The sequence below is a fragment of the Enterococcus sp. DIV1537a genome (genome assembly GCF_051712085.1).
Taxonomy (GTDB): Bacteria; Bacillota; Bacilli; order Lactobacillales; family Enterococcaceae; genus Enterococcus; species Enterococcus faecalis.
The window spans coordinates 749730-805874 of the sequence record NZ_JBIOOE010000001.1; the positions used below are offsets into that span (position 1 = coordinate 749730).

Sequence of the window (56145 nt, forward strand, 5' to 3'; positions counted from 1 at the left end):
CTTGCCTAATGAATGGTATTTAGACACGATCTCTGTGGATGAACGTTTCCGTGGAATGGGAATTGGTTCTAAGTTATTAGATGCTTTACCTGAAGTAGCCAAAGCTAGCGGGAAGCAAGCCTTGGGTCTAAATGTTGATTTTGACAATCCCGGGGCGAGAAAGTTATACGCAAGCAAAGGCTTTAAAGATGTCACAACAATGACTATTAGTGGTCACTTATACAATCATATGCAAAAAGAAGTGTAAAAATAACGAAGCTAAAGTCAATCACTTTAGCTTCGTTATTTTTCATTAATCCGTTAAAGGATCAAAATCTAATCCAAAATCATCGGAAGTTTTTTGTTTTTTCTTATTATACAACCAGTAGTCAAGGACAGCTGCTATGCAGATGCACAACGGTGCGTCCTCATCATTGGCAACAGTTAAAACAAAATAGTCGCCTGTACAAAGCATGGTTTTATCCATTGACATAATTTTTTTATGGACTTGATAAATTGAATATTGATGCGCTTTGATATCACCAACAACTGCCCAGTGAAGGCCTTGAACATAATAGAAATCAGCATTCAAATTGAACAGTTTTCGTAGAGTACCCACTTTTTCAAAACGCTGATATAACTCAAATCGTGTACCAAAAGTCCAAGAAACTTGTTTAATACTGGCTAAAATTTCTCCGTTCATTGCATATAAAGAAAGCGCATCTCCTCGTGTGCCCCAGCGCCCCACCAATAGAAAAAGTGAACGGCCTGCTTGGTCTTTCACGATGGTTCGCGTAACTTTTCCTAACTGTTGTTCTTGAATAAAAAATTCAGACACGACACGATCTCCTTTCTATATATAAATGAGTGCTGTAACTGGTAGTGCTTATTACAAATCTTCTCTTATTGCACGCAGGATGGCTTCGCCAACACCATTTTCTAAATTAGTGGCTGTTTCATATTTAGCGTATTCTTTTAATTCCAGTTCGGCATTGCCCATTGCAAAACTTACCCCAGCCCATTGAATCATGCTGACGTCATTTAAATTATCACCAATAGTCATGACTTGTTCAGCGGGAATCCCACGTTCTTTAGCGACGCGCGCAACCGCAATCCCTTTTTGTGCTAGGCGGTGGTTAATTTCAATATTATTAAGCGCAGAAGAGGTGACAACCAAATCATCTAGTTCTTCTACTTCCATCCCAGCAGGACCTAATACTTTCGGCCCATCCATACTGAAGCCAATAATTTTAAGGACTTCAATCGAATCATCTTTTAAAATGTCGTCTAAACGATCAACATAGGTAATATGCAATAAAGATAGGTGTGCTGAAGCCATGGCAATCGCCACTTTATAAGTTAAATGGGGCATGGATTCTGCAATATGAGCGGCAAAGTTTTCAATTCTTTTTTCTTGATGTTCAGAAAAAATACCTTTATTTGTAGAGATTTCATAGTAAACATTGTGTTGACTCAAAATAGTTAGTACTTCTGTTACTGTTTCTTTTTCGATCCCAGCCGTGAAAAGTGAGTGTCCATCTTTGTCGAATACTTGGGCGCCGTTTAAAGTAATCATGGCGCAGTCAATTCCGGCTTCTTCTAACGCGGGTTTCGCTTCGGTATATGCGCGGCCAGTAGCAACCATAAATTCGATTCCTAAACGTTCCGCTTCGCGAATTGCTGAAGCGTTATCATTTGTGATGCTCATTTTTGCATCTAAAAGTGTTCCATCCATATCTGAAGCAATTAATTTAATCATCGATTCTCTACACCTCATTATCTATTTAAAGCTTACCTATAGTTTACCACGTTTTTCCAAGAGAAAGTACCCAGAAATTTCTTGTCAGGTTTGGAGAAATTCGTTATGCTTAGAGAGCGAAGGAGTGAGCATTATGAAAGAAATTATTCACAATAGTTGGCAAACCGTTTTATCTGCTGAATTTGAAAAACCATATTATCAAGAATTGCGGGAATTTTTGAAAAAAGAATATCAGACACAAACGATTTATCCAGATATGTATCATTTATTTTCAGCGTTAGAACTAACCCCTTTTGAAGAAGTAAAAGTAGTGATTTTGGGACAAGACCCATATCATGGACCCAATCAAGCACACGGACTAAGTTTCTCTGTCCAGCCAGGTGTGAAAGTGCCGCCATCTCTTGCGAATATTTACAAAGAATTACAAGCTGATTTAGGGTACCAACCCGTCAACCATGGCTTTTTAGAAAGCTGGGCCAAACAAGGCGTGTTATTATTAAATACTGTGTTGACCGTTCGGGCAGGTCAAGCCTATTCCCATCGAGGTAAAGGGTGGGAGCAACTGACAGATGTCATTATCGAAAAGTTGAATGAGCGTGAAAAACCCGTTGTTTTCATTTTATGGGGACGTCCAGCTCAAGAAAAAATTAAAATGATTGATACGACTCGGCATGTGATTATCAAATCGCCACATCCAAGTCCATTGTCAGCGCATCGTGGTTTTTTTGGCTCACGTCCGTTTTCTCAAGCGAATGCTGCTCTAGAACGTTTAGGGGAAACGCCGATTGATTGGCAACTTCCTGAAACAGTGTAGTGTAACAGTGTATGCTGTTATAGTGTAGAAGAGTTAGTTTGTGAAAAGTTTATCGGATTATTGGTTTTTTTGACTAATACAGCTAGAAAAAACTGTTATTTTCTTTGAGAATAGTGTATGATGGATTTTGTAAATATAAAACTGGAGGGTTTATCGTGGAATTATTCGATAGCTTAAAATTTAAAGTCGTACGCCGTAATATCAAAATTGTTTTCCCTGAAGCAACAGATCCTAGAATCTTAGGTGCTGCTGCCCGCTTAAAATCTGATGAATTAGTAGAACCAATCTTAATTGGTGATCCAACAGATATCGCAAATGCTGCTATGGCTCGTGGAATCAACACATCAAACTTTATTATTATCAACCCCAATGATTATGAAAAATGGGATGAAATGGTCGAAGCATTTGTTGAACGCCGTAATGGAAAAGCTACTAAAGAAGATGCTGAAAAAATCTTAAAAGATGTCAACTATTTCGGTACTATGTTAACTTACATGGGTATTGCTGATGGTATGGTTAGTGGTGCTATCCACTCAACAGGTGATACAGTTCGTCCTGCGTTACAAATTATTAAAACAAAACCAGGTGTGAGCCGTACAAGTGGTGCCTTCTTAATGATTCGTGGTCGTGACCAAGAAAGATATTTATTCTCAGACTGCGCGATTAACGTGAACCCAACTGCACAAGAATTAGCTGAAATTGCTGTTGATAGTGCCAAAACAGCTGAATTATTTGACATTGAACCAAAAGTTTCATTGTTAAGTTTTTCAACAAAAGGTTCTGCAAAAGCACCAGAAGTAACAAAAGTTGCTGAAGCTACAAAAATTGCGCAAGAATTAGCACCTGAATATGCGATTGATGGTGAATTACAATTTGATGCTTCTTATGTATCTTCTGTCGCACAATTAAAAGCGCCCAACTCAAAAGTGGCTGGAGAAGCAACAGTCTTTGTATTCCCAGATTTACAATCAGGAAATATTGGCTACAAAATTGCTCAACGTTTAGGTAACTTTGAAGCAATTGGCCCAATCTTACAAGGATTGAACAAACCAGTTTCTGATTTATCACGTGGTGCAAACGAAGAAGATGTTTATAAATTATCAATCATTACAGCTGCTCAAACATTAATGAACGACTAATTAACTATGTCAAAGCATGATAAATAAGCAAAGTAGAAGTTGAGGTTCCCAGGACACTTGGGCCTCAACTTTATTTTTTTGAAGCTGCCACTAGTCAACTTATTGAATTTTCGGTATACTTTCATACATAGATTCTTGCAGATGGGAGGCAAAAAAATGAACATTGTCCTGAACAATCCATTGGAAACAGAAGCAATTGCTAAAATCATTGGACAAAAGGCACAAGCTGGTGATGTAATTGTCCTGACTGGTGATTTAGGGGCCGGTAAGACGACAATGACGAAAGGGATTGCTTTAGGATTAGGCATTTCCCAAATGATTAAAAGTCCCACCTATACGATTATCCGCGAATATCCACAAGGACGACTTCCGTTATACCATATGGATGTTTACCGTGTTGAAGAGGGTGCGGATGAATTAGGGTTAGATGAGTATTTTGAAGGAGATGGGCTATCCGTTGTAGAATGGGGCAGCTTGATTGAAGAAGAATTGCCAGAAGATTATTTAGAAATTATTTTAAATAAAGATTCTCAAGAAGCTGACAAGAGAGTTCTTGAATTCCGCGGAACTGGCCCGTTGGCAGAAGAAAGAATAGCAGAGATTCTACAAGTGTGGGAGGCTCGCGAATATGACTGAACAAACATTTTCTATTCGAGAAGCAGTGCCTACTGATGCGGATCAATTACTATCTGTGATGTCAAAAATTGGGAGTGAAACGCCCTATTTGGTAATGGATGAGCGAGGAATGGCCATGTCGACAACAGAATTGGCTGAAAATCTAGCAACACTCTATGAATCACCAAATAATGTTTTATTGGTGGCATTAGCGGGAAAAGCGATCATTGGGACCGCTTCTGTGTCTGCTTCTTCTAAAAAGCGGATGGAGCATATTGGTGAAATTGGCATTAGTATTTTAAAAGAGTACTGGGGCTATGGACTGGGCAGTATCCTGATGGAAGAACTTATTCGCTGGGCGCATGAAAGTCATGTTATTCGTCGCTTGGAATTAACGGTACAGGATCGCAATCAACGAGCGATTCACGTCTATAAAAAATTAGGGTTTGAAACAGAAGCAATTATGCCTCGAGGCGCCAAAACAGACCAAGGTGAATTTTTAGATGTTCATTTAATGCGTTTGCTGATTGATTAATTATTGGTTAATAATTTTAATTTCTTAAATAATCGAACGATAATTGCATGAAAAAACAAAATTTTCGCAATTATCGTTTGTTTCATATTTATTTTTCTGATATTTTTGTTATAATTATAGAAGAATTTAACGAAAAAATGAAAATTTATTTTGGGAAGGAATGTAAGAAATGGCGAAGGCGACGAAAATGAATGTTAACTATCGAGAGTCGATTTTGGATCGTGCGTATCGTTTAGAGCTAATAAAAAAAGATGAGTATGCAAAACATCAAGAAAAATTATCATTATTAAATGAAAAATTGTCTGACGGGGAACCAGCTCAATTTGATGCAAAAGAAGAAACGTTTTGGAAAAAAATTTCGCAAAAAGTTATTTTATAAAAGTAATACATACGAATAAGAGCGTACACATAGAAAGAAGCGTAAGCAGTGTCAAACTGCTTACGCTTCTTTTTTAATGAATAGGAATAACTGTTTCACGCTTAATTAATTTGTGAGGAATAACGAGACGGACACCATTCGTCAATTCTTCATGGATTAATTCATATAATTTTTTCATCGCCATTCGACCTAATTCTGACGTGTCGATGTCAATGCTTGTTAGATAAGGATGTGTCAATGTTGAAAAGATTGAGTTGTTAAAACTAATAATGGATAACGTTTCAGGAACTTGATAACCATAGATTTGCGCAAGTTGCATCGTCCGCAAAGCAAAGATATCATCAATCACCACCAACGCCGTGGCATTATTTTGATGAAGAATGTCATCGAAAGCCATGTAATCTTCAGGTTTTTCTAACGCAACGCTTGGTAAAACAGTTAATCCTTGCATCATCATTGCTTTTTGATAACCAAAGTAACGTTCAAAGTACAAACTTTCATGCGTTGTATTGGTCACAAATAAAATATTTTTATGGCCGTTTTCAATTAAAAATTCTGTCGCTTGTTTCCCTAATAATTGATTATCATTATCCACGTAAACTATTTCCGTTTCATGTTGGTAAGGTTGACCGATTAAAGTAAAGGGAATGTTGTTTTCGTATAAGTAATCAATGACGGGGTCCTTACTATCTGAATACACAAGAATAAAACCGTCCACTTGTTTTTGAAGATGCATTCTTTTAACGTTTTCCAATAGTACATCAAAACTTTTGGCAGTTGCAATAGCAGTAGTCATATCGTAAAGACGGGCTTCCTCGTTGATGGCTTCCATAATTTCTAAATAAAATGGATTCCCTAACCGTTCTTTCGAATCTAAAGGAGGTAAAATTACGCCAATGGCACTTGAAATTCGTTTACCCAAATTCCGTGCCGTCATATTTGGCACATAGCCTAAGTCATCCATGACTTTTCGCACTTTCTTTTTTGTCGATTCAGAAATACTTGGATGATCGTTAATGACACGCGAAACGGTTGAAGTTGCAACCCCCGCTTTCTTAGCGACATCTTTTACTGTAATTGCCATTTTTGCCACGCCTTTCTTAGTGATTATAGAAGGTTAAATTGATAAACCGTTTGGTAGGTTTGCTTTTTATTGGCTGGTAATAAAATAGAGCCCCACTGAGGATGATGAACAATGTCTGGATACTCTTGAGGTTCAATTGCTAAGCCATAGTTTGAATGCATCGCTTGTCCATTAATAGAAAAAGGAGCCTCAAAACCAGTCGTAGAAAATAATACCATACTTTGGTTCGTTGTTGCTATCGTCATTTTTCTTCCAGAAGTAGGTTCTTGTAAGCATAATTGTGGCTGTCTTAAGTCAGAGCCAACTAAGGGGAAAACATCATCTAACCCAGTTGGATAGCGTTGGAGGATTGTTTCGATAGGTGTCAGTTCATTAAAACGTATGGATAGTTCAGAAGCTGGTAAAATCCGTCCAGTAGGCAGCTTATTATCGTCTAATTCTAACATACCTTGACAGTTCAAAGATAGCAAATGTGACAGAATGTCTAACTTTCCATTGCCAGATAAATTAAAGTAGGCGTGGTTTGTAGGATTAAAAAGTGTTTCCTGTTTACTCCGTCCAGTACTGATCATTCGTAAATGATTATCCTCTAGCTGGTAGGTGATGGTGGCCTCAATTGGTCCGGGATAGCCAGAAAGGGTGTCGGTTAAATGAAAAGCAACGCCGATGATATCCTTTTTTTCAAAGGGCTCGACTGTCCAATATTGAAAAGACCACCCCTTTGAGCCACCATGGATATGATGACCGTCGCTATTTTGTTCTAATATTCCATTTTGCCAATGGCCATTACGAATACGTCCAGCAACTGGTCCAACAGTGGCGCCAAAAAAGCTTTGATCCTTTAATACATCTTGATACGAATCATACGATAAAAGGATATTTTCCCAATGATTATTTTTGTTTGGCATCAAAAGTTGATGTAGGCGCGCGCCATAATTGAGAAGAACGACTTCTAAAAAGTCGTTCTTCAAAGTAATTTTTTTTAAGTTTGTGTTTGGAATACCGGTTACGGTGATACGATTATCCTTCATGATCAAGCCACACTTTTTTTAAGTAATCAAACGTTAAAGCGCTCGTCTCTGGCACGATGGGCAACCCTTCGCCTAACTCTTCTTTGCGGCCAACGCCAACAGGCTGCGCTCCACTAGCAAGAATCGCTTGAATCCCAGCTTTGGCATCTTCAATGCCAAGACATTCTGCTGGTGTCAAATCAATTTCTTTCGCAGCTAAAATGAAAATATCTGGAGCGGGTTTGCCTGCCTGAACGTCTGCTGGATTAGCAATGGCATCAAAAAGGGGCGTCAATTGCATTTTTTCTAAAAGGAAAGGCCCATTTTTACTTGCAGAAGCCAAGGCGATTTTAATATTGGCTTCACGTAATTCCGTTAATAAAGAAAGAATTCCTGGATAGACATCTTCAGGCGTAATTGCTTGGATCATTTCCAAGTAATAATCGTTTTTCCGTTGCGCTAACTGGGCAAATTCTTCAGAAGAAAACGTGCCTTCTTTTTTTCCGTATTTTAACAGTAACTGCAGAGAATCTTCACGGCTTACACCTTTCAATTGTTCGTTGAAAACACGGTCAATGGAAATTCCAATTTCGTTTCCTAATTTTTTCCAAGCGTGGTAATGAAATTCTGCTGTATCAGTAATAACGCCATCTAAATCAAACAAAACGCCTTTAAACATGAACTTCTTCCTTTCTGATCGGTAAAACTAATCGATCTTTTAATGTGTATTTTTGATCGTAAACAGTTAATGGAATTGCAGGGCCGTCGAGTAAAGTGAAGGCCACTTGGTCTGCTGCAACTTCAACAAATAGTAAACGATTCCGATAATTAATGTGGAATGAGTAGGCTGTCCATGTCGCTGGTAAAAAGGGTGCAAATTTTAGTTGCTGATGGTCCGTTTTCATTTGGGCAAAACCTTGCACAATCGCTAGCCAACTACCAGTCATTGAGGTAATGTGTAAGCCATCTTCTGTATCATTATTGTAATTATCTAAGTCAAGGCGCGCTGTTCGTTGATACATTTCCACTGCTTTTTCTTCCATGCCTAATTCAGCAGCTAACACAGCATGAATGCTTGGTGAAAGGGAAGATTCATGGACAGTCATTGGTTCGTAAAAATTAAAGTTCTGGCGTTTTTCTTCTAAAGAAAAGGCGTCATTGAAGAAATAAATTCCTTGAAGAACATCGGCTTGTTTAATGAAACAAGACCGCAAAATTTTATCCCATGACCAATGTTGATTTAAAGGCAGCTCACTAAGTGGTAAATCAGAAACAGGCATTAAATCTTTATCTAAGAAAGTGTCATGTTGTACAAAAATGCCTAATTCATTATCCACTGGGAAGTACATATTTTCTACAATGTCTGCCCATTTAGCTAATTCGTCGTCTGCAATTTTGAGCGTTGTTTCTTCTTGGAATTTTAAATAAGACTCACGGGTGTAACGTAGAACCCACGCAGCAATTGTATTGGTATACCAGTTATTGTTGATATTATTTTCATATTCATTTGGCCCTGTTACACCATGAATCATATATTGTTTATGACGTTGGGAGAAATGGACCCGATCTGCCCAAAAACGAGCGATTGCCACAAGTACTTCTAGACCAGCATCTTTTAGATAATCTTCGTCTCCTGTATAGTTGACATAATTATAAATCGCATAAGCAATCGCACCATTTCTGTGAATCTCTTCAAAAGTGATTTCCCATTCGTTATGACATTCCACACCAGTAAAAGTAACCATTGGATAAAGGGCACCCTTTAACCCTTGTTGTTGGGCGTTATGAATGGCTTGAGGCAATTGATTGTGGCGATATTTCAGTAGATTTTTAGTAACTTCGGGCTTAGCTAACGCCAAGTAAAGTGGGACAGCATATGCTTCGGTATCCCAGTATGTGGCACCGCCATATTTTTCGCCTGTAAAGCCTTTTGGTCCGATATTTAAACGATCGTCTTCGCCATAGTAGGTTGAGAAAAGTTGGAAAAGATTAAAACGAATGCCTTGTTGGGCTTCGTCATCTCCTTCAATAACAACATCAGCTAATTGCCAACGTTTTGCCCAAGCGGCAGCTTGCCCAGCTTTTGCTTCAGGATACAAGATAGTCATTTCTGCAAATAATTCGTTTACTCGTGTGATTTGTTGCGTTTCTGGCACATCACGACTGGTAACGACAAGCACTTCTTTTGTGATGGCGGTCGTTTCGCCTTCGTTTAAAGACACCGTCAATTCTGCGGTTAAAGCCAAGCGCTGTTGTGTATATGTAGGCACAACAGAGGCTCCATCGATGAAATGGCGCATGCCTGCAGTCACTGTAAAACGCTCTATTTCAAAGTTGTTAGGAATGGTCTTAGTCGTAACAAAGCCAAGTGTTTCTTGTGTTTCAATAGCTATTTCTTCCCAAAAATGTTCTTCATAATTGCTGTCTTCATTTTGAACATCGCTATCCAATTTTGAATGAAGAGTGATTGTGCCTGTACCTTCCAGCATTTCAATTGTTAAGTGGATGTAAGCTGCCTCTTTTTTTTCTAAGCTTAAAAAACGTTCAAAAGAGAAGCGCACTTTGTTCTTCGGTGTTTGGATGGTGAATTGCCGAGAAAGGACCCCATTTTGCATGTCTAATTCTAAAGAAAAATCTTCGTAAGGTGTAGTGGCTAAATCAATTGTTTGTCCATCAATTTGTAAGTCCATTGCGATGAAATTAATTGCGTTAATCACTTTGCCGAAATATTCAGGATAACCATTTTTCCACCAACCGACACGTGTTTTGTCTGGATACCAAACACCTGCTAAATAGGTTCCTTGGTGATGGTCGCCAGAATAGTGTTCTTCAAAATTTCCCCGCATCCCCATATAGCCATTGCCAATGCTCGTTAATGATTCTTGTAAACGTAAATTTTCTTTATCTAAGTGTGTAGTACGGATTTTCCAAGGATCAATTTGGAATAAACGTTTGATTTGTTTCATGAGAATCCCCCTCAGTGATTTTATTGATAGGTCTATCATAAACGCAACCGATTGCATTAGTCAATAGTCAATGCTTAAAAAGTGCAATCTTATGAATAAAAGCTGAAACAAAGGTAGGATGGAAGGAGCTTTATTTGCTTTATTAAAAGACAAAATAAAAAAGGATTAAGTAGTAGGGAGTTGTTTTCCACAATATTTTTGAAATTAAAGCATTTACAAAAAGGAAACATGAGTATATAATGGCAACATAACGAAACCGATTGCGTAAGGAGTGGCAAGAATGAAAAAAATGTTTAGTTTTGAGTTTTGGCAAAAATTCGGGAAAGCTTTAATGGTCGTTGTGGCAGTAATGCCCGCAGCGGGTTTAATGATTAGTATTGGGAAATCGCTTCCTTTAATCGATCCTAATTTAGGCTTGTTAGTAACAACAGGCGGAGTTCTAGAGAGTATCGGTTGGGCAATTATTGGCAACTTACATTTACTATTTGCGTTAGCAATAGGTGGCAGTTGGGCCAAAGATCGTGCAGGTGGAGCATTTGCAGCGGGGATTTCTTTTGTTTTAATCAACCGTATTACTGGAGCCATTTTTGGTGTAACAAATGAAATGTTGGCTGATGAACAAGCTTTCACGCATACCTTATTTGGCACCAAGATTATGGTGAAGGGATTCTTTACAAGTGTCTTAGAAGCCCCAGCATTAAATATGGGTGTCTTTGTAGGGATTATTGCTGGTTTTGTCGGTGCGATGGCTTACAACAAATATTACAATTATCGGAAATTACCAGATGCGCTATCATTTTTTAATGGTAAACGGTTTGTCCCATTTGTCGTTATTTTGTGGTCAACAATTGTCTCAATTGCATTAGCACTTATTTGGCCAAATATTCAAGCGGGAATTAATAATTTTGGGTTATGGATTGCGCAATCTCAAGACAGTGCACCTATTTTAGCGCCATTCTTATATGGAACGTTGGAACGTTTGTTATTACCTTTTGGGTTACATCATATGTTGACGATTCCAATCAACTATACACAATTAGGTGGAACGTATGAAATTTTATCTGGCGCACAAGCTGGAACCCAAGTCTTTGGTCAAGACCCTTTATGGTTGGCTTGGGCAACAGACTTAGTGAATCTTAAAGGTGCCGGTGATATGAGCAAGTATCAGTTTGTCTTAGAAAATTGGACACCAGCTCGATTCAAAGTAGGCCAAATGATTGGTTCTTCAGGAATTTTAATGGGGATGGCTTTGGCGATGTATCGTAATGTCGATGCAGATAAAAAAGCTAAATATAAATCAATGTATTTTTCTGCTGCTTTAGCTGTTTTCTTAACTGGTGTGACAGAGCCGCTAGAATTCATGTTTATGTTTGCTGCAGTGCCGCTTTATGTGATTTATGCCGTGATCCAAGGTGCTGCTTTTGCAATGGCTGATATTTTACCATTGCGTGTGCATTCGTTTGGAAATATTGAATTGTTAACAAGAACACCGCTAGCGATAAAAGCTGGTTTAGGTGGCGATTTAATCAATTTTGTTTTAATGGTCATCATTTTTGGTGTTGTCACTTATTTCTTAGCGAATTTCTTAATTAAAAAATTTAATTACGCAACACCTGGAAGAAATGGAAACTATGACAATGAGAACGGTGAAGAAATCGCATCTGGCGCGGATGGTTCAGGCGTCGTCGATCAGCAAATCGCGCAAATTGTCTACTTACTTGGTGGTAAACAAAATATCAAAGAAGTTGATGCGTGTATGACACGCTTACGTGTCAGTGTAAAGGATCGAGAAAAAGTCGGTTCGGAAGAGGCGTGGAAACGGGCAGGTGCAATGGGCTTGATTGTGAAAGATAATGGCGTTCAAGCCGTTTATGGACCAAAAGCCGATGTTTTAAAATCCGATATTGAAGATTTACTAGCTTCCGGCGTTGACATTCCAGAACCAGTTATAGCAGAAAGTACAGCAGGAGTGCCAACGACGAATTTCTTAGGCAAGAAAAAAGATTTCGTGGCTGTGGCGACAGGGGAAGTTATTCCAATGGCGCAAGTCAATGATCCTGTCTTTTCACAAAAAATGATGGGGGATGGATTTGCAGTTAAGCCTCTAGAAGGAGAGGTGGTGGCACCAATTTCGGGGAAAGTCCTAAGTGTTTTCCCAAGTAAACATGCGATTGGGCTACAAACAGAAGAAGGTATTGAAGTACTTGTCCATATGGGAATTGATACAGTTGAAATGGCAACACCTGCTTTTGAATCTTTTGTTAAAGAAGGACAATCATTGAAAGCTGGGACGAAACTAGCTAAAATGAATTTGGATGTGATTGAACAAGCTGGCAAAGAAACAACGATTATTGTCGCCTTTACAAACAGCGACAAAGTGGAACAAGTAGTTATTAATCAACTAGGAACTACCACTGCGGGAACTGTGATCGGACAGATTGAAATTTAAATGATTAGGTATGAGGTCGGGACAGAACCGTTTAACTCCGAGAAATAAGAAGGAATTTCCGGAAATTGCTTTTTAATTTTTGGATAATTTCGGCTTATTTCCGAAGGAGTTGGTTCTGTTCCCGCCGTTTATCAGGTTTTGCGCGTGAAGCAAAAATCCAAAGTGATTTTTGTCCCACTCACAGACCTAATAACATGTAAGAGAAGGGGAAAAGATGAATCTTTTAACAATCAATACTCATAGCTGGTTAGAAGAAGAACCGTTAAAAAAATTAGAGGAGATTGCCAAGGTGATTTTATCTTCTGAAAGTGAAATAATTGCCTTACAAGAAGTGAATCAGAAAGTCGCTTCCAAGAAAGTGCCGTTAGAACAGTTAACTACTTTTTGTCCCGTGGCGACCCAAACACCGATCCATGAAGATAATTTTGCATATCTAATCGTTCAATATCTAGCTGAAAAAGGCCAACACTATTATTGGAGTTGGGAAATGAGCCACATTGGTTATGCTATTTATGAAGAAGGAAACGCACTACTTTCGAAATGTCCGTTGACTAGTGAAGCTCTCCTTATTTCAGAAAGCCAAGAACCAACGAATTATCGAACAAGAAAAATCTTAGTAGCGGAGACAGAGAGTTCAAAAGGTCCGCTTACTGTTGTCTCTAGTCACTTTTCTTGGTGGGAAACACCCTGTACAGGTTTTGCCTATGAATGGCTACAATTAGAGAAATACTTAGCGATGGGGCAACAACCGTTAGTCATTTTAGGCGATTTAAACAATCCAGCTGGTACAACTGGCTATCAATTAGTGGAAAATAGTTACTTGCCGATTCAAGATGCATTTGTTGTAGCGGAAGAGACAAGCGGTGAAGCAACAGTAGAGAAAAAAATAGATGGTTGGGAAGAAAATGAAGCAGCCTTGCGGATTGACTACGCATTTGTTCCAAAACAGTGGCACGTACGAAAATATGAAGTAATTTTTGATGGTAGGAAAACACCGATAGTCAGTGATCATTTTGGCTTACTCATTCAACTAAAATAAGAAAAAGCGCTGAATTTTCAGCGCTTTTTCTTATTTATTCGCTCATGTAACTATTCTTCTCAGTCTTGTTTGGCTAATTCTTGATCCCGAAGGATGGTGGCCTCAATCCCTTTGATGACTGTTGAAATAAACGCATTGTTTTCTAATTCGACAATCCCAGCAACCGTGGTTCCACCAGGAGAACTGACCTGGTCGATTAAAGTCCAAGGATTCTCTGTACTATTTGCCAAAGTTTGAGCGCTGCCTAGTACAGCTTGTGTGGCAATTTCTAAGGCTAACTCTTTGTTCATACCATTTTTAACGGCTGCTCGGGCAATCGAATCAATAAATAAGAAAGCATACGCAGGAGTGCTACCTGCAATAGCAGTAAAAATCGAAAAATACTGTTCCTCTAATTCCCAGGCTTGGCCAACTGCTCGAAACAACGATAAAACAGTCTGGATGTCTTCAGGGGATGCAAAAACGTTGCCACAAATAGCTGCTGCACCTGCGCCAATCAATGCATTCATATTGGGCATCACACGAACAAGACGAAGCGGTTGGGTAGTCTCAAACAGTTGATACAATTCTGCAATAGTCGTACCTGCTGCAATGGAAACAATTAACGGTTGCTTGTCTAAAATTGCTTCTTTTGCTTCAAGTAAAGCTGCTTGAACGAATTGCGGTTTCACCGCTAAAATAACTAAGTCAGCTACTGCAATAGCTTCTTGTGGTGAAGCAACCGCGTGTGCACCAATTTCTTTTGTAAAAACGGCGGTTTTTTCGACTTGAATATCATAAAAATAAAGGTTTTCTGCGGCAATAAATTGCTTTTTTAGCGCACCTTTGGCAATGGCGGATGCCATATTTCCAGCACCGATAAAACTAATTTTCATAAAAAATTCCTCCTAAAAACTGTTGAATCTCTTTTTTCGTGTTACCATGTATCTAGTATAGAAGGAAACGCCAAAGAAAAAAATAGAGGGAGTAAAGTAAAAAGTGTTGGATTATGAGGTGATTAATTGGCAAGCAAAGAAGAGCAATATGCAGCATTTTATCAGTTTTTAGAGACCTTAGATTGCTATTTAACCACTACCAATGCTCTTGAGAATGAAGTAGCGCAATTTAAGGGAAATCCGCATCGAGAAATTGCGGGCTTTATGCTGGCATCTTCGGAAACCATTGACGTTCCGAAAGGATTTATTCGGATGCTCTATTGTTTAGAGCAAGATGGCAATGCTTATTTGGATCAACAAAGGTGTTCGTTTTCGGCTGGCCAAGTCATGATTGTCAATGAGGCCACCTCTGTTAGCTATCAGGGGCAAGGAATGTCTATGATTATATTTTATTTTAAAAAGCACTATTTTCTTGATACGCTCTTAAATCAGCTGGCGGAAGAGCCAGTCATGTATCGTTTTTTTACAGAAATTGCTAGCAGTGAATTTGAAAACATTCCTCGATATTTCGTTTTTGCCAGCCAGCCAAATTCGGATGTTCACGTCTATTCGCTATTATTACTGAAACAAATTGTGAAAATGGCCTATTTTAATAATAAAGTGACCAAAGCGGCCTTTGTTTTGCTGATGGTGGAACTAGGTCAACTGCCTAGAGAAGCTTTAAAGATGCAAGATAATTATTTGTCGAATCATCAACGTGTTGAGGTGATTTTAGCGTATATTGAGCAACAGATTGCACATGTCACTTTAGCAGAAGTCGCCGCTAAATTTCATTTTCATCCGAATTACTTATCGAATTTTTTAAAAGAAAAAACAAACAAAACGTTTACGGAAATTGTCTTAGCCTACCGAATCCAATTGGCGAAAAACTACTTGAAGCAAACAGATTTATCGATTCAAACGATTGTTGAACGAATCGGCTATCAAGACAAAGCCTTTTTTTATAAACGTTTTAAAGAAGAAATGGGCATGACCCCAAAACAATATCGACAGAAAGAAGGAATGGCAGATGTACGAAGAAATCTTTGAAGAATTTCAGTTAACTGTAGTAGAATTACCAATCGAATTCGTTGATGATTTGCCTGTCTATCGCGGACACTTAAAAGAATTAACGTTTCTTTCAGCGGAAGCCTCTTCACGAAAAAAACTTTACCAACAGCTTTTACAGGCTTATTTGTTGTATAGAGAAGAGAATCAAGCAGTTGTTGAAGAGGAAGAAATAACTTCCTCGTTATTGTCTACAGAACAGTTATTAAAATACTATGATGGTGAAACGTTCGATGGGTTTCAGTTGCCATCAAATGAATAAGAAAGCAGGGAAACAGATGGATACAATGGCAAAAATTAATCAATTTCGAGATGAAAGAAATTGGCGCCCCCACCATAATGAAAAAGATTTGGCACTCTCAATTTGTTTAGAAGCAGCAGAATTGTTAGAACTTTTTCAATGGAAAACAGCAGAAGAAGGCATCAAACAAGAAGAACGAATCAAAGAAGAATTGGCTGATGTTCTCATTTACTCCTACATGATGGCTGATAATTTAGGGTTTGATTTGGACGAAATTATCGAAGAAAAGTTGAAGAAAAATGCGGTGAAATATCCAGTGCCAGAAAAATAAGTGTTGAAACAAATGAATCGAAGAACTTCTAAAAAAGAATAACGAAGTGGAAAATAGCCAGTATTAAGAAATTCTGAAGGGTTTGCGGAAAACAGAAATAAAAAGTAGCTTTCTGCTGCAAAAAATTTTAAGGAGGAACAATCAATGATTACAGGCACAGAAATTGATTTTATTGTTAGTGATAGTTTAAAGGCATTAGCTTTATATAAAGAAATCTTTGAGGTTCATGTAGTTGAAGCGACAAAGTATCCTGTTGGAAGGAATGAAGTAGTGTTTAACTTATATGATACTCGGTTCCATATGTTAGATGCTAATGAAGAATTTGGTTTAAAAGCACCAGATTCAGAACATCCCAATACTATCTGGTTTAATATAACGGTAGCAGATATTGTGCAAACTCATAAAAAAGCCTTAGCGAATAAGTGCATTGAGATGCAACCAGTTACAGAAATGATGGAAGGAGCTATTCAAAATTCGTTATTTGTTGATCCATTTGGTTACATGTGGATGGTACATCAAATTAACCAAGAACTAAATTTTGAAGAGCGAACAGAAATTTTAGAAAAAGAAATGTAGTAAGGAGTGGTGCTCAGAGATGAGTACCACTTTTTTTATTTTACAATAGAAGTAAAATACCAATGATCCTGTAGTGATCAACAAGACAGTAAAAAATTGGAGATAGAAAGTTAGTGTGTCATAGAAATACAGCAATATTCTCTAATAATTAATCTAACGTTAAAAAAATTGAGAAAATGCCAGATTGATTTTTGATAAACTGTAAACAAAGAAAAACTGGCTGTAAAAATCTTGATAAATCAATGGAATAAAAGGAGAAAGCGAAAGATTAATTCTTGTATGTAGATACAAAGGGAGACTAAATGAATGAAAAACAGAAAGCGAATAAAATTTGGTATATTAATCGCAACAATAATAGCAATAGCCATAATCGGCACGATTGGAGTGAAAAAAATGAACGAACCAACAGAAAAAGAAAAACAAATTGCTTTTTTGAAAAAGCATGAAGAAGAAATGACGGAGTATGTAAAATCTCAAAATTCAAAGATTTACAGTGTTCAATATGATTGGGAAAGTGTAGAGGTTGGAACTATTGGTAACGGGACACCTATAGGAGCTGGGAATTTACTTACTATTAAAGGAGGATTTAATAATATAAAAGAATCTAATTTTATAGTAAGCTTTGCTCTTGATACTAAAAAAATGCCTAAGCTAGATACGGTAGGCTTGCTAAGTTCTTTGTATATTGGGGGTGAGATTTTTGAGTAATTTAGAGAATTTCAATAATATCTATGCTAACTTGGCAGAAAGTTCTTATAATAACCGACCTAATCCGTTCCCTAATTATCAAAAGATGAAAACAGAAAGGGAATTTGACTTTTCAAAAGATAAGAAGATTAGTGGGAAATTAACTAAAGGAGGTCAAAATCTCCCCAATAATGGAATTGTCTACCTCTGCCCCAACAACTAGGAAAAGTCAATCAAAATAGAAAAATCACATAGTAACTCTTCCCCATACATATTAAGGAGGTGAAAAAGTGAAAAATAAAAAGCGAATAAAATTTGGTATCTTAATCGCAGTAATAGTAATAGCTATAATCGGCACGATTGGAGTGAAGAAAATGAACGAACCAACAGAAAAAGAAAGAAAAATTGCTTTTTTGAAGGAGTATGAAGAAGAAATGACGGAGTATATTAAGGAATACAGTGTTCAAGATGAACAAGTAGTATTTGATTGGGATACAGTGACAGTAGATACTAGTAGTGCCTTTTCTAAACCAGTCTTGACTATTAAATTTGATATTAGTGATAGTTCTGAGTCAGTTTATAACAATCAAGGATATGTTTTAAGAATTAAAACTGATGTGAAAAAACTAGAAAAAATAGACGGGTTAACAGTTTTAAATGACCCAATCTATTCTTCGATTCAGGAGGATATAAATGATTGATTTAAAAAATACTTTTAATATATATGCAAATTTATCTCAAAGTACTTATACAGGTCGACCGAGACCATTTCCTTACAAATCACTTTTGCAAAAAGAGAGTAAAAAATTAGATAAAAATCAATCAGTTCCATTCACCTTCTCCAACGCCAAAGACGCCCACGGAAATGACGCCAGTACTGTCTACCTCCAACCCGACAACACTGTAAAAAAAAATCAAAGAAAAAAACTGGGTAGGTAGGGAAACGGTTTATAAAAAAGGGTTATTAACATAGGAAAAGTCAATCAAAAATAATCAAAATCGAAAAAATCACATAGTAACTCTTCCCCATACATATTAAGGAGGTGAAAAAGTGAAAAATAAAAAGCAAATAAAATTCGGTGTGTTAATCGCAACAATAATAGCAATAGCCATAATCGGAACGATTGGAGTGAAAAAAATGAACGAACCAACAGAAAAAGAAAGACAAATTGCTTTTTTAAAAGAGCATGAAGAAGAAATGACAAAGTATGTAAAATCGAAATCATCAAATATTAAGAATATAAATTATCTTTGGGATACTACAGAAAAGTCATCTAGTAGCGTATTTACAAAAGAAAATCTATCATTACGTGTTGAAATAAAAAGTAAAGATGATTTAGAAACAGATACCTATTCTCTAGTGATTGACGTAGATGTAAAAAAACTGGATGAAATAAAAGGACTATTTTTAGTAAATTGGAAACAAGGAGAAGCTATCCATGAAAAATCTTGATAATTATTATAATTTGTATGTGAGTTTATCAGAAGCTTCATATATTAAGAGACCTATAAATTTTAGCAATGATTTTCTTACAAAGAAACAGAGAATAAGGTTTGAGGAAGGAAGATCTGTCAAATTCCATTTTCCCAACGTCAAAGACGCCCACGGAAATGACGCCAGTACTGTCTACCTCCAACCCGACAACACTGTAAAAAAAAATCAAAGAAAAAAACTGGGTAGGTAGGGGAAACAGTTTATAAAAAAGGGTTATTAACATAGGAAAAGTCAATCAAAAATAATCAAAATCGAAAAAATCACATAGTAACTCTTCCCCATACATAATAAGGAGGTGAAAAAGTGAAAAACAAAAAGCGGATAAAATTTGGTATATTAATCGCAACAATAATAGCAATAGCCATAATCGGCACGATTGGAGTGAAAAAAATGAACGAACCAACAGAAAAAGAAAAACAAATTGCTTTTTTGAAAGAGCATGAAGAAGAAATGACGGAGTACATTAAATCTCAGAAATTCTATATTACTTCAGAAAATAAAAAAGGACAACCTGAAGTAAAAAAAGTGAGTTTTGACTATGAAAACTACAGTACGTATCAACGAGATGCAGGTGGAATTCCTTATGAAGTTTATACGATTGATATTACTGGTTTGTATAATGATACAGAAATCTTTGAACTGTTAATTGATGTTGACTCATTAAAGAAGCCGACAAAAATATTAAATTTTGAAAGATACTAAATATTTAAGTAAGTAGTGACAACAATGGCTAATTTAAAGGAATATTTTAATATCTATGCCGATTTAGCTCAAGGAGCTTATAATGGAAGACCTCAAAAATACTCTTTTCCTCATGACCGATTAACACCTGAAAAGAAAAAAGAAATAGAAACCAAAAAGCATGCTACATTCCATTTCCCCAACGCCAAAGACGCCCATGGAAATGACGCCAGTACTGTCTATCTCCAACCCGACAACACTGTAAAAACAATCAAAGAAAAAAACTGGGTAGGTAGGGAAACGGTTTATAAAAAAGGGTTATTAACATAGGAAAAGTCAATCAAAAACAATCAAAATAGAAAAAATCACATAGCAACTATTCCCCATACATAATAAGGAGGTGAAAAAGTGAAAAATAAAAAGCGAATAAAATTTAGTATATTAATCGCAACAATAATAGCAATAGCCATAATCGGCACGATTGGAGTGAAAAAAATGAACGAACCAATAGAAAAAGAAAGACAAATTGCTTTTTTGAAAAAGCATGAAGAGGAAATGACGGATTATATTAAACAATCAGAGTTAGATAAAGTGTCCAGTGTTGAGTACCTTTGGAATACGGTTAAATCAGATAAAGGCATGGCATTTACAAAAGAATTTTTAACAATTAAAACCAATATTTATGACGGAAGAAATATAAAAATAAATGGTTTTTGGATTAATATTTTTGTAGACAATGTGAGAGATCCTAAGAAAATTAGTAACATAAATTAAAGGAGAATATATATGAGTGATTTAGCAAATTATTATAATGTTTATGCCAATTTATCCCAAGCTTCGTATAAAGGGCGACCTCAGTCTAAATCGTTAGCTAAACTTGACGATAATCAATTGAAAGAAATGGAAATAAAAAAATATGCTACATTCCATTTTCCCAACGCCAAAGACGCCCACGGAAATGACGCCAGTACTGTCTACCTCCAACCCGACAACACTGTAAAAACAATCAAAGAAAAAAACTGGGTAGGTAGGGAAAAGGTTTATAAAAAAGGGTTATTAACAGATGAGAAAGCTGGTTATAATTCTTATTATGTAACAGATACGCCGACCTTGAGTCCAAAAACGCAGCATACATATTTTACCACTCGCGGTAGTGACGGCGTTTCAATGGACGTGAAAAAAGGTTGGTCAGGGAATAATTTGAATGACTGGGTCAATAATAATGGATCCTTTACATTATTCAATGCCTATTTGCCTCAAGCAAAATTAGCCAATGAAGCCATGCATCAAAAGATAATGGAGATGAGTGCTAAAGCCCCTAATGCGACTATGTCGATTACAGGTCATTCTTTAGGAACCATGATTTCTATTCAAGCGGTGGCCAATCTCCCCCAAGCAGATCTCGCTAAAATTGATAAAGTAGTATTGTTTCAAGGGCCTGATGCGCGAGAAAGCATTAATAAAATGTCTCAACAAGCTCAGGAAAATATTCAACAATTAGAAGAACAAGGGAAAATCGATTATTATGTGAATGCGTTTGATATTGTCTCCATGTTGAATCGAAATAAAAAAGGGGTAGATGAAATTGGTCGGGTGCATTATCTATTACCGAAAACGTTCACCACTACTTTTGATCTGACGGACAAATACGGTTCTAGTCATGATTTTGGTCAGTATCAATTAAATCCTGATGGTACGCCCAAAGAAGCCAATCTAAAGGAACATGGCTATATTTTTGCGGCAGGAGTAAAAGTTTCCAAACTTATTGATAAATATTTAGGGAAAATCATGGGTGCTTCAGGTGAATCCTTGGCTAAAAACAGTCTCCAATTTTTGTTAAGTCTGCTATCTGAAGAAAATCGCCAGAAAATCATCAAAGAATATGAAAAAATCATTCACGAAGCAAAAATTGCCAGCCAATGGCAAGGGAAAGTGAGTCGTATTCAGAAAAGTTTAGCCAGTGCTTCAGGTAGTCAAAAGATTGAATTACGTAGTGAATTAGCAGAACTAGTTGCAAAACAAGCTCAGCAAGCTGGAAAAGAATACGAACTACTTGTGAAAAATATCCTCCAAGAAGCAGAAGATGAAGTCCAGACAGTTTCAAAGGAAATTCGTGAAAGTGCAATGAGTATCCGACAGTATCTATCCTATGCAGAAGTTCAAGCAATGATTGCTCCTTACGAAAAAAGTCGTCTTTGGGATAGCGCTGAAGCAACAAATACTAGCAACCAAGCCAAGCAATACAAGCAAAAATTAACTGATTTTAGCGGAAAATTAACAACTGTTGCTGAAAATATTCAAGCATACGATCAACAAGCAAGAAGTAGTTTATTTCAAAAATAATAAATGAAAGGGTTTTCCTATGGATGAAAGAGAATTTCAAGAAAAATTAGAAGTAGAACAAAAAGCTCGTGAACGAGTAGCAATCCAGACAGTAATTACTGCTAAAAAAACACGAATTGCTACAACCAAACAAAACACAACCGCAAGTTTGAAAGAACTTTCAGAAGCCATGTTTCAACAAACAAATAGTGCCCTACCTAATGCCTTGAACGGAGCTTTGCAGGGGAAAAGTGCAGAATCAGCAGAAAAATTTTTAAAAGGAAGCCAGAGACCAAATTTAAAAACACCTGTCAAGGGAGAGTGACCGACAAATGGAGGAACAGCGAAGAAAACGGCAATATTTAGAAGAACAATATTATGAAGAAAAAAATAAAATTCACCGCCAACAAGAAGTGCTGAGTAATCAATTAGTAAACTTTAGAAGAGAAACTGGACAATTGGTAGATAAAGTCAATTATTTAACGAAAAATGATCAATGGCACAAACAGCAATTTTACCATGCAATGGAACAAAGTGATCACTTGATACGTCAAGAAGGAAATCGTTATAGACAACAATTAGAGGAAAAAGAACGTGAATGGACGAGGACATATCGAAAAGAATTGGATAAACTCTAAAAAAACAGCGTCACCTCTAAAGGTAACGCTGTCTTTGTCAGTCTGTTACGTCACAGGAGGGATTCGAACCCCCGACCGTCCGCTTAGAAGGCGGATGCTCTATCCTGCTGAGCTACTATGACAATAGTTGTAACACAACAAAGCTAATTATAATGGAAGTAGTGTTAGAAAGTCAATCGGAAATTTAAATAACAGAAGAAGTTTTTTTGGAGAGAGAAAGTGAAGAAAATAGAGAGTTTATATTGACGAGGTTTTCTGGTTCTGTTATTATAGTTAGTGTTGTAATTGTGGTCTCCACAGCTACAACCGCACAGAACAAGTTTTTAAGCATGAGTAATCATCACTTGGGATGGCGAGTCTAAGTCTAGAAGAAGGAGGTGCTGTATAGCATGTACGCAATTATCAAAACTGGTGGTAAACAAGTGAAAGTTGAAGTAGGTCAAGCAATCTACGTTGAAAAATTAAACGTTGAGGCTGGCGAGAAAGTTGTTTTTGACGAAGTTATCTTAGTAGGTGGCGAATCTACAAAAGTTGGTGCGCCAACTGTTGCAGGCGCAACTGTTGAAGGAACTGTTGAAAAACACGGCAAACAAAAGAAAGTCGTGACTTTCCAATACAAACCTAAAAAACACTCTCACCGTAAACAAGGTCACCGTCAACCGTATACAAAAGTTATGATCGAAGCAATCAACGCTTAATCTCTCTTGTTGACAGGAAAGAAGGCCTATCAATGATTAAAGGTTCTTTTAAACGAACAGGCTCCGGCCGAATCGTTTCATTCGAATTAACCGGGCATGCTGAAGCAGGTCCTTATGGCAGCGATGTGGTTTGCGCGGCAGTTTCTGCCTTAGCAATTAGCACAGTCAATGGGATTGATGCCTTAGCAGGTTTTGAACCGATTGTCGAAGTTGATGATGTAGAAGGTGGCTACCTTTATGTCGAGATGTTAACAACTGTCAATCAGGAACAAAAAAATATTGCCCAAATTCTATTAGAAAATCTTTTATTAGGTTTACAATCAATAGAGAACGAAAATACTGAATTTATTCAAATAAAAACAATCACTGAGAAATAGGAGGTGCAGACTATGTTATTGACTATGAATTTACAATTATTTGCCCATAAAAAAGGTGGCGGTTCTACATCAAACGGCCGTGACTCTGAATCTAAACGATTAGGCGCTAAAAGTGCTGATGGCCAAACAGTTACAGGTGGTTCAATTTTATACCGTCAACGCGGAACTAAAATTTATCCAGGTGTGAACGTTGGAATCGGTGGCGACGATACGTTATTTGCAAAAGTTGACGGTGTGGTACGTTTCGAACGTAAAGGCCGCGACAAAAAACAAGTATCAGTTTATCCAGTAGCTAACTAATATGATTAAAAAGCTGAATCTGCGGATTCAGCTTTTTTTGTCTTGTTAAAGGGTTAGACGGAAATAGAGGAAGATCTTAAAATAAAAAAAATCTCACATTGGGTTTAACTGCTTGTCTGACAAGGTTAATTGATGATATATTTAATGTAATAACAAGCATGTTATAAAATAATTGAGTCAAAAGAAAGAAGGGTATTATGCAGAAGAATTTTAGTGTAGTAAAGAAGTACGTGAATTTGATTTTGGATATTGTATTAGGGATTTTAGGAGTTTTCTTATTAGTATTTATGGCTAGTTATTTAGTTGACCTCGCTACATATCTCATGAAGCCAATGACGCCGGATAATTTTTCAGTTATCATGCAAGAAATTATTTCATTCTTTATGTTATTTGAGTTTATTATGATGATTCTTCGCTATATTCAAGAAGGACACCATATTCCGATTCGTTATTTGATTTTAATTTGTTTAACCGCAATTTTACGTCAATTAATGGTTGCACATGGCGATGGCTTGCAGACCTTATTGTTATCTTTATCAATTCTTTTACTAGTGGTTGTGCTATTTATTCTCGGGTTAAATGGCAGCAAATTTTATACGCTAGGAAAAGCGAAAGTAGAAGAAGATCACGAGCAAGATTTTCATCATTAATCGAACATAATCAAAGACCGTCCAACGTGAGAATTTTTCTCTAACGTGGGGCGGTCTTTTTAATGCATAGTTAAATAGTTAACTCAATCAGTTCAATCGTTGGTAAGACACCAAAGCGTGCGCTGATTTTAGTGGTTCCGATTCCTGGGTGAACAATTAGCGGCGTTTCATCTTCTAAATGATAAAGCCCATGTGTATATTTTTTAGCAAGCTGATTTTTGTAAGTGAAAAAAGGCAAGCGAATCTGTCCGCCGTGACTATGTCCTGCTAAAATGAGGTCAATGTTTTTGTTGACTGCTGAGTCTGCGACATCTGGCTCATGGGTTAGTAGCAGAGTGGGCGTTCCAGTAGGGCGGTTGACTAAAGCTGCAGCTAAGTCGGTTTGTCCATATAACGAATCTTCTAAACCAGCGACGTACAAGGAGATGTGGTGTGAGACAGGCAGTAATTTGCCCGTGTTTTTTAGTACGGTAAAGTCGGCAGCTTCTAAGATTGTTTCGTAAAAATTGGTATCTAACCCGCTATACTCGTGGTTGCCATAAATAGCGAATTTGCCATAAGGGGCGTTAATTTTACGGAAAAGTTGAATCACTTCATCCTGAATTTCGATACCGAAACGGGCATAATCATCAAATAAGTCTCCTGTAAAAACGACTATGTCTGGTTGTAATGTATTTGTTTTTTCAACAATCTGTTTTAAGGATTTCACAGAATAATTCTTTTTTAAATGAATATCAGAGAGTTGAACAATCCGTAAGGTTTTCCCTGATTCTGTTACTTTAATTTGATTTTTGTGTATGACTAAGCAGTTAGGTTCAATAAAAAAACTATAGCTTAAAATGCCGATAATAATGAAAAATAGTGCCAGAAATAAATAAACGTTCATAATTTCCTCCTTGAAGTCGCTAAATTAGTTTACTACAAAAGTGTTAAGCAAAAAATAAGGAAAGGTAAAATTTTCAGTAAACTTTCTCGATGAAGTTTTTTGGTGATTCATGCTTTTCTGAAGTAAATTTGCTATAATGAAAAATGAGAAAAAAGAAAGAAGGTCGAACCAATGATGGCAAGAGTCGAAAAGTTACGGGAGTTAATGAAAGAAAATAATTTACAAGGATTTTTAGTGACAAGTCCGTATAATTTACGTTATTTAACCAATTTTACTGGGACAACAGGCTTGGCAATGATTACATTAGATAAAGCTTTTTTTGTAACGGATTTTCGTTATACGGAACAAGCTGCGGAACAAGCAACTGGTTTTACTATCGTTAAAAACACAGGACATATTTTTGACGAAGTAGCAGATTTAGCTGAACGTTTGCAATTAGATAATTTAGCTTTTGAAAAAACGCAAGTTAGTTTCGCTGATTATAGCTTATTGGAAGAAATTTTACCATGTGAATTAGTTCCTGTAATGGGTTTGATTGAAGAATTAAGAGAAGTGAAAGATGAAGAAGAAGTAGCGATTATTGAAAAAGCGTGTGCCATCGCGGATCAAGGATTTGCCTTTGTCTTAGAGATGATTAAACCTGGAATGACAGAGATTGAAGTGGCTAATCAATTAGATTTCTTCATGCGGTCAAAAGGAGCCAGCGGTGTTTCTTTTGAGACAATTGTGGCCAGCGGTCTACGTTCGGCGATGCCACATGGCGTTGCTAGCCAAAAAGTCATCGAAAAAGGTGAGTTAATCACTTTAGATTTCGGTTGTTATTATGAAGGCTATGTTTCTGATATGACACGGACATTTGCCATTGGTAGTATTCAGCCAAAACTAAAAGAAATTTATGATATTGTTTTAGAAGCACAATTAAAAGTGTTAGCAGAAGCTAAACCTGGTTTGACGGGCATTCAATTAGATGCGATTGCACGGGATCATATTGCTTCCTATGGCTATGGTGATGCGTTTGGTCATAGCACTGGTCATGGCATTGGGTTAGAAATTCATGAAGGACCAAATGTTTCATTCCGAGCAGACAAACAGTTTGTACCAGGGAATGTGATTACGGACGAACCTGGAATTTATTTGCCAGGAATTGGTGGCGTGCGTATTGAGGACGATTTATTAATTACTGCTGAAGGTAATCGTGTATTAACGCATGCACCGAAAGAATTAATCATTTTATAAAGGTTGGGAGAACATGGATATTCAAGAGTATCAGCGGTTTATTAGCGCGTTTTATAAAAAACGTAACTGGTATCAATATGATCCGTTTATTCGTTCCAACTTTTTAACAGAAGAAGTCGGCGAAGTTTGTCGGGCCATTCGGACAATTGAAATTGGCCGTGATCGACCGGATGAAACAGTTTTGGCGGATGAAGAGAATCTGGAAAATTTAACGGAAGAGTTAGGCGATGTGTTGGATAATTTATTTATTTTAGCCGATAAATATGACATCTCTTTAGAAATGATTATGCAAAAGCATCGGACGAAACTAATGGAACGTTATCCTGAAGAATAAAGACGCAAAAATAAGAAAGCCAAAATTACTTGGTCTTTCTTATTTTTACGTCTAAAGGCTTGGATTAGAAATTTATGACAAGAAATTATCTGTTCTTTTAGTCAGAACTTAGCTTTTCTGGTAGCGAAATAGGCTAATTAATGATAAACTAAGAACGAGTATTGATAAGCAAAATTTGGACGTTCTTTCACAACCAACTGAAGAAACCAGTGTTGTTTTAATTTTTAAGAATCATCCGTTGCTTAAAAGAGAATCCTTAAGAGACTTAGTGATTCATCAAATAAATCGTTTATTGAACGATTTTGTGCGTAATAGATAAGGAGGACAACCAAATGTCAGAAGAAAAAAATCTTGTAATCAATGCAAACGATTCTTTAGGAGAAATCGTGATTGCTCCTGAAGTCATTGAAGTAATTATCGGAATCGCTGCTTCAAAAGTAGAGGGCGTTTATGGGATGCGTGGCACGTTCGCCAATAATGTGAATGAATTATTAGGCCGTGCAGCACACGGCAAAGGTGTATATTTACGAACAGAAGAAGAAGGCTTAAAAGTCGATATCTATTGTTACTTGAACTACGGTGTTTCTGTGCCAAAAGTTGCGTTAGAAATGCAAGACCGTGTGAAACAACAAGTCTTATTTATGACAGATATTGATTTAGTTGAAGTGAATATTCATGTTGTAGCGGTAGTACCTGAAAAAATCCCTCAACCAGACTTAAATGAATTATTCCCAGAAGATGAAGATGGAGAAGAGAATGAGTAAAACAGAATTAACCCGTCACGAGATTCGTGAAAAAGCGCTCCAAGCCCTTTTTCCTTTAGATTTTAATGCTGATTTAACCAAACAAGATGCCATTGATTATGCATTGGCTTATGATAATCGGGAAATCGTCAGTGAAGATGGCGAAGACCTAGTCCCTACGTATTTAGATTTACTTGTCGGCGGTGTGTGTAGCCGCAAAGCAGAACTAGACGAAGTGATTACGAACCATTTAGGTAATAACTGGTCTATGCAACGCTTAGCAAAAATAGATATTGTTATTTTACGCTTAGCTATTTTTGAAATGTTATACGTTTCAGATGTGCCAAACATTGTGGCATTAAATGAAGCCGTTGAGTTAAGTAAAAAATACAGTGACGACCGTTCACGTAAATTTGTTAATGGTGTGTTATCAAATGTAATGAAAGAAATTGATTCAGAGGCGTAAGCTCTGAATCTTTTTTTACTATCTAACTGGTGTTAAGATACTGGGTTATATGCTAAAATAAATACTATTAAAGAAGTAAAGAAACAATAGAGGGAGCGAAGGAATGAGTACAGTAATTAACGGTCGTGAATTAGCAGATCAAATGCAAGCAGAGATTCAAAAAGATGTAGAAAAGATGACACAACAAGGCATCCAACCAGGATTAGTTGTTTTATTAGTTGGGGAAAATCCTGCCAGCCAAACGTATGTGAGAAATAAAGAACGTGCAGCAGCCAAAATTGGCATTCTGTCAAAGGTCGAAAAACTGCCAGAAACTATTTCAGAAGAAGAATTATTGGCTGAGATTGACAAATATAATCAAGATTCACGCTTTCATGGCATTCTTGTACAACTACCTTTGCCAAAACATATTGATGAAGAAAAGATTTTATTAGCGATTGATCCCAAAAAAGATGTAGATGGGTTCCATCCAATGAATTTAGGCCGTTTGTTTGTAGGCAAACCTGAAATGATTCCTTGCACGCCGTATGGAATTATGAAGATGTTTGAAGCTTATGATATTGATTTAACAGGTAAACGTGCGGTGGTTATTGGTCGAAGCAATATTGTTGGCAAGCCAATGGCACAATTATTGTTAATGAAAAATGCGACCGTGACGATTGCCCATTCTAAAACTGAACATTTAGCAGAAGTTGCAAAAGAAGCGGATATTTTAGTTGTAGCAATTGGACGCGGGCATTTTGTCACCAAAGAGTTCGTGAAACCAGGTGCGGTAGTGATTGATGTGGGCATGAATCGCAATCAAGAAGGAAAACTGATTGGTGATGTAGCATTCGATGAAGTTTCTGAAATTGCAAGCTATATCACGCCGGTTCCCAAAGGTGTTGGCCCAATGACGATTACCATGTTAATGTATCAAACAGTCGAGGCAGCAAAAAAACAAAAGTAAGGTGAAAAAATGACGCAACAGTATTTAACAGTAACAGCCTTAACGAAGTATTTAAAACGTAAATTTGATGCAGACCCTTACTTAGGACGTGTCTATTTAACAGGTGAAATTTCGAACTTTCGCTTCCGAGCGAACGCGCATCAGTACTTCAGTTTAAAAGATGACCATGCGAAGATTTCTGCAATTATGTTTAAATCAGCCTTTCAAAAATTGAAGTTTCAACCAAAAGAAGGCATGAAAGTCATGGTGGTGGGGCGTATTTCGCTTTATGAAAACAGCGGCTCCTATCAAATTTATATTGAACATATGGAACCAGATGGTGTAGGTGCACTTTATCAAGCATTGGCAGAATTAAGAGAAAAACTAGGAAAAGAAGGACTTTTTGAAGGGCCTAAACAACAGTTGCCTCGTTATCCCAAACGAATCGCTGTGGTTACAAGTCCTAGTGGTGCTGTTATTCGGGATATCATTACGACAGTTAAAAGACGGTATCCGATTGCACAACTGGTCCTTTTTCCAACCTTGGTCCAAGGCGAGCAGGCGGCGGATGACATTGTGCGGAACATTCAGCGAGCCGATGCGCAAGGCGATTTTGATACGATGATCATCGGCCGTGGCGGTGGTTCAATCGAGGATTTATGGCCATTTAATGAAGAAAAAGTGGCTCGAGCCATTCATGCTGCCACCACACCGATTATTTCATCGGTTGGTCACGAAACAGATGTGACAATTGCCGATATGGTAGCAGATGTTCGTGCAGCAACGCCAACGGCAGCAGCGGAACTAGCGGTACCAGTTTTAAATGAAGAACTATTAAGAATTAGTGAACGGCGTAGTCGTTTAGAACAAAGCTTTTTATATCTCTTACAACAACGAACAGAACGTTTCCAACGACTACAAAATTCTTATGTGTTTAAGCAACCTGAGCGACTTTATGAAGGTCAAACGATTAAATTAGATCGAATGACGCAACGTCTTTTCCAAGCAATGACAACGATTCATCACCAAAAACAACGTCAAGCCCAAGGAATTATCGCTCAATTGCAACAACAGACACCAAAGGGACAATTAAGAGAAAGTCAGCAACAGTTGGCGTTTTTACAACGAAACTTGCAAACACAAATGACACAATTGTTCCTAAACAAACAAAAGCAATTCACGTCTGCTGTTCAACAATTAGACTTACTCAGCCCACTCAAAATTATGGGTCGAGGATATAGTTATACTACAAAAGAGGACCGTGTCGTTAAAACTGTTACCGAGTTACAGCCAGCAGATCAATTAACGATTCATTATGCTGACGGTACAGTTCAAGCAAACGTCGAAACAATAACAGCGAAAAAAGAGGAGTTTTAACATGCCAGCAAAAGAAAAAACGTTTGAAGAATCATTAAATGCCTTAGAAGAAATCGTTCAGCGCTTAGAACGAGGAGATGTTCCTTTGGAAGAAGCCTTAGTTGCCTTTCAAGAGGGCATGGCATTAAGTAAACAATGTCAAGATACATTGGAAAAAGCGGAAAAAACTTTAACGAAAATGATGACAGAAAACAATAAAGAAATTGTTTTTGAAGAGAGCGAGGAAGCGTAATGACGAATTTTAGTCAACAGCATTTACCGTTGGTTGAAAAAGTCATGGTCGATTTTATCGCAGAATATACTGAAAATGAGCGTTTGAAAGAAGCAATGCTCTACTCAATACACGCAGGTGGCAAACGATTACGCCCGCTATTAGTGCTAACAACAGTGGCCGCTTTTCAAAAAGAGATGGAAACACAAGACTATCAAGTGGCTGCCTCTTTAGAGATGATTCATACGTATTCATTAATTCATGATGATTTACCAGCAATGGATGATGATGATTTACGTCGTGGCAAACCAACCAATCACAAAGTGTTTGGTGAAGCGACTGCCATTTTAGCAGGGGACGGCTTATTAACAGGCGCATTTCAGTTACTTTCTTTGAGCCAATTAGGCTTAAGTGAAAAAGTTTTACTGATGCAACAACTGGCAAAGGCAGCGGGGAATCAAGGCATGGTTGCCGGCCAAATGGGTGATATTGAAGGAGAAAAAGTCAGCTTGACTTTAGAAGAGTTAGCGGCTGTTCATGAAAAGAAAACCGGAGCGCTAATTGAATTCGCCTTAATTGCTGGGGGCATATTAGCCAATCAAACAGAAGAAGTCATTGGTTTACTGACACAGTTTGCGCATCACTATGGCTTGGCTTTTCAAATTCGTGATGACTTATTAGATGCCACAAGTACAGAAGCAGATTTAGGTAAAAAAGTAGGCCGAGATGAAGCGTTGAATAAAAGTACGTATCCAGCTCTTTTAGGGATTGCCGGTGCGAAAGATGCGCTAACACATCAATTAGCAGAGGGCAGCGCTGTTTTAGAAAAAATCAAAGCAAATGTTCCCAACTTTTCAGAAGAACATTTAGCAAACTTGTTAACTCAGTTACAATTGAGATAGAAAGAAGGCACTTATGAAAAAAGAACGCGTCGATGTCTTGGCGTTTAATCAAGGACTATTTGAAACACGAGAAAAAGCAAAACGCAGCGTGATGGCTGGTTTGGTTTACAATGATAAAAATGAACGTTTAGATAAACCAGGGGAAAAAATTTCTGTGGAGACACCCTTACATACTAAGGGCCAAGTAATGCCTTATGTTTCTCGTGGGGGCTTAAAACTAGAGAAGGCACTAAATGTTTTTGCAATCAACGTTCAAGGCAAAACAATGCTAGATATTGGTTCCTCCACAGGTGGTTTTACCGATGTCGCTTTACAAAATGGGGCTCGTTTGAGTTACGCTTTAGATGTTGGCTACAACCAACTAGCATGGAAAATTCGGCAAGATGAACGCGTGGTGGTAATGGAACGTACCAATTTTCGCTATAGTAAACCTGAAGATTTCACCGAAGGGGTGCCGGATATTGCAACGATTGATGTTTCCTTTATTTCATTACGCTTAATTTTGCCACCTCTTCATGATATTTTGAAAAAAGGCGGTAGTGTGGTGGCGTTAATTAAGCCACAATTCGAAGCTGGCAAAGAGTTTGTTGGGAAAAAAGGAATCGTGCGTGATCCAGAAACCCATCAAATGGTTGTGGAGGAAATTACACGCTTTGCCATGAATAACGGTTATGATGTGAAAAACTTAGATTTTTCACCAATCACTGGTGGCGAAGGAAACATTGAATTTTTGGCACACTTAGTTTCTGTTGAAGGAGAAGGATCCTATCAAGCAACAGAATCCATTGAAGAAGTTGTCGCGCATGCGCATCAAAAATTAGCGGAATGATGAGAAAAGTTAGAAGAAAGAAGTGGACGCCTATAGGTGAAAGCTTCTTTTTTGTATAAATCTAGTAATTCATCTTTTAAAATGCATAAAAATAAGCTATGATGAGGGCAAGAGTAAACTGAAAAGGAGAGCGGCGCCATGAGAAAGCAAGATAGACACCGTTTAATTACACGTTTATTGACTGAAAAAAATATTCAAAAGCAAGAAGATTTTGTCAACTACTTACAAGAAAAGGGCGTAGCTGTAACACAAGCAACAATTTCTCGCGACATTAAAGATATGAAACTAATTAAAGTTCCTTCTGCAGAAGGGGGTTATCGGTATAGCCTTCCATTAGAAACACAAGCTAATACGAGTGCTAAACTTGCAAAGCTTTTAAAAGATGCCTTTGTAGCTGCAGAACAAATGGAAAAATATGTCGTATTACGAACCATTCCTGGCAATGCGGCGGCGTGTGGTAGTTTAATCGAAAAGAATTACCAAGAGAAACTTTTTGCCGTCATCAACGATGATGATAGTGTTCTCATGATTGCACGAACTGAGGAGGCGGCAGAAAAACTTCATAAAGAGCTGCTAAGCTATCTATAAAGAATGAGGTGAACAAGATGTTACAAGAACTTTCCGTGAAAAATTTTGCGATTATCTCTTCGTTACAATTAGAGTTTCAAATGGGTATGACCGTTTTAACGGGAGAAACGGGTGCGGGGAAATCCATCATTATTGATGCAATGGGATTACTCACAGGCGGACGCGGCTCCAGTGATTATATTCGTCAAGGAGCAAATAAATGCACCTTAGAAGGACTTTTTTCAATGCCGAAAAGTCAAGAATTAAAGCAATTATTAGAAGAATTAGGTATTGAAACAGAAGAAGATTCTTTAGTGATTCAACGAGATATTTCCGCTTCTGGTAAAAATGTTTGCCGTGTCAACGGACGAATTGTCAACATTACTAATTTAAAAAGAATTGGGGAATATTTAGTAGATATACATGGCCAAAATGAACATCAAGAATTGATGCAAAGTGAACGCCATATTGATATGTTAGATGAATTTGGTGGGAAAAAACTTTTAGCAGTCAAAGAAAAATATACACGGGCATATCAAGAGTATCGCGCACTCGAAGCCAAAGTCAGAAAGCGACAAAAAAATGAAAAAGAGTTTGCCCAAAGAATGGACATGCTTCATTTTCAAAGTGATGAAATTGCTAGTGCACAGTTAGTCGCTGGCGAAGAAGAACAATTGCTAGAAGAACGCAATAAACTGAACAATTTTCAAAAAATTGCTGATGCACTGACGATTAGTTATGCCGCGCTAAATGGTGAAGACGATAGTAGTTTGGATAAAATCGGAACAAGTATGAATGAACTCGCTTCGATTGAATCCCTTGATCCAGAATATAAATCATTGTCAGATACTGTTCAAAATGCTTACTACTTACTACAAGAAGCTAGTGGAGATCTTTCTAGGTTGATTGATGGCTTAGAACTAGATGAAGGCCGCTTGAATGAAGTAGAAAATCGTTTGGAATTAATCCGTCAAATGAAACGTAAATATGGTGATTCGATCGAAACGATTTTATCTTACTATGAAGAAATCACCAAAGAGTTAGCAGAGGCTGATTTTTTGGAAGGTGGTACAGGTGACTTAGAAGCGTTGCTTGCAGAGAAACAACAAGCGGCTCATCAACAAGCGTTAGCTTTACGAAAAGAACGAAAGCGCCTAGCCAAAGAGCTTGAACAACAAATTTTAACCGAATTAAAAGAACTATATTTGGAGCGAACGGAATTTGAAGTCCGCTTTACAGAACTTGAGCATTTACAAGAAAATGGCTTAGACGGAGTAGAATTTTATATTACTACTAACCCAGGGGAACCATTAAAACCGTTAGTTCGGGTGGCTTCTGGCGGAGAACTTTCGCGAGTGATGCTGGCTATGAAAACAATCTTTTCTCAAACGCAAGGGATCACTAGTATTGTTTTTGATGAAGTAGATACAGGAGTTAGTGGCCGAGTAGCACAGGCGATTGCCGATAAAATTTATCAAATTTCAGAAAATTCGCAGGTGTTGTGTATCACGCACTTGCCACAAGTGGCGGCCGTTGCCGATGAACATTATTTTATTGAAAAAGAAATCGTGGCGGGTCGGACAGAAACAAGCGTCCGAATTTTATCTGAAAAAGAGCGAGTAAACGAAATTGCGCGTATGCTCGCAGGAAGTGAAATTACGAAATTAACCATTGAACATGCACAAGAGCTGTTGGCGATGGCGAAAAAATAGCCGCTCTATTTGAGCAAGTAAAAAAAACAGCCCCTTCTATCAATTGAAGGGACTGTTTTTTTACTTTTAATGTGTGAAAAAGTTCTCCAGTTTAAAGACTAAGAATTGCTGTTAAAACAGTTGAACCTACAATTGCGATCAGCATTAGCCAAACCACGACTTTCGTGATTTTTGAAAAGCGACTTTGTTCTTTGTCGTTCATAAATGACACGTCCTTTTTAATTTCTGCTAATAGTGTACAACCTTTTCCTGAAAACAGCAACCTAAAGTTATAAGAGATTCTTTTTCTTTAAAATTCGAATACTAATTACGCAGATTAAGGTAGTGATGGCAAAAATAATCCAAAAGGAATATTCATGCTCTGCAAAAGGGAGTTTCACATTCATGCCGTAAATTCCTCCGATGATGGTCGGAATGGTCAAGACAATTGTTAAGGATGTTAAAATTTTCATGACATTATTTAAGTTATTTGAAACGATTGCTGAAAAAGTATTACTAATGTTATCAACTAATTTTAGTTGTATTTTAGTCGTATTCAGTCCTTGTTCTAGTTCAATCAGAATATCCCTTAAAAATGGCAAATGTTTTTCTGGATGATTAAAAATTTCAGCGCTATATAAACGTTTTAATACTTTTAAATTATCCGTTAAAGCTGCTTCGAAATAAACTAGACTTTTTTGAATGTCCATAATCTGATACAATTGACTATTTTCTGTGGCTACTTGGAGCTCTCCTTCAAGTTTGTTTGTTTGTTGGATAAGTGCTTGTAAGTTTTTATTGAAGGAAAGGGCCATCTTCCATGAAAGGGCTAAAATTAAGGCCTTCTCAATAGAAAGATCTTGATGCGTGAACGCCTCTTTTTGGATCCCATGAACGATGTCGTTAGGCCCATTGCTAACAGTAATTAGTTTGTTATCGACGGTTGCGATTAAAGCAATCGGCACCGTTTCTACTTGCAGATAGCCACTAGGACTGATACTAGCTTTGGGATAACGAAATAAAAGTAACGTAGGCGTTTGTAATTTTTCGTGGCGGAAACCTTCCACTCGAGCATTTTCTTCATCATCTAAAACGCCGGTAAGATAATCTGTTGGTAAGTGGTATTGATTGACGAGACGCTCGATTTCTTCTTCTGTAGGAGATTCTACCGAAATCCAACTTAGGGCTTCATCGTCTGGTGAACAAGGTTCAAAATAGTCATTTTTCAATAATAAATAATTAATCAAAAGATTCACCCCGAATCAACATTTTTTGTTCTAAATCCATTATAATAGAAGTATGACACAATACGAGAAGAAAAGCTTATAAAAAACATTCAAAAATAAGTTGCCGCGATAGGTGAGGCCTCGTTTTGAGAATGGTTTGATAAGTAATCCGTTTTTTATATGAAAAAGCAAGCAAAAAGGGCTTTTAGCACATATATTTAAACGAAATGAAACATCTGTGTAACGTTGATGAAGTATAGTTATAGCAGGTGGAATGAAAGGATTTGTTGAGAGAATGGTGTCGTTTTCGGCAATAATGTTATTTTGGTATATTTTTCCGGTAATTGTGCTCTTTGCGTGCAATTTTCTCGTGTCCACTTTTTCCCTAACGGAACGTTGGAAAATAAAAGCACCGGATTTGGCCATTCCGTTTTTATTCATAGGGATCCATGAGTTATCCAAAGATAGTTATGATGAATCGATTATGCCGTATTTTGTGATTTCTATTTTGTTATTAGGAGTCGCTGTTGCCCTGTTTCAAGCTTATTATTATGGAGAGATTTTATATAGACGATATTTCAAGATGTTTTGGCGGTTGACGTTTTTACTAACGTTTGTGTTGTATGTGTTGCTTATCTTGCTAAATATCAGTCATTATCTACTGTAATAAAGCGTGGAGACAATAGGGGAAATACGCTGTGGGAAAATGTCCCCCACAACTCCCCACTCCGTGGGGTTTTTTTGTTATTTTGGGGGTTATTTGATAAAAAACATAGTAAAAACCTTGTTATAATAACATTTTTTGTTGGATGATGCTTGTTACATAAAACCCTGTAAATATTACAGAAATTTTAAATAACAGTTAAAAAATAGAAGTTTTTAGATTTATAGTGGTAGAAAGTGGTGGGATGTGGTAGACTTGTTCTATCAAGTGGAAAAGCGGGTGTATTGGCTATGCTTATGGGTGAATACCAACATAATATCGATGCCAAAGGCCGCCTAATCGTTCCATCAAAGTTTCGTGAGGAACTTGGTGAAAAATTTGTGGTAACGAGAGGGATGGATGGCTGTTTATTTGGTTATCCTTTAAATGAATGGTCACAACTTGAAGCAAAACTTCAAGAAATGCCCTTAGCTAAGAAAGATGCACGTACCTTTGTACGATTCTTTTATTCCGCTGCAACAGAATGTGAGATTGATAAGCAAGGTCGTATCAATATTCCGGCGAATTTGCGAACACATGCCAGTTTAGAAAAAGGCTGTGTTGTTATCGGCGTCTCTAACCGAATTGAAATTTGGAGTGACGAACGTTGGCATGCATTTTCTGATGAAGCTGAAGAAAACTTTGATGAATTAGCAGAAACAATGATTGATTTTGGATTTTAGGAATGAGGCAAATGATGACTGAAGAATTTCGCCATTACACCGTTCTTTTAAAAGAAACAGTGGATGGATTACAAGTGAAGCCGGATGGCGTATACGTAGATTGCACACTCGGTGGTGCCGGACATAGTGAATACTTACTGACACAATTGAATGAGCACGGTCATTTATATGCCTTTGATCAAGACCAAAAAGCGTTGGCACATGCTAAGACTCGTTTGCAGAAATATGTAGACAAAGGTCAAGTGACCTTCATCAAATCAAATTTTAGAAATATTAAAGAAGAATTGGCAGAACACGGGGTGTTCCATGTTGATGGAATTCTATACGATTTAGGTGTTTCTTCACCACAATTAGATGAAGCAGAACGTGGTTTTAGCTATCATCAAGATGCGCCCTTAGATATGCGCATGGATCAAGACGCACCCTTGACGGCTCGCGAAGTGGTGAATACGTATAGCTATAGTGAGTTAGTAAAAATTTTCTTTCGTTATGGGGAAGAGAAATTTTCGAAACAGATTGCTCGAGAAATTGAACGTGTTCGCGAAAAGCAACCAATTGAAACAACAGGTGAACTCGTTGAGATTATTAAGACGGCGATTCCAGCTCCAGCAAGACGCAAAGGTGGACATCCTGCAAAACGAATTTTCCAAGCAATTCGCATTGCCGTTAATGATGAATTAGGGGCAGTTGAAGAGTCGCTAGAACAAGCAATTGATTTGCTAGCGAAAAATGGCAGAATCAGTGTGATTACGTTCCATTCGTTAGAAGATCGTATTGTTAAAACAATGTTTAAAGAATACAGTACGGTACAAGATTTGCCACCAGGCATTCCAGTGGTACCAGAAGAATTTCAACCAGAATTAAAAGTAATTACCAGAAAACCAATTTTACCAAGTGACAGTGAGTTATCTGAGAATAATCGTTCACGAAGTGCGAAGTTACGCATTGCCGAAAAAATAAAATCTAGTTAGAGAGAGGGGTAGACACATGGCTGAATTGAAGAAAGTAAATGATTTCCATTATGAAGCACCAGAAATGGATCAGCCAACTGTGGCAACAGAGCAAGACAGAAAAATGCAAGAGGAAACACTACCTGTCCCCGCTCTATTACCCAAAAAGAAACTAAAAAATGTCTCTTTACTAGAAAAATTAATCGGTGTTGTATTAGTTTGTGCAACGATTGGTATTGCAATTGCGACAATTCAAGTAAGAACGACAATTGTCCAAACCATGAACGATATTACAGAAACACAAGCAGTCATTAAAGAAAAGGAAGATAACGCTTTGAAATTGGAACAAGAAAGAAGCGAACTTTCTAAATCAGATCGAATCAAAGATGTCGCTAAAAAACAAGGACTAGAAAATAACGGCGACAATGTTAGGACTGTTAAATAATGAGTAAAAGACATAAATTTAAACAATTCATGAAAAAGAAAAACTTAAATCCGATGAACAATCGTAAAAAAGTAGGCATCATTTTATTCGCTACGAGTATTGGATTGTTCTTTTTATTTGCCTTTAGAACGACATACATTGTGGCAACAGGCAAAGTAGCAGGTGTATCACTAAAGGAAAAAACAGCTTCTCTATATGAAGGAAGCCAAGTGGTAAAAGCTAAGCGAGGATCAATTTTAGATCGATATGGTAATCCAATCGCAGAAGATGCTACTTCCTATTCGTTATATGTCGTATTATCAAAAAAATATACGGGACAAAATAATGAAAAGCTATATGCGGAGAAAAAAGACTTCGATGATATTGCTGAAATTTTAGCGAAATATACCAAACTAGACAAAAAAACAGCATTGAAATACTTGAATAATGGGATCCATGAAGATGGGTCAACACAATATCAAGTGGAATTTGGTACGGGTGGTCAAAACATCACCTTGGAAACACGCCAAAAAATTGAAGCAGACTTGAAAAAGAAAAAAATCTCAGGTGTTTATTTCAATGAACATCCAGCCAGATTATATCCCAATGGGCAGTTTGCTTCTCACTTTATTGGCTATACAAAAGCAGCCAATCCAGATGATGATAAAGAAGGCTTAGTAGGCGCGATGGGACTAGAACAGGCCTATAATGATATTTTAAGTGGAACCGATGGCCGTGTGTATTTTGAAAAAGATATTTACGGCAATGCCTTACCAGGAACTGTGGCGGAAGAGAAAAAAGCAGTGGATGGTCAAGATATTTACACAACGCTGGATAGTCGCTTGCAAAATACCTTAGAAGATTTAATGACGCAAGTTAATGAAAAATATGAACCAGTTTCCATGACTGCTATGTTAATGGAAGCAAAAACAGGCGAAATTGTAGCCATGTCTCAACGGCCAACATTTAATCCTGAAACGAAACAAGGATTAGACAATAATGGCACGTGGCAGAACCTATTGGTCGAAAGCCCATATGAACCTGGCTCAACGCTTAAATTATTTACGTCAGCGGCGGCCATCGAGCAAGGACTGTTTAATCCAAATGAATCATTTAACCGCGTAGGTGGCATCACTGTTGGTGATAGGACAATTAACGACCATGATGTCGGCAATTTAAAAGACAAAACGTCTTTAACTTATCGTCAAGCTATTTCTTGGTCTAGTAATATCGGAATGGTGAACTTGGAACAACGAATGGGTGGCGACAAGTGGGTCGAATATTTGAAAAAATTTGGGTTTGGTTCAAGCACACATTCAGGTTTAACTTCAGAACACACTGGGAAACTTCCAGATAATAATATTGTTGATCGGGCCAATTCAGCTTTTGGTCAAGGGATTACGGTTACTAATTTCCAAATGATGAAAGGTTTCTCAGCTATTGCAAATGACGGTTCAATGTTGCAACCTCATTACATCAGCAAAATTGTTGACAAAAATACAGGAAAAGAAACGATTACGGAACCACAAATCGTAGGAACCCCAATCAAAGCGCAAACAGCTCAACAGATTCGTACGTACATGATTGATACTGTTGAAGACCCGACTTACGGGATTGCGTATGATATTTATAAAGTACCAGGCTATCATGTTGCTGCCAAAACAGGAACTGCCCAGATTTCAGATGGTAAAGGGTACGTTGATGGAGCAAGTCAAGTCTTGTCTTCTGTAGTGGAAATGGTCCCAGCGGATAATCCTGAATATGTTTTGTATATTACACTTAGACAAGCAAAATCAGGTTCGCCTTCAGAAGCAATGGCGGCAATTGCAAACCCATTAATGAAATTAGCGTTAGACATTAAAGAGACAGATCCGGAAACAACGAAAGTAGCTTCTGATAAAGTCACAGTTGCTGATTATAAAAACATGACGCCAGCGGAAGCGTTGGCCAATGCCAAAGTGAACGGGGTGGATCCTGTGATTATCGGCGATGGTGAAAAAATCAAGAAACAATCAACGCCGTCTGGTCAAACATTAATGCCTAATCAAAAATTGATTTTGATCACAAACGGAACGAACTATATGCCTGATTTAACCGGCTGGTCGAAGAGCGATGTTACCAAGTTTGGCGATCTATTAGGTTTGACTGTCGAGTTTAAAGGTGAAGGCTATGTGACGAAACAAAGTATCGCTGCTGAAACTGAAATTACGGAGAAAAAATTAACCGTGACTTTAGAAGGCACAGAATAATAACGTAGAATAATTAGGAGAGATAACATGGAGTGGACACAGATTTTTATTCCCATAGTGGTGAGTTTTGCCATTACAGTGAGCGTAATGCCACTATTCATTGGCTATTTTCAAATGAAAAAACAAGGGCAGGTTACTCGTGAAGATGGCCCAACTTGGCATAGCGTGAAAACAGGTACCCCTACAATGGGGGGAGTCGTTTTCCTTGTAGCCAGCTTGATTACTTCATTAGCAATGGGGTTGTTTTTCCACCAATTTACGCCGTCTCTACTAATTATTCTATTTATTTTAGTATTATACGGTTTGCTAGGTTATTTAGATGATTTCATAAAAGTCTTTAAAAAACGGAACATGGGCTTGAACTCTCGTCAAAAATTAATTGGTCAAATTTTTGGTGGGTTGGTTTTCTACTTTGTTTATCGAAGTGAAGGCTTTTCAGACACCTTAGATTTGTTTGGAGTAGCAGAAGTTCCGTTAGGTATTTTTTATGGCGTGTTTATTATTTTTTGGTTAGTCGGTTTTTCTAATGCCGTGAATTTGACAGATGGGATTGATGGCTTAGTTGCTGGTTTAGGAACAATTTCATTTGGTACTTATGCAATTATTGCCTGGAAACAACAACAATTTGATGTTGTGATTATCTGCCTAAGTGTGATTGGTGGTCTGATTGGCTTTTTCCCTTATAATAGAAAACCAGCAAAAATCTTCATGGGTGATGTTGGTTCATTAGCATTAGGTGGATTGTTAGCAGCAATTTCAATTATTTTGCATCAAGAATGGACGCTACTTTTAATTGGACTTGTCTACGTTTGTGAAACAGCAAGTGTTATTTTACAAGTTGCTTCATTTAAATTATTTGGTCGACGGATTTTTAAAATGTCACCAATTCATCACCATTTTGAAATGTGTGGTTGGTCTGAATGGAAAATTGATTTTGTCTTTTGGTCTGTCGGTTTAATCTGTTCAGGAATCACATTATGGATTCTTTTCTAATCTATCAAAGGGGAAATTGACAATGAAAAAAATAACAACCTATCAAAACAAAAAAGTGTTGGTTTTAGGACTAGCTAAAAGTGGTGTCAGCGCAGCGAAACTCTTACATGAGTTAGGTGCGCTCGTTACCGTTAATGACGCAAAACAATTTGATCAAAACCCTGACGCCCAAGATTTATTAACCTTGGGTATTCGTGTTGTTACAGGGGGGCATCCAATTGAATTGTTGGATGAAGAATTTGAACTAATCGTTAAAAATCCTGGTATTCCTTATACAAATCCACTTGTGGCAGAAGCACTAACTCGGAAAATTCCTATCATAACTGAGGTGGAATTAGCAGGTCAAATTGCCGAATGTCCAATTGTCGGCATTACGGGCACCAATGGCAAAACAACCACGACCACGATGATTGGTTTACTGCTAAATGCTGACAGAACGGCTGGTGAGGCACGTTTGGCGGGAAATATTGGTTTTCCAGCGAGTACGGTGGCTCAAGAAGCAACGGCCAAGGATGATCTTGTGATGGAACTTTCTAGTTTTCAGTTAATGGGAATTGAGACGTTTCACCCACAAATTGCAGTAATTACAAATATTTTTGAAGCACACTTGGATTATCATGGTTCGCGGAAAGAATATGTTGCTGCAAAATGGGCCATTCAAAAAAACATGACCGCAGAGGACACCTTGATTTTAAATTGGAATCAAGTAGAGCTTCAAACGTTAGCCAAAACCACAGCTGCCAACGTATTGCCTTTTTCAACGAAAGAAGCAGTAGAAGGGGCTTATCTTTTAGATGGGAAATTATATTTTAATGAAGAATATATTATGCCCGCCGATGAGCTAGGGATTCCTGGCAGTCACAATATTGAAAATGCACTCGCAGCGATTTGTGTAGCTAAATTAAAAAATGTATCGAATGTTCAGATTAGACAAACTTTGAAAAACTTTTCGGGCGTTCCCCATCGAACGCAATTTGTTGGCGAAGTTCAGCAAAGACGTTTTTATAACGATTCAAAAGCAACCAATATTTTAGCTACAGAGATGGCGTTAAGTGGGTTTGACAACCAAAAGCTACTTTTACTTGCGGGTGGCTTGGATCGCGGTAACTCATTTGATGAATTGGTTCCTGCTCTGCTGGGACTCAAAGCAATTGTTTTATTTGGAGAAACTAAAGAAAAATTGGCGGAAGTTGCTAAAAAAGCGAACATTGAAACAATTTTATTTGCTGAAAATGTTCAAACGGCGGTTACCATTGCCTTTGATTATTCGGAAAAAGATGATACTATTTTACTATCACCTGCTTGCGCAAGTTGGGATCAATACCCGAATTTTGAAGTACGCGGGGAAGCCTTTATGCAAGCTGTTCAACAATTAAAAGAAAGTGAAATGTGAGAAAATGAAGATACTAGTAACTGGTGGTGGCACAGGTGGGCATATCTATCCTGCGTTATCCTTCGTCGAACACGTCAAAAAAGAAGCACCTGCTACAGAATTCTTGTATGTGGGAACAGAAAATGGTCTAGAAAGTCAAATTGTGCCAAAGGCGAAAATTCCATTTAAAACGATTAAAATTCAAGGATTCAAGCGTTCGCTAAGTCCTCAAAATTTTAAAACAATTTATTTATTTTTAACAAGCATTAATAAAGCAAAAAAAATTATTCGTGAATTTCAACCAGATGTGGTCATTGGTACAGGCGGTTATGTTTCTGGTGCAGTGGTTTATGCGGCCCACCAATTAAAAATACCGACAATTATTCATGAACAAAATAGTATCCCCGGAATGACAAATAAATTTTTAAGTCGTTATGTGGATAAAATTGCGATTTGTTTTCCGGATGTCGCTAGTTTTTTCCCGAAAGAAAAAACAATTTTGACAGGGAACCCGCGGGGACAAGAAGTCGTAACGGTGGAAAAGTCAGCTATTTTATCAGAGTTTGGCTTGGATCCAGCAAAGAAAACGGTGGTTTTATTTGGCGGAAGTCGTGGCGCCTTGAAAATCAATCAAGCGTTTGAACAGGCCTTTCCTTTGTTTGAAGAGAGAGAGTATCAAGTTTTATACGCTTCAGGAGAAAGATATTATCAGGAACTTCAAGAAAGTCTAAAGCTTTCTGAAAAGAAATTGACAAACATAAGTGTGCAACCGTATATTGATAAAATGGTTGAAGTGATGGCTAATACCGATTTAATGGTGGGACGTGCAGGAGCAACCTCAATTGCGGAGTTCACCGCATTAGGATTACCAGCAATTTTAATTCCGAGTCCTTACGTCACGAATGATCATCAAACGAAAAACGCGCAAAGCTTAGTAAAAGTTGGTGCTGTTGAAATGATTCCAGATACAGAATTGACCGGCGCTCGTTTAGTTGCGGCAATTGATGATATTTTATTAAACAATGAAAAAAGACAACAGATGGCAACGGCGTCCAAAGGGGAAGGCATCCCAGATGCAAGTGATCGTTTGTATCAAGTTGTGAAAACGTTAGTCTGAGATAGGAGGTGTGGAAGATTAGTAACGAGAACGATATATTCAAAAAAAGAAAACCATTACCTCCAAAAAAATCGGAAGAGTCTCAACCTGAACTGACACCTTGGCAAAAACAAAACCAAGAATATTTGAAGAAGCAAGCGGAAGAAGCTGCTTCAAAAGGTGAAAACGAACAAGCAAAAGTCACCATCACTTTACAAGAACAAAGTCAAGAAGAGCCTCAACAACATCTTCCACAAGAAACAGTGGAAGAAGAGGAGCATTTTGCAGATCGTTTACCGAACGTTAAGAAAACACGGAACAAGCGCTTATATAGGCGTTTAGCCTTTATTTTAACTTGTTTAGGGACAGCCATTTTAGTGGCATTGTATTTTGTTTCGCCTCTTAGTCGATTGAGTGAAGTAACAGTTTCAGGTAACAAAAGTGTGGAGAGTCAAGCGATTATTCAGCAGTCAAAACTTGAAACGGGCAGTGGCTTATGGGAGCAGTATTCAAATAGAAATTATTTTTCTGCAAATATTCAGAAAAAGTTTCCAATTATAAAAAAGGCGAACATTAAGTTAAATGGTATTAATTCATTTAAAATTGATATTCAAGAGTATCAAATTGTCGCTCTTGCTGCGACTAAAGGCGGCTATCATCCGATTTTAGAGAATGGTAAAACTTTGGCGGAGACCACCAAAGCTGCTGAAAGTGGCAAACCAATTTTTGAGAATTTCAAAGAGGATATATTAATCCCTGAATTAATGGCCTCTTACAACAAATTACCTCAAGAAATTAAACAAGGAATTTCAGAAATTAAATATGCACCATCCAAAACCAATAAAGACTTGATTAATGTCTATATGAATGATGGAAATCGAGTGATTGTTAATATTTCTGATTTAAGTGAAAAAATGGCTTATTATTCACAAGTAGCCGAGCAAATGGACAAACCTGGAATCGTTGATATGGAAGTCGGCATTTTTTCTTATCCGTATGAAAAAGAAAGTGAAGAAACGGGCAGTGAAGTTTCCGAAGATTCAGCGGTTGAAAATCAAGAAGTTGCGGACCCAAATGCAGGCGTAGCAACGGATGAAGCGAATAACGGTACGCCGACAAATGGAGAAAATCAAGAAGTGCAACAAGCAGAATAAGTTTTTTACAAAAATGTTTCAAAAATTAACGAACAAATTCGTATAATCTGCTTTCTAAAACCCCCATTTTTATGGTAAAATTGGAAGAAGTGAATAATACTAAAAAAGAGATAGTTAAACGGACGCCTTTGTCCGCTTAGATATTGGAATTAATAGGAGGAGGAATTCCGTTCATGGCAAAAACAGGAATGTATGTAGGCCTCGATATTGGTACAACTTCTGTCAAAGTAGTTGTCGCTGAATATATTGAAGGTCAAATGAACATCATCGGCGTTGGAAATGCAAAATCAGACGGTTTGAATCGAGGGATTGTCGTCGATATTGATCAAACAGTTCAAGCAATCCAACGGGCCGTTCGACAAGCCGAAGAAAAAGCCGGCATTCAAATTAAAAGCGTAAATGTTGGATTACCAGCGAATTTATTAGAAGTAGAAAGCTGTCAAGGAATGATAGCTGTTAGCAGTGAATCAAAAGAAATTACAGATGAGGATGTGCGCAACGTCGCATCTGCAGCTTTGGTTCGTTCAACTCCTCCTGAACGTCAAATTGTTGCAATCTTACCGCAAGACTTTACCGTCGACGGCTTTGAAGGCATCAAAGACCCACGTGGAATGCTTGGCGTTCGCATGGAGATGTTTGGCGTTGTCTATACTGGACCAAAAACAATCATCCATAACATCCGTAAATGTGTTGAAAAAGCTGGCTTAGGAATTAACGAATTAGTGATTACACCGCTTGCTTTAACAGAAACAATTTTAACAGATGGCGAAAAAGACTTTGGAACAATTGTTATTGATATGGGTGGCGGTCAAACAACGACATCTGTTATCCACGACAAACAATTGAAATTTACTCATGTTAACCAAGAAGGCGGCGAGTTCATCACGAAAGATATCTCAATCGTATTGAATACTTCTTTTAACAACGCCGAAGCCTTAAAAATTAATTATGGGGATGCTTATCCAGAAAGAACTTCAGCAAACGAAGAGTTTCCTGTTGATGTTATCGGTAAGTCAGAGCCTGTAAGAGTGGACGAACGTTACCTTTCAGAAATTATTGAAGCGCGTGTGGAACAAATTTTGAGAAAATCAAAAGAAGTTCTGGATGAAATTGATGCGTTTGAATTACCTGGAGGCGTTGTGTTAACTGGTGGCGCCGCTAGTATGCCAGGTATTGTCGATTTGGCGCAAGAGATTTTTGAAGCCAACGTAAAACTATACGTACCAAATCACATGGGCTTACGTAACCCAGTCTTTGCTAATGTCATTAGCATTGTGGAATATTCAGCGCAACTAAACGATATTTATCACATTGCCAAATATGCAATCCCTGGTGAAAAATCGAAACCAGCACAATCAGTCGCTGTCCAACAAGAAGTTCGCTATGACACATATGCTGAACAGCCTCAAGAAGAATACGAAGAATTCAACGAACGTGAGTCTGGTGAAAAAGTGACAGGCAAAATCAAAGACTTCTTCTCGAACATTTTCGACTAATCACACAAACAGGAGGATACGATATCATGGAATTTTCATTAGACAATAACATTAACAACGGTGCAGTCATTAAAGTTATCGGTGTAGGTGGCGGCGGCGGAAACGCTGTAAACCGTATGATCGAAGAAAACGTTAAAGGCGTGGAATTTATCACAGCCAATACAGACGTTCAAGCATTAAAACATTCAAAAGCAGAAACAGTGATTCAATTAGGCCCTAAATACACTCGTGGTTTAGGTGCCGGTTCACAACCTGAAGTTGGCCAAAAAGCTGCAGAAGAAAGTGAACAAGTGATTTCAGAATCATTACAAGGCGCGGATATGATTTTCATTACTGCTGGTATGGGTGGCGGAACTGGTACAGGTGCTGCCCCAGTAGTTGCAAAAATCGCTAAAGAATTAGGCGCTTTAACAGTTGGTGTAGTAACTCGTCCATTTAGTTTTGAAGGTCCAAAACGTGGTCGTTTTGCCGCTGAAGGAATTGCCTTATTAAAAGAAAACGTTGATACACTATTAATTATCTCAAACAACCGCTTATTAGAAGTCGTTGACAAGAAAACGCCAATGCTTGAAGCATTTAGAGAAGCTGATAATGTATTACGTCAAGGTGTTCAAGGGATTTCGGATTTAATCACTGCACCAGGTTACGTAAACTTGGACTTTGCTGACGTGAAAACAGTGATGGAAAACCAAGGAACAGCTTTAATGGGGATTGGTGTAGCGAGCGGCGAAGAACGCGTAATTGAAGCAACGAAAAAAGCTATTTCTTCACCATTGTTAGAAACATCAATCGATGGTGCGGAACAAGTCTTATTAAACATTACTGGTGGCTTAGACATGACCTTGTTTGAAGCACAAGATGCTTCAGATATCGTTACAAATGCTGCTTCAGGTGATGTGAACATCATCCTAGGTACATCAATCAACGAAGATTTAGGCGACGAAATTCGTGTAACAGTTATCGCTACAGGTATTGATGAATCAAAAAAGGATAGAAAACCGCACCGTCAAACAAGACAAGCGGTTCAACCAATGCAACAAACAACTCAATCTGTGGAAATGGATCAACCAAAATCACAAGAAGAAGCAAGTGCTTTTGGCGATTGGGATATTCGCAGAGAACAAAATACACGTCCAAAAGTTGATGAATCTTCATTAGAACAAGTAGACAAAAAAGAATTTGACACATTCCACCGTGAAGAACCAAATCACAATGATGACGAATTAAGTACGCCACCATTTTTCCGCAGAAAACGATAAGGAGCATCGATTAGAAATGATAGCTGAAAACTTAACAAATATTAATAATCAACTTCAGCTAGCATGCAAAAGCTCACAGCGCTCTGTTGCTGATGTGACAATGATTGGCGTCACTAAATCAGTAGGAATTGAGGAAGCAGCAGAGCTTGTTCAGCTTGGTGTCCAGAATTTAGCTGAAAACCGAGTAGATAAGTTACTAGAAAAGAAAGCTGGATTGGAAAAATTTAATGATATTCAGTGGCATTTAATTGGTAATTTACAACGTAGGAAGGTAAAATTAATTATTAATGAGATAGATTATTTTCATGCATTAGATAGTCTGAGTCTAGCCAAAGAAATTCAAAAAAGAGCAACGAAAGTTATTCGTTGTTTTGTTGAGGTGAATATAACTGGGGAAGAAAGCAAGCACGGCTTTCGTAAAGAAGACGTCTTACCTTTCATTCAAGAACTTGCTGATTTGGACAAAATTCAAATCGTCGGTCTAATGACTATGGCACCTTTTGGGGCAAGTGAAGAAGTATTACATGCAACATTTAGAGAATTAAAAGAGCTACAAATGACCGTAAATGAGAAACATTTATCTTTTGCTCCTTGTACAGAACTTAGCATGGGAATGAGTAACGATTTCCCAATCGCAGTTGAAGAAGGTGCAACTTTTATACGAATCGGAACAGCGTTATTCAGAGATGCGTAAAGGAGAGGAATTTATGTCAATTTTTAACAAGGATGCGTTATCGAGCTTTTTTGGCTTATCTGGCGAAGAAGATGATTATTATGATAACTACGAAGAATATGAAGAGCGCAAAGCAGTTAATGAACCACCGCGTCGTGCAGCTCGGCCTAAACCACAACGCCCTGTTCAACAACAGGAAAGTTACAGTCAGCCAGCTTATACACAACAAAGTGAGCCTGTAGTTGAAAAACCTTCTGCACGCTATCGTTCTGCTGAAGCGCATCAAGAAAGAGACACACAACAAGCTGCTTACACAGAGAAAAAAGTGGTTTCTATGCGTAGTTCTAATCAATCAGCGACTACGAATACAAGACGAGCACAAGAAAGCACCGCCAATGCAAAAACACATAAAATTACTATTATTGAACCACGTGTGTATTCAGAAGCAATGAGCATTGCGAAACATTTATTTGCTGAAGAAGCTGTGCTAGTTAATTTTACATTAGTAGAAGAAGACCAAGCACGACGCATCGTTGATTTCTTAACTGGTACTGTGTATGCTTTAGACGGAGATATTCAGCGCGTTGGCAATGAAATCTTCTTATGCACACCAGCGAATATGGAAATTGATAGTGCGACAGCACAATCTTTAGCCAACAAACAATTCTTTGATTTCTAAGCCTTAGGGAGGTGTTATTATCGCAACACTGATTACTCTATTATACAAAGGCGTTCAAATCTATTCAGGATTACTAGTGATTTACGCGCTACTTTCATGGTTTCCAGGAGCATATGATTCTGCTTTCGGGCGTTTGCTCTCTAGAATTTGTGAACCATACTTAAGTTTGTTTGACCGTTTGAATTTAAGGATTGGAATGGTTGGATTTAACGTAATGGTAGGGATTATTATCCTTAACCTAGCAGCGGGTGGCTTAGCAGTCATTTTACGAGCTATTGTTTATTAATAACTTTTAGAAAGGATGATTTATCTATGAACGCAAATGTGTATCAACATTTCCGCAAAGATGAACATCCTTTTATTGACACTGTCGGGGATTGGCTAGAGCAAGTAGAGATGCAATACGCGCCTTATTTGACAGACTTTCTTGATCCTAGACAGGCGTATATTTTGGAAACGTTGATTCGACAAAACAGTGATTTATCGTTTACTTTTTATGGTGGTTATGAGCAAGCAGAACGAAAACGCTGCTTGATTTATCCAGCGTATTACATACCAGAAGAGACAGATTTTGGTGTTGTATTATTTGAAATTATTTATCCATCTAAATTTGCGACATTATCTCATGGGAAAATTTTAGGCACCTTGATGAATGTTGGGGTTCGTAGGGAAGCCTTTGGAGATATTATTTCCGATGGTGATAAGTGGCAGGTTTTTATAGCACAAGAAGTAGCTGGCTTCGTTGTTAACCAAGTCGACAAAATTGGTAAAATTACTGTTCGCTTAGAAGAACGGGATTATACACAAATTTTGATACCGAAGGATGGTTGGCAAGAAGAGCGAACGACTATGAGCTCTTTGCGGCTGGATAGTGTGATTTCCGCCGTATTTAATATTTCAAGGCAGCGATCAAAACAATTGATCGAATCTGGTAAAGTAAAAGTCAATTGGACAGAAACGACACGACCAGATTTTGCTTTAGGCTTATTAGATATTGTTTCGATACGAGGATTTGGGCGCCTTCAGATTCAAGAATTAGAAGGAAAAACAAAGAAAGAAAAATTTCGTGTCCTCTTAGGGGTATTGAGAAAATAATCTCGAACTTTTGTTTAAGAAAACCATTTTGGCTGTTCATTCAGACGAAGTTGTGTATAATAAAAAAAGTAAGATATTTGCTATTTCAGGATTAGTATGAGAATGTGTTCATAAGGGGTTTTACAAAAATAATCCAAAGAGGTGAAGGAATATGGCATTAACTCCATTAGATATTCAAAACAAAGACTTCTCAACAAAAATGAGAGGCTATAACCAAGACGATGTAGATGACTTTTTAGATCAAGTCACACGTGATTATGAAGATGCATTACAAAAAAATCGTGAACTTGAGAAATCATTAAAACACGCAGAAGAAAAATTACAATACTTCAATGAATTGAAAGATGCATTGAACCAATCAATTATTGTTGCACAAGATACCGCTGATAAAGTGAAATCAAGTGCCAATAAAGAATCAGAAATGATTATCACTTCGGCAGATAACCAAGCCAAAGAAACCTTGGTAGAAGCTGAACGTAAATCAAATGCAATGATTGCAGATGCTGAAGCGAAATCAACACAAATCTTAGCAGAAGCAATTGAACGTGCCCGTCAATTAGCTGGGGAAACAGAAGACTTGAAGAAGAAAACACGTGTCTTCCATCAACGCTTAAGCTTAATGCTTGAAACTCAATTAGAGCAAGTAAAGAGTGAAGAGTGGGAAGAGATTTTAAAGCCTTTTTCTAGTTATGTCGGAGACAAACATACAGCAGTTAAGGAAATTCTTGATGAACAAGACCTTGACAACGAAAATGAAACTGTTGTAAACTCTGAAGAGAACACAGATGCTGTAGTAGAAAAAAAGCCTGTAATTGAAGTCACTGAAGAAACAATTGAAGAAGAATCAAAATAGATAGAACAGAACGTTTAATGTTTATTCTTAGCAGCGAGTCAATGATAGTGAAAGTTTGACAGACACTGGCATTAAACAGATCCTCTATCCTAGATGCAGTTCTGAACACTTGAGTAGGAACTGCCGGATAATTACCGTTATCAATTTCAGAGAAAGTAGGGGCAACTCTACTTTGAATTTGGGTGGTAACACGAGTACTTCGTCCCTTGGGATGGAGTACTCTTTTTTTATCTACTTTTATCAGCTATCGTTCATCTTTAGTATGAACTAACACAATTAAATCGATAAAATGAAAGCGAGGCAAATGCATATGAAAATGAAAGAAACATTGCAATTAGGAAAAACAGCTTTTCCAATGCGTGGGAACTTGCCAAACCGTGAAGCAGAATGGCAAAAAGACTGGGAAGAAAAAGGCTTATATGAACAACGTCAAAAATTAAACGAAGGAAAACCAACCTTTGTTTTACATGATGGCCCTCCGTATGCAAACGGAAATATTCATTTAGGACATTCTTTGAATAAAATCAGTAAAGATATTATTATTCGTTCAAAATCAATGTCTGGTTTCCGTTCTCCTTATGTGCCTGGTTGGGATACCCATGGTTTACCAATTGAGCAAGTGTTAACCAATAAAGGGGTTAAACGTAAAGAAATGACTGTCGCTGAGTATCGCGAAAAATGTAAAGAGTATGCCTTATCACAAGTCGATAAACAACGTAACGATTTTAAACGTTTAGGTGTGTCAGGCGATTGGGAACATCCATATATTACGTTAGATCCAGAGTATGAAGCAGCAGAAATTCGTGTTTTTGGTAAGATGGCAGAAAAAGGCTATATTTATAAAGGCTTAAAACCAATTTATTGGTCTCCTTCAAGTGAATCTTCTTTAGCAGAAGCAGAAATTGAATACAAAGATGTAAAATCACCTTCTATTTACGTAGCTTTTAATGTGGCCGATGGTAAAGGTCTTTTAGATAACGAGACAGCCTTCGTCATCTGGACGACAACCCCTTGGACATTACCAGCCAACTTAGGTATTTCAGTTAATCCTGATTTTACGTATGTTGAAGTGAAGGCAGACGGTCGTAAATTTGTAATTGCTAAAGATTTATTAGCAACAGTTAAAGAAGCGGTTGGTTGGGAAGAAGTAGAAGTCTTGCGAGAATTTTCTGGTGAAAAATTAGATCGTATGACAGCTCAACATCCATTCTATGATCGAACATCACTTGTTATGCTAGGCGACCACGTGACGCTAGATGCTGGGACTGGCTTAGTTCATACCGCACCAGGGCATGGTGAAGATGACTATATCGTTAGCCGTAAATATGATTTACCTGTTATTTCTCCTGTTGACAGCCGTGGGGTCTTTACAGATGAAGCACCTGGTTTTGAAGGAATTTTCTATGACAAAGCGAATCCAATGATTACTGAGTTATTAGAAGAAAAAGGCGCGTTATTAAAATTAGATTTCTTTACGCATAGTTATCCACATGACTGGCGTACCAAAAAACCAGTTATTTACCGTGCAACGCCACAATGGTTTGCTTCAATCTCTAAATTCCGTCAAGATATTTTAGATGAAGTTGAGAAAGTTGACTGGCTAATTCCTTGGGGAAAAACACGTTTGTATAATATGATTCGTGACCGTGGTGATTGGGTAATCTCTCGCCAAAGAGCGTGGGGTGTGCCATTACCGATCTTCTATGCTGAAAATGGGGAAGCCATCATTACGCCAGAAACAATTGAACATGTAGCGAATTTATTTGCAGAACATGGATCAAATATCTGGTTTATGCGTGAAGCAAAAGAGTTACTACCAGCAGGCTTTACACATCCAGGTTCACCAAATGGCGAGTTTACCAAAGAAACAGATATCATGGACGTTTGGTTTGACTCAGGTTCTTCACATGAAGGAGTTTTACGAGAAAGAGAAGAGTTAACTTTCCCAGCAGATATGTATTTAGAAGGTTCTGACCAATATCGTGGTTGGTTTAACTCAAGTATTACAACAAGTGTTGCTATCAATGGGGTAGCGCCTTATAAATCAATCATTTCTCAAGGGATGGTTCTCGATGGCGAAGGCCGTAAGATGAGTAAATCGTTAGGCAATACTATCTTACCTGAAAAAGTTATCAATCAAATGGGGGCAGATATCTTACGCTTGTGGGTAAGTAGTGTTGACGCGGAAGCCGATGTGCGTGTCTCAATGGATATCTTAAACCAAGTATCTGAAGTGTACCGGAAAATCCGTAATACTATGCGTTTCTTGTTAGCGAATACGAGTGATTTTAATCCAGCTGAGCATACTGTAGCTTATGCTGATTTACGTTCTGTAGATAAATACATGACGGTTCGTTTAAATCAAGTCATTCAAGAAATCCGTGAAAATGGTTATGAAAAATATAATTTCATGCATATTTATCGGACAGTTATGAACTTCTTAACTGTAGATTTATCTTCTTTCTATTTAGACTTTGCGAAAGATGTCGTTTATATTGAAGCTGAAAACGATTATCAACGTCGTTGTATGCAGACTGTTTTCTATCAAACATTGGTTTCATTAACAAAATTATTGACACCAATTATTCCACATACAGCGGAAGAAATTTGGAGTTTCTTACAAGAAGAAGAAGAGTATGTGCAATTAGCTGAATTCCCAGGTTACGAAACGTTTACTAATGAAGAAGAATTGATGGATACATGGGCAGCCTTTATGGATTTCCGTGACAATGTCTTAAAAGCGTTGGAAGAAGCTCGTCATTCTAAATTAATCGGTAAATCGTTAGAAGCTAAAGTGACCGTTTATCCAAATGAACAAATTCGTCAATTAATGACAGCTGTTGATGCAGATATTGCTCAATTACTAATTGTTTCCGACTTTGAAGTATCAAAAGAAGTAGCACCTAGTGAAGCTGTTCAATTTGAAGACATGGCTATTTTAGTTGAAAAAGCAGAAGGCGAAACGTGTGACCGTTGTCGTTCCGTTCGTCAAGATGTCGGCTCAGATGAAAAATTACCAACACTTTGTGGCCGTTGTGCACACATTGTTGAAGAAAATTATCCAGAAGCGGTTGCTGAAGGATTCGAATAAACAAGGAAAAAAATCCGCTAGTCGTTAACTAGCGGATCTTTTTTGGCTTATTTATTGATCAAGTTGACCGCGGTCACGGTACCAGTTATCTGGTTGCCATTCCCAAGTAAAGCCATCTTTTTCTAATAAGTCGAAGGCAGCTTGCGGGCCCATTGTGCCAGCGGCATAATTAGGGAAAGAAACGTCTGTTTTATCCCAAGCATGTCGAATAATGTCAACAATGCGCCAAGATTGGGCAACTTCGTCCCAATGAGAGAAGTTTGTACTATCGCCATTTAGGCAGTCTAATAGAAGTTTTTCGTATGCTTCTGGACTATTTTCAGTCATTTCAGCACTTTGACGGAAATCAAGTTTCACTGGAGTTGTATTGAACCCTTGACCGATTTCTTTTCCATTTAAGGTTAATGAAAATCCTTCAGTTGGTTGGATATAGATAGTTAAAACATTCGGTGGTAAATCGGTTTTATCGCATTCTTCACACGTATCATCTTTAAAGACATTAATAGGTACTTGTTTAAAGACGATGTTAATGCGTGTACCTTTTTCAGTTAATCGTTTACCTGTGCGAACATAGAAAGGGACGCCAGACCAACGGAAATTATCAATTAAAAATTTACCAGCAACAAAAGTTTCAGTAGATGAAGTTTCTGCCACATTCGGTTCATCACGATAGGCTGCAAATGTTTGATCAGCTAGCTGACCTTCGCCGTATTGGCCACGCACGAAATTTTGAAGGGCTTCTTCTTCAGAATAAAGGCGGATGGCACGTAAAGCTTTTACTTTTTCAGTCCGAATTTCTTTTTCAGAAAAGGCAACAGGAGGCTCCATAGAAAGCAATGCAACGACTTGTAAAATATGATTTTGAACCATATCTTTTAGTGCGCCACTGTGGTCGTAATAGCCGCCACGATCCTCGACACCTAAGCTTTCAGCGAAGGTGATTTGGACATTATCAATGTAACGATTGTTCCATTGTGATTCAAAAATATTATTGGCAAAACGAATGGCTGAAATATTTTGGATCATTTCTTTGCCTAAGTAATGGTCAATTCGGAAAATATCTTGTTCAGGAAATGCAGCACGAATTTCTTCATTTAATTCGTAGGCAGATTCATAATCAGAACCAAATGGCTTTTCGATAATTAGACGATCAAAGCCTTCTTCCGAAATAATATGTTGTGATTTCAAGTGATTAACAATGGTTCCAAAGAATTGAGGGGCCATAGCTAAATA

The 56145-nt window shown here is 37.7% G+C and carries 65 protein-coding genes, 1 tRNA gene, 2 pseudogenes and 1 other annotated feature (2 of these 69 running past the window's edge); of the genes and pseudogenes, 56 read left to right on the top strand and 12 right to left on the bottom strand.

The features are described 5' to 3' along the window. Nucleotides 1-247, top strand: partial view of a GNAT family N-acetyltransferase gene (locus IGJ41_RS03710; protein ID WP_002355832.1) — the end only. The gene continues 317 nt to the left of window position 1, outside the view; 247 of the gene's 564 nt are visible here — the last part of the coding sequence; its start codon lies beyond the left edge, outside the window; the stop codon is at nucleotides 245-247. Nucleotides 248-292: 45 nt separating this feature from the next. Here the strand turns inward: IGJ41_RS03710 and IGJ41_RS03715 are convergent, their stop codons facing one another. Continuing rightward, nucleotides 293-817: an LURP-one-related/scramblase family protein gene (locus IGJ41_RS03715; RefSeq protein WP_002355833.1), complete on the bottom strand. Its 525-nt coding sequence runs from the start codon at nucleotides 815-817 to the stop codon at nucleotides 293-295. Nucleotides 818-868: 51 nt separating this feature from the next. Beyond that, on the bottom strand, nucleotides 869-1738 hold the full coding sequence (locus tag IGJ41_RS03720) for a Cof-type HAD-IIB family hydrolase (RefSeq protein WP_002383369.1): 870 nt from the start codon (nucleotides 1736-1738) through the stop codon (nucleotides 869-871). Nucleotides 1739-1871: 133 nt separating this feature from the next. Between IGJ41_RS03720 and IGJ41_RS03725 the strand changes: the two genes are divergently transcribed. The 5 genes from IGJ41_RS03725 (at nucleotide 1872) to IGJ41_RS03745 (ending at nucleotide 5220) form a co-directional block, all read left to right on the top strand. Then, nucleotides 1872-2552 (top strand): uracil-DNA glycosylase, encoded by a 681-nt coding sequence (locus IGJ41_RS03725; RefSeq protein ID WP_002363309.1) that lies wholly within the window; start codon nucleotides 1872-1874, stop codon nucleotides 2550-2552. A gap of 155 nt (nucleotides 2553-2707) precedes the next feature. After that, entirely contained in the window at nucleotides 2708-3691 is a 984-nt protein-coding gene (gene pta / locus IGJ41_RS03730) for a phosphate acetyltransferase (protein ID WP_002355836.1), read from the top strand. 141 nt (nucleotides 3692-3832) lie between these two features. Beyond that, nucleotides 3833-4327, top strand: coding sequence for a tRNA (adenosine(37)-N6)-threonylcarbamoyltransferase complex ATPase subunit type 1 TsaE (tsaE, locus tag IGJ41_RS03735; protein ID WP_025189182.1), 495 nt, complete (start codon nucleotides 3833-3835; stop codon nucleotides 4325-4327). Continuing rightward, nucleotides 4320-4841, top strand: coding sequence for a GNAT family N-acetyltransferase (locus IGJ41_RS03740; RefSeq protein WP_002383374.1), 522 nt, complete (start codon nucleotides 4320-4322; stop codon nucleotides 4839-4841). The genes tsaE and IGJ41_RS03740 overlap by 8 nt, the downstream gene beginning before the upstream one ends. Before the next feature lie 169 nt (nucleotides 4842-5010). Beyond that, nucleotides 5011-5220 (top strand): hypothetical protein, encoded by a 210-nt coding sequence (locus IGJ41_RS03745; protein ID WP_002355840.1) that lies wholly within the window; start codon nucleotides 5011-5013, stop codon nucleotides 5218-5220. 73 nt (nucleotides 5221-5293) lie between these two features. On the opposite strand, the gene bopD is transcribed toward IGJ41_RS03745, so the two are convergent. From bopD to IGJ41_RS03765, 4 genes are read right to left on the bottom strand one after another with little or no spacing between them, the layout of a single operon-like run. Next, nucleotides 5294-6304 (bottom strand): LacI family transcriptional regulator BopD, encoded by a 1011-nt coding sequence (gene bopD, locus IGJ41_RS03750; protein WP_002358859.1) that lies wholly within the window; start codon nucleotides 6302-6304, stop codon nucleotides 5294-5296. A 23-nt stretch (nucleotides 6305-6327) separates the two neighbouring features. Continuing rightward, nucleotides 6328-7335, bottom strand: a complete 1008-nt coding sequence (locus tag IGJ41_RS03755) for an aldose epimerase family protein (protein WP_002383376.1) — start codon at nucleotides 7333-7335, stop codon at nucleotides 6328-6330. Beyond that, the gene (gene pgmB / locus IGJ41_RS03760) at nucleotides 7325-7993 is read right to left on the bottom strand and encodes a beta-phosphoglucomutase (RefSeq protein ID WP_002355844.1); all 669 of its coding nucleotides are present in this window, start codon (nucleotides 7991-7993) and stop codon (nucleotides 7325-7327) included. The genes IGJ41_RS03755 and pgmB overlap by 11 nt, the downstream gene beginning before the upstream one ends. Then, nucleotides 7986-10280 carry a glycoside hydrolase family 65 protein gene (locus IGJ41_RS03765; RefSeq protein ID WP_438713903.1) on the bottom strand — a complete coding sequence of 765 codons (2295 nt, stop codon included), beginning with the start codon at nucleotides 10278-10280 and terminating at the stop codon, nucleotides 7986-7988. The genes pgmB and IGJ41_RS03765 overlap by 8 nt, the downstream gene beginning before the upstream one ends. Before the next feature lie 280 nt (nucleotides 10281-10560). Between IGJ41_RS03765 and IGJ41_RS03770 the strand changes: the two genes are divergently transcribed. Together IGJ41_RS03770 and mapP are read left to right on the top strand one after the other, a co-directional pair. Further along, nucleotides 10561-12729: a PTS transporter subunit IIBC gene (locus IGJ41_RS03770; protein WP_438713905.1), complete on the top strand. Its 2169-nt coding sequence runs from the start codon at nucleotides 10561-10563 to the stop codon at nucleotides 12727-12729. A gap of 214 nt (nucleotides 12730-12943) precedes the next feature. Continuing rightward, entirely contained in the window at nucleotides 12944-13768 is an 825-nt protein-coding gene (mapP, locus tag IGJ41_RS03775; protein ID WP_153853823.1) for a maltose 6'-phosphate phosphatase, read from the top strand. A gap of 59 nt (nucleotides 13769-13827) precedes the next feature. On the opposite strand, the gene proC is transcribed toward mapP, so the two are convergent. Then, on the bottom strand, nucleotides 13828-14643 hold the full coding sequence (gene proC, locus IGJ41_RS03780; protein ID WP_153853824.1) for a pyrroline-5-carboxylate reductase: 816 nt from the start codon (nucleotides 14641-14643) through the stop codon (nucleotides 13828-13830). Nucleotides 14644-14769: 126 nt separating this feature from the next. Between proC and IGJ41_RS03785 the strand changes: the two genes are divergently transcribed. The 16 genes and pseudogenes from IGJ41_RS03785 (at nucleotide 14770) to IGJ41_RS03860 (ending at nucleotide 22721) form a co-directional block, all read left to right on the top strand. Continuing rightward, entirely contained in the window at nucleotides 14770-15732 is a 963-nt protein-coding gene (locus tag IGJ41_RS03785; protein WP_010712106.1) for a helix-turn-helix domain-containing protein, read from the top strand. After that, the gene (locus IGJ41_RS03790; RefSeq protein ID WP_002395680.1) at nucleotides 15713-16012 is read left to right on the top strand and encodes a hypothetical protein; all 300 of its coding nucleotides are present in this window, start codon (nucleotides 15713-15715) and stop codon (nucleotides 16010-16012) included. Before IGJ41_RS03785 ends, IGJ41_RS03790 begins: the two co-directional genes overlap by 20 nt. After that, complete coding sequence (locus IGJ41_RS03795; protein ID WP_002355855.1) at nucleotides 16005-16322, top strand: nucleotide pyrophosphohydrolase; 318 nt, start codon at nucleotides 16005-16007, stop codon at nucleotides 16320-16322. The genes IGJ41_RS03790 and IGJ41_RS03795 overlap by 8 nt, the downstream gene beginning before the upstream one ends. Before the next feature lie 144 nt (nucleotides 16323-16466). Continuing rightward, nucleotides 16467-16898 carry a VOC family protein gene (locus tag IGJ41_RS03800; RefSeq protein ID WP_002355856.1) on the top strand — a complete coding sequence of 144 codons (432 nt, stop codon included), beginning with the start codon at nucleotides 16467-16469 and terminating at the stop codon, nucleotides 16896-16898. Between the two features lie 306 nt (nucleotides 16899-17204). Continuing rightward, nucleotides 17205-17606, top strand: coding sequence for a hypothetical protein (locus tag IGJ41_RS03805; protein ID WP_252671989.1), 402 nt, complete (start codon nucleotides 17205-17207; stop codon nucleotides 17604-17606). After that, nucleotides 17590-17808 carry a hypothetical protein gene (locus IGJ41_RS03810; RefSeq protein WP_080113477.1) on the top strand — a complete coding sequence of 73 codons (219 nt, stop codon included), beginning with the start codon at nucleotides 17590-17592 and terminating at the stop codon, nucleotides 17806-17808. Before IGJ41_RS03805 ends, IGJ41_RS03810 begins: the two co-directional genes overlap by 17 nt. A gap of 67 nt (nucleotides 17809-17875) precedes the next feature. Continuing rightward, a complete protein-coding gene (locus IGJ41_RS03815; RefSeq protein ID WP_202564535.1) occupies nucleotides 17876-18286 on the top strand; it encodes a hypothetical protein in 411 nt (136 codons plus the stop codon). After that, nucleotides 18279-18555, top strand: a pseudogene (locus tag IGJ41_RS03820) (hypothetical protein); the annotation flags it as partial. The gene IGJ41_RS03815 and the pseudogene IGJ41_RS03820, both read left to right, overlap by 8 nt. Before the next feature lie 81 nt (nucleotides 18556-18636). Then, nucleotides 18637-19038 (top strand): hypothetical protein, encoded by a 402-nt coding sequence (locus tag IGJ41_RS03825; RefSeq protein WP_142956775.1) that lies wholly within the window; start codon nucleotides 18637-18639, stop codon nucleotides 19036-19038. After that, nucleotides 19025-19302: pseudogene (locus IGJ41_RS03830) on the top strand (hypothetical protein); the annotation flags it as partial. The gene IGJ41_RS03825 and the pseudogene IGJ41_RS03830, both read left to right, overlap by 14 nt. 81 nt (nucleotides 19303-19383) lie before the next feature. After that, on the top strand, nucleotides 19384-19782 hold the full coding sequence (locus IGJ41_RS03835) for a hypothetical protein (RefSeq protein WP_289855416.1): 399 nt from the start codon (nucleotides 19384-19386) through the stop codon (nucleotides 19780-19782). Between the two features lie 24 nt (nucleotides 19783-19806). Then, nucleotides 19807-20091, top strand: coding sequence for a hypothetical protein (locus IGJ41_RS03840; protein WP_131750728.1), 285 nt, complete (start codon nucleotides 19807-19809; stop codon nucleotides 20089-20091). A 78-nt stretch (nucleotides 20092-20169) separates the two neighbouring features. Beyond that, nucleotides 20170-20535: a hypothetical protein gene (locus tag IGJ41_RS03845; protein ID WP_025190693.1), complete on the top strand. Its 366-nt coding sequence runs from the start codon at nucleotides 20170-20172 to the stop codon at nucleotides 20533-20535. 12 nt (nucleotides 20536-20547) lie between these two features. Further along, complete coding sequence (locus IGJ41_RS03850) at nucleotides 20548-22104, top strand: cutinase family protein (protein ID WP_131750727.1); 1557 nt, start codon at nucleotides 20548-20550, stop codon at nucleotides 22102-22104. Between the two features lie 19 nt (nucleotides 22105-22123). Then, nucleotides 22124-22408 (top strand): hypothetical protein, encoded by a 285-nt coding sequence (locus IGJ41_RS03855; protein WP_010824481.1) that lies wholly within the window; start codon nucleotides 22124-22126, stop codon nucleotides 22406-22408. Nucleotides 22409-22415: 7 nt separating this feature from the next. Further along, entirely contained in the window at nucleotides 22416-22721 is a 306-nt protein-coding gene (locus tag IGJ41_RS03860) for a hypothetical protein (RefSeq protein ID WP_002409071.1), read from the top strand. Between the two features lie 48 nt (nucleotides 22722-22769). Here IGJ41_RS03860 and IGJ41_RS03865 read toward each other — a convergent pair. Beyond that, nucleotides 22770-22843: transfer RNA gene (locus IGJ41_RS03865), tRNA-Arg, on the bottom strand. A gap of 172 nt (nucleotides 22844-23015) precedes the next feature. Continuing rightward, nucleotides 23016-23091 (top strand) — a sequence feature (ribosomal protein L21 leader region). Between the two features lie 19 nt (nucleotides 23092-23110). Here IGJ41_RS03865 and rplU point away from each other — a divergent pair. The 4 genes from rplU to psiE all read left to right on the top strand — a co-directional run bounded on the left by rplU (nucleotide 23111) and on the right by psiE (nucleotide 24746). Further along, nucleotides 23111-23419: a 50S ribosomal protein L21 gene (gene rplU / locus IGJ41_RS03870; protein ID WP_002355866.1), complete on the top strand. Its 309-nt coding sequence runs from the start codon at nucleotides 23111-23113 to the stop codon at nucleotides 23417-23419. A gap of 32 nt (nucleotides 23420-23451) precedes the next feature. Then, nucleotides 23452-23796, top strand: coding sequence for a ribosomal-processing cysteine protease Prp (locus IGJ41_RS03875; protein ID WP_002355867.1), 345 nt, complete (start codon nucleotides 23452-23454; stop codon nucleotides 23794-23796). A 12-nt stretch (nucleotides 23797-23808) separates the two neighbouring features. Next, nucleotides 23809-24096 (top strand): 50S ribosomal protein L27, encoded by a 288-nt coding sequence (rpmA, locus tag IGJ41_RS03880; RefSeq protein WP_002355868.1) that lies wholly within the window; start codon nucleotides 23809-23811, stop codon nucleotides 24094-24096. Nucleotides 24097-24293: 197 nt separating this feature from the next. Beyond that, the gene (gene psiE, locus IGJ41_RS03885; RefSeq protein WP_002355869.1) at nucleotides 24294-24746 is read left to right on the top strand and encodes a phosphate-starvation-inducible protein PsiE; all 453 of its coding nucleotides are present in this window, start codon (nucleotides 24294-24296) and stop codon (nucleotides 24744-24746) included. Nucleotides 24747-24816: 70 nt separating this feature from the next. Here the strand turns inward: psiE and IGJ41_RS03890 are convergent, their stop codons facing one another. Then, entirely contained in the window at nucleotides 24817-25632 is an 816-nt protein-coding gene (locus IGJ41_RS03890) for a metallophosphoesterase (RefSeq protein ID WP_153853827.1), read from the bottom strand. 171 nt (nucleotides 25633-25803) lie between these two features. On the opposite strand from IGJ41_RS03890, the gene IGJ41_RS03895 reads away from it, so the two are divergent. From IGJ41_RS03895 to recN, 11 genes are all read left to right on the top strand, one after another. Continuing rightward, nucleotides 25804-26868, top strand: a complete 1065-nt coding sequence (locus tag IGJ41_RS03895) for a M24 family metallopeptidase (protein ID WP_438713912.1) — start codon at nucleotides 25804-25806, stop codon at nucleotides 26866-26868. A 13-nt stretch (nucleotides 26869-26881) separates the two neighbouring features. Further along, nucleotides 26882-27202 carry a MazG nucleotide pyrophosphohydrolase domain-containing protein gene (locus tag IGJ41_RS03900; RefSeq protein ID WP_002355872.1) on the top strand — a complete coding sequence of 107 codons (321 nt, stop codon included), beginning with the start codon at nucleotides 26882-26884 and terminating at the stop codon, nucleotides 27200-27202. Nucleotides 27203-27534: 332 nt separating this feature from the next. Continuing rightward, nucleotides 27535-27966, top strand: a complete 432-nt coding sequence (locus IGJ41_RS03905) for an Asp23/Gls24 family envelope stress response protein (RefSeq protein ID WP_002355874.1) — start codon at nucleotides 27535-27537, stop codon at nucleotides 27964-27966. Next, nucleotides 27959-28411, top strand: coding sequence for a transcription antitermination factor NusB (gene nusB, locus IGJ41_RS03910; RefSeq protein WP_002355875.1), 453 nt, complete (start codon nucleotides 27959-27961; stop codon nucleotides 28409-28411). The genes IGJ41_RS03905 and nusB overlap by 8 nt, the downstream gene beginning before the upstream one ends. Nucleotides 28412-28514: 103 nt before the next feature. Next, a complete protein-coding gene (locus IGJ41_RS03915; RefSeq protein ID WP_002355876.1) occupies nucleotides 28515-29360 on the top strand; it encodes a bifunctional methylenetetrahydrofolate dehydrogenase/methenyltetrahydrofolate cyclohydrolase in 846 nt (281 codons plus the stop codon). 9 nt (nucleotides 29361-29369) lie between these two features. Next, the gene (gene xseA / locus IGJ41_RS03920) at nucleotides 29370-30716 is read left to right on the top strand and encodes an exodeoxyribonuclease VII large subunit (RefSeq protein WP_002355877.1); all 1347 of its coding nucleotides are present in this window, start codon (nucleotides 29370-29372) and stop codon (nucleotides 30714-30716) included. Between the two features lies 1 nt (nucleotide 30717). Continuing rightward, nucleotides 30718-30948: an exodeoxyribonuclease VII small subunit gene (locus tag IGJ41_RS03925; RefSeq protein WP_002364628.1), complete on the top strand. Its 231-nt coding sequence runs from the start codon at nucleotides 30718-30720 to the stop codon at nucleotides 30946-30948. Then, entirely contained in the window at nucleotides 30948-31829 is an 882-nt protein-coding gene (locus IGJ41_RS03930; RefSeq protein ID WP_002371528.1) for a polyprenyl synthetase family protein, read from the top strand. Before IGJ41_RS03925 ends, IGJ41_RS03930 begins: the two co-directional genes overlap by 1 nt. A 13-nt stretch (nucleotides 31830-31842) precedes the next feature. Next, nucleotides 31843-32658, top strand: a complete 816-nt coding sequence (locus tag IGJ41_RS03935; protein ID WP_002355880.1) for a TlyA family RNA methyltransferase — start codon at nucleotides 31843-31845, stop codon at nucleotides 32656-32658. 138 nt (nucleotides 32659-32796) lie between these two features. Further along, the gene (locus IGJ41_RS03940; RefSeq protein ID WP_002358881.1) at nucleotides 32797-33246 is read left to right on the top strand and encodes an arginine repressor; all 450 of its coding nucleotides are present in this window, start codon (nucleotides 32797-32799) and stop codon (nucleotides 33244-33246) included. Between the two features lie 17 nt (nucleotides 33247-33263). Further along, nucleotides 33264-34937, top strand: a complete 1674-nt coding sequence (gene recN, locus IGJ41_RS03945; RefSeq protein WP_010825092.1) for a DNA repair protein RecN — start codon at nucleotides 33264-33266, stop codon at nucleotides 34935-34937. Nucleotides 34938-35028: 91 nt separating this feature from the next. On the opposite strand, the gene IGJ41_RS03950 is transcribed toward recN, so the two are convergent. Next, nucleotides 35029-35139, bottom strand: coding sequence for a DUF4044 domain-containing protein (locus IGJ41_RS03950; RefSeq protein WP_002383399.1), 111 nt, complete (start codon nucleotides 35137-35139; stop codon nucleotides 35029-35031). A 67-nt stretch (nucleotides 35140-35206) separates the two neighbouring features. Next, nucleotides 35207-36172 (bottom strand): magnesium transporter CorA family protein, encoded by a 966-nt coding sequence (locus tag IGJ41_RS03955; protein ID WP_002383400.1) that lies wholly within the window; start codon nucleotides 36170-36172, stop codon nucleotides 35207-35209. A 244-nt stretch (nucleotides 36173-36416) separates the two neighbouring features. On the opposite strand from IGJ41_RS03955, the gene IGJ41_RS03960 reads away from it, so the two are divergent. The 17 genes from IGJ41_RS03960 to ileS all read left to right on the top strand — a co-directional run bounded on the left by IGJ41_RS03960 (nucleotide 36417) and on the right by ileS (nucleotide 54912). Next, nucleotides 36417-36809 carry a DUF3397 domain-containing protein gene (locus IGJ41_RS03960; RefSeq protein WP_002383401.1) on the top strand — a complete coding sequence of 131 codons (393 nt, stop codon included), beginning with the start codon at nucleotides 36417-36419 and terminating at the stop codon, nucleotides 36807-36809. A 233-nt stretch (nucleotides 36810-37042) separates the two neighbouring features. Then, on the top strand, nucleotides 37043-37528 hold the full coding sequence (gene mraZ / locus IGJ41_RS03965; protein ID WP_002383402.1) for a division/cell wall cluster transcriptional repressor MraZ: 486 nt from the start codon (nucleotides 37043-37045) through the stop codon (nucleotides 37526-37528). A gap of 14 nt (nucleotides 37529-37542) precedes the next feature. Continuing rightward, nucleotides 37543-38499 carry a 16S rRNA (cytosine(1402)-N(4))-methyltransferase RsmH gene (gene rsmH / locus IGJ41_RS03970; RefSeq protein WP_010774092.1) on the top strand — a complete coding sequence of 319 codons (957 nt, stop codon included), beginning with the start codon at nucleotides 37543-37545 and terminating at the stop codon, nucleotides 38497-38499. Nucleotides 38500-38515: 16 nt separating this feature from the next. Then, on the top strand, nucleotides 38516-38923 hold the full coding sequence (gene ftsL / locus IGJ41_RS03975; protein WP_002385090.1) for a cell division protein FtsL: 408 nt from the start codon (nucleotides 38516-38518) through the stop codon (nucleotides 38921-38923). Then, complete coding sequence (locus IGJ41_RS03980) at nucleotides 38923-41151, top strand: penicillin-binding protein (RefSeq protein WP_010827252.1); 2229 nt, start codon at nucleotides 38923-38925, stop codon at nucleotides 41149-41151. Before ftsL ends, IGJ41_RS03980 begins: the two co-directional genes overlap by 1 nt. A 27-nt stretch (nucleotides 41152-41178) precedes the next feature. After that, nucleotides 41179-42144 carry a phospho-N-acetylmuramoyl-pentapeptide-transferase gene (gene mraY / locus IGJ41_RS03985; protein WP_002355894.1) on the top strand — a complete coding sequence of 322 codons (966 nt, stop codon included), beginning with the start codon at nucleotides 41179-41181 and terminating at the stop codon, nucleotides 42142-42144. A gap of 22 nt (nucleotides 42145-42166) precedes the next feature. Then, entirely contained in the window at nucleotides 42167-43537 is a 1371-nt protein-coding gene (murD, locus tag IGJ41_RS03990; protein ID WP_202524497.1) for a UDP-N-acetylmuramoyl-L-alanine--D-glutamate ligase, read from the top strand. A gap of 4 nt (nucleotides 43538-43541) precedes the next feature. After that, nucleotides 43542-44633, top strand: coding sequence for an undecaprenyldiphospho-muramoylpentapeptide beta-N-acetylglucosaminyltransferase (murG, locus tag IGJ41_RS03995; protein ID WP_202524498.1), 1092 nt, complete (start codon nucleotides 43542-43544; stop codon nucleotides 44631-44633). 8 nt (nucleotides 44634-44641) lie between these two features. Next, a complete protein-coding gene (locus tag IGJ41_RS04000) occupies nucleotides 44642-45766 on the top strand; it encodes a cell division protein FtsQ/DivIB (protein ID WP_202524499.1) in 1125 nt (374 codons plus the stop codon). Between the two features lie 173 nt (nucleotides 45767-45939). Then, complete coding sequence (ftsA, locus tag IGJ41_RS04005) at nucleotides 45940-47262, top strand: cell division protein FtsA (protein ID WP_002355898.1); 1323 nt, start codon at nucleotides 45940-45942, stop codon at nucleotides 47260-47262. 26 nt (nucleotides 47263-47288) lie between these two features. Beyond that, a complete protein-coding gene (gene ftsZ, locus IGJ41_RS04010) occupies nucleotides 47289-48521 on the top strand; it encodes a cell division protein FtsZ (RefSeq protein ID WP_002355899.1) in 1233 nt (410 codons plus the stop codon). A 16-nt stretch (nucleotides 48522-48537) separates the two neighbouring features. Further along, nucleotides 48538-49215: a YggS family pyridoxal phosphate-dependent enzyme gene (locus IGJ41_RS04015; protein WP_002358890.1), complete on the top strand. Its 678-nt coding sequence runs from the start codon at nucleotides 48538-48540 to the stop codon at nucleotides 49213-49215. 13 nt (nucleotides 49216-49228) lie between these two features. Next, nucleotides 49229-49873 (top strand): cell division protein SepF, encoded by a 645-nt coding sequence (locus IGJ41_RS04020; RefSeq protein WP_002355901.1) that lies wholly within the window; start codon nucleotides 49229-49231, stop codon nucleotides 49871-49873. Between the two features lie 28 nt (nucleotides 49874-49901). Further along, on the top strand, nucleotides 49902-50159 hold the full coding sequence (locus tag IGJ41_RS04025) for a YggT family protein (RefSeq protein WP_173963839.1): 258 nt from the start codon (nucleotides 49902-49904) through the stop codon (nucleotides 50157-50159). A 26-nt stretch (nucleotides 50160-50185) separates the two neighbouring features. Beyond that, nucleotides 50186-50968 carry an RNA-binding protein gene (locus IGJ41_RS04030; RefSeq protein WP_010710701.1) on the top strand — a complete coding sequence of 261 codons (783 nt, stop codon included), beginning with the start codon at nucleotides 50186-50188 and terminating at the stop codon, nucleotides 50966-50968. 151 nt (nucleotides 50969-51119) lie between these two features. Further along, nucleotides 51120-51821, top strand: a complete 702-nt coding sequence (gene divIVA / locus IGJ41_RS04035) for a cell division protein DivIVA (RefSeq protein WP_002355904.1) — start codon at nucleotides 51120-51122, stop codon at nucleotides 51819-51821. Between the two features lie 310 nt (nucleotides 51822-52131). Next, nucleotides 52132-54912, top strand: coding sequence for an isoleucine--tRNA ligase (ileS, locus tag IGJ41_RS04040; protein ID WP_002387984.1), 2781 nt, complete (start codon nucleotides 52132-52134; stop codon nucleotides 54910-54912). Nucleotides 54913-54963: 51 nt separating this feature from the next. Here ileS and zwf read toward each other — a convergent pair whose 3' ends face one another. After that, nucleotides 54964-56145 carry the 3' portion of a glucose-6-phosphate dehydrogenase gene (gene zwf, locus IGJ41_RS04045; protein ID WP_002355906.1) on the bottom strand. It continues 342 nt past the right edge of the window, so only the last 1182 of its 1524 coding nucleotides appear in the window; the start codon falls outside the window, past its right edge; the stop codon is at nucleotides 54964-54966.

What these genes read in the sequence shown, in the direction of transcription:
- IGJ41_RS03875 (WP_002355867.1), top strand. Translation starts at nt 23,452, where the DNA reads ATGATTAAAGGTTCTTTTAAACGAACAGGCTCCGGCCGAATCGTTTCA.
- IGJ41_RS03890 (WP_153853827.1), bottom strand. Translation starts at nt 25,632, where the DNA reads ATGAACGTTTATTTATTTCTGGCACTATTTTTCATTATTATCGGCATT.
- tsaE (WP_025189182.1), top strand. Translation starts at nt 3,833, where the DNA reads ATGGGAGGCAAAAAAATGAACATTGTCCTGAACAATCCATTGGAAACA.
- IGJ41_RS03930 (WP_002371528.1), top strand. Translation starts at nt 30,948, where the DNA reads ATGACGAATTTTAGTCAACAGCATTTACCGTTGGTTGAAAAAGTCATG.
- psiE (WP_002355869.1), top strand. Translation starts at nt 24,294, where the DNA reads ATGCAGAAGAATTTTAGTGTAGTAAAGAAGTACGTGAATTTGATTTTG.
- IGJ41_RS03770 (WP_438713905.1), top strand. Translation starts at nt 10,561, where the DNA reads ATGAAAAAAATGTTTAGTTTTGAGTTTTGGCAAAAATTCGGGAAAGCT.
- divIVA (WP_002355904.1), top strand. Translation starts at nt 51,120, where the DNA reads ATGGCATTAACTCCATTAGATATTCAAAACAAAGACTTCTCAACAAAA.
- ftsL (WP_002385090.1), top strand. Translation starts at nt 38,516, where the DNA reads ATGGCTGAATTGAAGAAAGTAAATGATTTCCATTATGAAGCACCAGAA.
- IGJ41_RS03925 (WP_002364628.1), top strand. Translation starts at nt 30,718, where the DNA reads ATGCCAGCAAAAGAAAAAACGTTTGAAGAATCATTAAATGCCTTAGAA.
- murG (WP_202524498.1), top strand. Translation starts at nt 43,542, where the DNA reads ATGAAGATACTAGTAACTGGTGGTGGCACAGGTGGGCATATCTATCCT.
- IGJ41_RS03790 (WP_002395680.1), top strand. Translation starts at nt 15,713, where the DNA reads ATGTACGAAGAAATCTTTGAAGAATTTCAGTTAACTGTAGTAGAATTA.
- IGJ41_RS04030 (WP_010710701.1), top strand. Translation starts at nt 50,186, where the DNA reads ATGAACGCAAATGTGTATCAACATTTCCGCAAAGATGAACATCCTTTT.
- IGJ41_RS03950 (WP_002383399.1), bottom strand. Translation starts at nt 35,139, where the DNA reads ATGAACGACAAAGAACAAAGTCGCTTTTCAAAAATCACGAAAGTCGTG.
- IGJ41_RS03905 (WP_002355874.1), top strand. Translation starts at nt 27,535, where the DNA reads ATGTCAGAAGAAAAAAATCTTGTAATCAATGCAAACGATTCTTTAGGA.
- mapP (WP_153853823.1), top strand. Translation starts at nt 12,944, where the DNA reads ATGAATCTTTTAACAATCAATACTCATAGCTGGTTAGAAGAAGAACCG.
- IGJ41_RS03860 (WP_002409071.1), top strand. Translation starts at nt 22,416, where the DNA reads ATGGAGGAACAGCGAAGAAAACGGCAATATTTAGAAGAACAATATTAT.
- ftsZ (WP_002355899.1), top strand. Translation starts at nt 47,289, where the DNA reads ATGGAATTTTCATTAGACAATAACATTAACAACGGTGCAGTCATTAAA.
- ileS (WP_002387984.1), top strand. Translation starts at nt 52,132, where the DNA reads ATGAAAATGAAAGAAACATTGCAATTAGGAAAAACAGCTTTTCCAATG.
- IGJ41_RS04020 (WP_002355901.1), top strand. Translation starts at nt 49,229, where the DNA reads ATGTCAATTTTTAACAAGGATGCGTTATCGAGCTTTTTTGGCTTATCT.
- IGJ41_RS03855 (WP_010824481.1), top strand. Translation starts at nt 22,124, where the DNA reads ATGGATGAAAGAGAATTTCAAGAAAAATTAGAAGTAGAACAAAAAGCT.
- xseA (WP_002355877.1), top strand. Translation starts at nt 29,370, where the DNA reads ATGACGCAACAGTATTTAACAGTAACAGCCTTAACGAAGTATTTAAAA.
- IGJ41_RS03800 (WP_002355856.1), top strand. Translation starts at nt 16,467, where the DNA reads ATGATTACAGGCACAGAAATTGATTTTATTGTTAGTGATAGTTTAAAG.
- nusB (WP_002355875.1), top strand. Translation starts at nt 27,959, where the DNA reads ATGAGTAAAACAGAATTAACCCGTCACGAGATTCGTGAAAAAGCGCTC.
- rpmA (WP_002355868.1), top strand. Translation starts at nt 23,809, where the DNA reads ATGTTATTGACTATGAATTTACAATTATTTGCCCATAAAAAAGGTGGC.
- IGJ41_RS03745 (WP_002355840.1), top strand. Translation starts at nt 5,011, where the DNA reads ATGGCGAAGGCGACGAAAATGAATGTTAACTATCGAGAGTCGATTTTG.
- IGJ41_RS03980 (WP_010827252.1), top strand. Translation starts at nt 38,923, where the DNA reads ATGAGTAAAAGACATAAATTTAAACAATTCATGAAAAAGAAAAACTTA.
- IGJ41_RS03765 (WP_438713903.1), bottom strand. Translation starts at nt 10,280, where the DNA reads ATGAAACAAATCAAACGTTTATTCCAAATTGATCCTTGGAAAATCCGT.
- rsmH (WP_010774092.1), top strand. Translation starts at nt 37,543, where the DNA reads ATGACTGAAGAATTTCGCCATTACACCGTTCTTTTAAAAGAAACAGTG.
- IGJ41_RS03895 (WP_438713912.1), top strand. Translation starts at nt 25,804, where the DNA reads ATGATGGCAAGAGTCGAAAAGTTACGGGAGTTAATGAAAGAAAATAAT.
- IGJ41_RS03740 (WP_002383374.1), top strand. Translation starts at nt 4,320, where the DNA reads ATGACTGAACAAACATTTTCTATTCGAGAAGCAGTGCCTACTGATGCG.
- proC (WP_153853824.1), bottom strand. Translation starts at nt 14,643, where the DNA reads ATGAAAATTAGTTTTATCGGTGCTGGAAATATGGCATCCGCCATTGCC.
- IGJ41_RS03900 (WP_002355872.1), top strand. Translation starts at nt 26,882, where the DNA reads ATGGATATTCAAGAGTATCAGCGGTTTATTAGCGCGTTTTATAAAAAA.
- pgmB (WP_002355844.1), bottom strand. Translation starts at nt 7,993, where the DNA reads ATGTTTAAAGGCGTTTTGTTTGATTTAGATGGCGTTATTACTGATACA.
- IGJ41_RS03840 (WP_131750728.1), top strand. Translation starts at nt 19,807, where the DNA reads ATGGCTAATTTAAAGGAATATTTTAATATCTATGCCGATTTAGCTCAA.
- IGJ41_RS03805 (WP_252671989.1), top strand. Translation starts at nt 17,205, where the DNA reads ATGAAAAACAGAAAGCGAATAAAATTTGGTATATTAATCGCAACAATA.
- mraY (WP_002355894.1), top strand. Translation starts at nt 41,179, where the DNA reads ATGGAGTGGACACAGATTTTTATTCCCATAGTGGTGAGTTTTGCCATT.
- IGJ41_RS03725 (WP_002363309.1), top strand. Translation starts at nt 1,872, where the DNA reads ATGAAAGAAATTATTCACAATAGTTGGCAAACCGTTTTATCTGCTGAA.
- IGJ41_RS03720 (WP_002383369.1), bottom strand. Translation starts at nt 1,738, where the DNA reads ATGATTAAATTAATTGCTTCAGATATGGATGGAACACTTTTAGATGCA.
- IGJ41_RS03940 (WP_002358881.1), top strand. Translation starts at nt 32,797, where the DNA reads ATGAGAAAGCAAGATAGACACCGTTTAATTACACGTTTATTGACTGAA.
- IGJ41_RS04015 (WP_002358890.1), top strand. Translation starts at nt 48,538, where the DNA reads ATGATAGCTGAAAACTTAACAAATATTAATAATCAACTTCAGCTAGCA.
- IGJ41_RS03915 (WP_002355876.1), top strand. Translation starts at nt 28,515, where the DNA reads ATGAGTACAGTAATTAACGGTCGTGAATTAGCAGATCAAATGCAAGCA.
- IGJ41_RS03755 (WP_002383376.1), bottom strand. Translation starts at nt 7,335, where the DNA reads ATGAAGGATAATCGTATCACCGTAACCGGTATTCCAAACACAAACTTA.
- IGJ41_RS03960 (WP_002383401.1), top strand. Translation starts at nt 36,417, where the DNA reads ATGAAAGGATTTGTTGAGAGAATGGTGTCGTTTTCGGCAATAATGTTA.
- rplU (WP_002355866.1), top strand. Translation starts at nt 23,111, where the DNA reads ATGTACGCAATTATCAAAACTGGTGGTAAACAAGTGAAAGTTGAAGTA.
- recN (WP_010825092.1), top strand. Translation starts at nt 33,264, where the DNA reads ATGTTACAAGAACTTTCCGTGAAAAATTTTGCGATTATCTCTTCGTTA.
- ftsA (WP_002355898.1), top strand. Translation starts at nt 45,940, where the DNA reads ATGGCAAAAACAGGAATGTATGTAGGCCTCGATATTGGTACAACTTCT.
- murD (WP_202524497.1), top strand. Translation starts at nt 42,167, where the DNA reads ATGAAAAAAATAACAACCTATCAAAACAAAAAAGTGTTGGTTTTAGGA.
- IGJ41_RS03795 (WP_002355855.1), top strand. Translation starts at nt 16,005, where the DNA reads ATGAATAAGAAAGCAGGGAAACAGATGGATACAATGGCAAAAATTAAT.
- IGJ41_RS03935 (WP_002355880.1), top strand. Translation starts at nt 31,843, where the DNA reads ATGAAAAAAGAACGCGTCGATGTCTTGGCGTTTAATCAAGGACTATTT.
- bopD (WP_002358859.1), bottom strand. Translation starts at nt 6,304, where the DNA reads ATGGCAATTACAGTAAAAGATGTCGCTAAGAAAGCGGGGGTTGCAACT.
- IGJ41_RS03850 (WP_131750727.1), top strand. Translation starts at nt 20,548, where the DNA reads ATGAGTGATTTAGCAAATTATTATAATGTTTATGCCAATTTATCCCAA.